We start from the raw sequence: 57,195 nt of genomic DNA, 5'->3' as shown, positions 1-57,195 counted from the left end.
CTCAGTCGCCCTAACCGAGCGGCGTGGCCTTTCGGATCGTTTTTGCGCTTCGTTGGAACAACCGTTTGAGTGCGTGCCGCCGGGCAACCAACAGAATGCTGCCCAAAACGACGTAGATACCACTGAACACAAGCAACAGCTCGTAGCTCGACAGCGGCAGCCAAACCAGTTCTTGAATCATGAGAAATTCGAGCACGACCTGCGAGACGAACAGCACTAACAGCGTGATCGCTTCCCGAGCCGAAATCTCAAAGTTGATGAGGAGGCTCAACGCGAAGAACGACTGGGCTGCGGTCAGCCAGATCTCACCCGCCTGTTTGTGATCGAACGGGAGCTTTCCGTACTGACCGAACGCGATCGAATACACGAGGACGAGGGTCCCGATGAGGAGCGTCCACTGATTGAGCTTCGAGGAGATCAACGCCGAAAAGCCAGCCGTCGAGCGGGCTTTGTTCACCAGATACGCGACGACGATGAGTTCCGGTGATTCGGAGGCCAGCGGCGCGATCCACTGGATCATGAAAAACGAAGGGATCCCGACTGACTCCCCGATCTGTTCGAGTCCGTGGGCGAACGGCTCGACCGCGGTGAAGATGATCAGCCCGGAGTAAGCGAACAACGACAACACGATGGCGATGCGGTACCGTTTCGGGTTTTGTTGGAGTGCACCGGGAACGCCGCCGTGTTCTTCGGGAATGTCCACATCTCCCCGGAGAATGACGACGATGTACGCGATGTACAGACCGACGAGAACCGCCATATCGAGGGCGTCGATCCCACCGTTGATCGGCACGATGAGCGCCCAGAGCGTTGCGAGAAACAGAAACGTGATTTCGAGATTGATGTCCCGATCGAGCGACAGCGTATCAGTGAGGACACCGGAGCGTCGCTCGACGGCTGGATCGCCCGTTTTGTGCGCCCGGTAGATGGTGAATAGCGTGATTCCGGACCAGCCGATCCCGATGAGGATCCGGTTGGCGCCCGTCATGTTGGCGACCGCAAGGTGGGCGGATTCCGTTCCCTGTGGCGTTCCGGCGAACGCGCCCGCATTCCACGCATACAGGGCGTCCACAGCGTACTCGGGTGCGACGGCTAACACCGCAAGCACCGCGATGGCAAACGCTCGCGGAACGTCTTTCTCGGCAGTTTCAGCCCCCCACGCGAGTAAAAACGAGCCGCCAAGAACCGCCAGGCCGCTCACCGCGACGACCGCGCCCGTCGGTATACTGTGTTCCAGTCCAGCTATCCAGAGAACGAGCCACGGGATGGTCAGCCCGACAGCCCCCGCGATCGCACCGATCACCTGACGTTTCATGGTTGCCTCCAGTCACTACCGCCCGGCACCTTCGTCCACCACTGCGAACATGTCTGATCCCAATCCATGGAGTACGTGTAAAAAGTGACTGGATACGACCAAAAACCACAAGATATCGTCAGCGATCCCGAAACCACGGCCGAGACAGTCTCTACTGGTGGATCGTCACTGAAGGCGGTGAATGGATGATTCACGCACGAGAGCGGATCAGACCCCGGTATACGGGCGATTCGGACGAAGATGGACGATCAATCACACACGACCACGTCCGCGCTCGGAGCGTTGTTTTTCACACTCTCGATACCACGCTTTGCACCCTGCTTGGAGACGTATCCGCCGCCGCTATCAGCAATGATCTTGCCATTCGAAGCAATAAGTCGCCACCGCCACTCATCGATCGTGTCCTGATACAGTTCGAACGTTGGTTGTGCTGGCATGAATCGGATCTGGCCTATGAACAGGTCCACACCCTGAACCATCGTAAACGCGGGGATTTCGATGTTTCATGCGGAGGGAGGGATTCGAACCCACGAACTCCTACGAGAGCGGATCTTAAGTCCGCCGCCTTTGGCCTGACTCGGCCACCTCCGCGCATTCGGATGTCGTCGGTCACACGAAAAGTGGTTTCGGTCCGACACCGAGTGAACCACTCACCATTCGACGCTCAGCGTGCCGTCGCCGTGTGGATCGGGCGCGATCTCCGTGTTGGTCCGTCGATCGATCACGTGAATCACGCCTTTATCTTTCTTTGCCGGACACACCTCTGCGGCACGCACGTTGTGAGCGAGTTCGTCGTCTTCGAAGAAGTACGTTTGGGGCTTGGCGATGCCGCTCGATAGCTCCATCTCCCAATTGTCAGACACTTCAGCGCATTTGCCCGCGGCGATGCATTTGTTCGCTTCGAAGATGATCTTGTACGGTTTTTCCTCGACCGGTGGCGCGTCGCGTTCGCCGATCTGGCTGGGATCGACCGGTTCCTCCGTCATCACGAGTTATTCGAACGGAAACCGCTTGGGACTGTCGATCCGCGCTATCAGCTACTGAACGAGGTAGCCAACAGTGTCGTGTGTCCTACTCCTCGTCCGATTTCCCGTCACTGACGGTGACCTGGGCCTCACGGATGATTTTCCCGGCCATCTTGTAGCCGGGCCGGTGAACGTCGTCGATTGCGTCGGCCGGTTGTTCGGAGTCGACGCGCATCAACACCTCGTGGCGCTGGGGATCGACTTCCTCACCAGGTTCGGGCGTGATCTCTTCGACGTTTTCCCCTTCGAGCACGTGATCGAACTGGTTGAGTGTGGACTCGATCCCCTCCCGGATGTCGCCGTCCTGATCGAGTCCGCGTTTGAGGTTGTCACGGACATCGACGAGACGGGTAACGAGGTCCTCCGTCGCGCGTTTTCGCTCCTGTTCGCGGCGCTTTTTCATCCGCTTTTTGTAATTTTTGAAATCCGCCTGCTTGCGCTTGAGGCTCGATTCCAACTCCTCGATAGTCTGCTCGTGCTCATCGATCTGCTCGCGGAGCGATTCGATCTCTACGGCAACCTCCGCAGGATCGCTGTTTTCGACGCGCTCAATGAGTTCTTCGGAAGGGCCGTCCTCCGTTTCGCCCGCTTCGTCAGACCCCGATTCCGTCTCCGTCTCCGATTCGGTTTCGTCCGTCGATTCGTCTGTCGTAGATCGTTGGGCTGCTTCGTCTGGGTGATCGTCCATATCCGGCTTCTCGGATCCTCGTTCATCCGTGGTCGTGTCGTCTTGCACCGGATCGTTTTCACTCATCGGTGGATGAACGTCCGCCGACCGATTAAGAGAACCGGAATGACGTCACCGAACGATAACGTTGATCGCAGACGACGGGAGACAGTGTGTTAACTGTCAGGCCTGTGTATCTCGACGTGATGAACCGTCAATCACAGCCACAGGAACGTCACGTCGGCGTGGACTCGGACATCGATCCGAGTATGGCGGGTAACTACGATTATACGAGCGAGGAGATCGAGCGGCCGGAGTTGCACGACAATCTCGACGACCTCGTCGCCGGCGACGTTCGGTTTGACACGTATTCACGCCAGTTGTACGCGACCGACGCCAGTGCCTACGAGGTGGTGCCGATCGGCGTTGTTTTTCCGCGTTCGACCGACGACGTGGCCGCCGTAATGGAGTACTGTGCCGAACAGACGATTCCGGTGCTCCCGCGGGGTGGCGGAACGAGTCTGGCGGGACAAGCGGTCAACGAGGCGGTCGTCCTCGATTTCACGCGGTATATGGACGCAGTACTCACCGTTGATCCCGAATCCCAAACTGCAACCGCACAGCCCGGCGCGATCCTCGGGGCTCTCAACGAGCAACTCGAACCCCACGGGTTGAAGTTCGCTCCCGATCCGGCGTGGGGAGACAAGAGCGCCCTCGGTGGCGCGATCGGCAACAACTCGACGGGATCTCACTCGCTGGTGTACGGGAAAACAGACGCCTACATCGAGGAGTGTGAAGTCGTCCTCGCTGACGGAACCGTTACGCGACTCGGTGCCGTGTCGATCGACACGCTTCGGACGGAGGCTGACTCGGACGGTGATCTCCGCGAACGGATCTTCGGGGCTGTACTCGATGTGATCGACAATCACGCCGAGGAAATCGAGCACCGCTACCCCGATCTGAAGCGAAACGTCTCGGGATACAACCTCGATATGCTCATTGAGGAGGCACAGACTGGATCGGTTAACCTCGCCCGGTTGCTTGCCGGCAGCGAGGGGACGCTCGCCATCGTGACCGAGGCGACCGTCGCGCTCGAACCCCGACCGGAAACGAAGTCGGTCGCGCTGCTCACCTACGATTCCGTGCTTGATGCGGTCTCGGATGTCGATCGAGTGCTTGATCACGACCCCGCTGCAGTCGAGGTGATGGACGATGTGTTGTTGGATCTCGCGCGCAACACCGAAGAGTTCGGAGACGTTGTCGAGTTGCTCCCCGACTCAACGGATTCGGTGCTGTTGATCGAGTTTTACGCCGACAGCGACGCTGACGGCCGCCGGCAAGTGGCTGATCTCATCGATGACCGCGTGGCGGACGGCGCGGATCGCGCCGATCGTCTCGCACGCCACGCCTTAGAGGCACACGACGCCGACCGGCGCGCCACGTTCTGGAAGATGCGTAAATCCGGATTGCCAATCCTCCTTTCGCGCACCACCGACGAAAAACACGCCTCGTTCATTGAAGACACCGCAATCCCTGTCGAGAAGCTGCCGGCGTTCGTGTCGGATGTCCAGTCGATTCTCAACGACCACGACACGTTCGCCAGTTACTACGCCCATGCCGGGCCGGGGGTGCTTCACATTCGCCCGCTCATCAGCACCAAAACGATCGACGGCGTCGATCGAATGGTCTCCATTGCGGACGAAATTACTGATCTGGTCGTCGAATACGGCGGGAGCGTCTCCGGCGAACACGGTGATGGCCGAGCGCGCACGCAATGGAACCGGAAACTGTACGGGGAGCGCTTGTGGTCGGTGTTCCGGGCGTTGAAAACCGCCTTCGATCCCGACTGGCTGCTCAATCCCGGCAGCGTCTGCGGCGATCTCGATATGAGCGACAACCTCCGGTTCGATCCATCCTACGAGTTCAACGCTGGATTCGAGCCGTCGCTGGAGTGGCACACCGAAAACGAGTTACAGGGGATGACGGAGCTGTGTCACGGCTGTGGCGGCTGTCGGGGGCACCAATCCACGACTGGCGGCGTGATGTGCCCCACCTACCGGGCTTCCCAAGAGGAAATCCAATCGACGCGCGGGCGGGCGAACATGCTCCGAGCAGCGATGAGCGGAGATCTCGATCCTGACGAACAGTTCACCGACGAATTTCTCCACGAAGTGATGGACGTGTGTATCGGCTGCAAGGGCTGTCTCCGGGACTGTCCCAGCGAAGTGGATATGGCGAAGCTGAAGGCAGAAGTTGAACACGAACACCACGAACGCCACGGTCCCAGTCTGCGTGATCGGTTGTTTGCGAACGTCGAAACGATCGCTGCGATAGGAAGCACGGTTGCACCCCTCTCGAACTGGGCGACGCAGTTGCCAGGCGCGAATCTCCTCGCAGAGAAGACGCTTGGGATCGCCAGCGAGCGCGAACTACCGACGTTCCACCGCGAGAGCTTCACCGACTGGTTCGAGAACCGTGGTCCGCGCGTGTCAGAATCGAACGCCACCCGAAACGCCGTGTTGTTTCCGGACACGTACACGAACTACACCCACCCCGAAACGGGACGTGCAGCGGTCCGTGTGCTCGAAGCCGCCGGTGTCCGTCTCCAACTGCCTGACGTGCGGGGAACCGGTCGCCCTCCCTTCTCGAAAGGCTTCATCGACCGTGCCCGCGACATCGCTCGCCGGAACGTCGAGGCGCTCGCCCCCCACATCGATGACGGCTGGGATGTCGTCGCTGTCGAACCCTCTGACGCGGTGATGTTCCAACTCGATTATCTCGATCTGCTCACCGATTCCCAAACCCACCGAGTCGCCCAGAACAGCTACGGCGTGATGGAGTATCTCGACACCCACAATCTCGACGCGTCGCTTCCCACGGCCGATACCGACGAACAGCTTGTGTACCACGGTCACTGTCACCAAAAGGCCACGAAAAAGGACCACCACGCGGTCGGTGTGCTTCGGCGGCTGGGATACGCCGTCGAACCGCTTGATAGTGGCTGTTGTGGCATGGCCGGCAGCTTCGGCTACGAAGCCGAGCATTACTCGATGAGCAAAGCCATCGCTACTATCCTCTACGAGCAGATCGACGGCGCAGAGGGAACCGTCGTCGCCCCTGGTACCTCCTGTCGCACTCAACTGGCCGATCACACCGACGAAAAACCGCCTCACCCGATTGAAAAAACAGCGGCCGTCCTCGATCACACCAAGGAGTCGTAACCTATATCAAATCTCCCCCGGGTACTATGTACTGTGTCCGGGCTGGGGTAATGGTTATCCTTCAGGCTTGTGGAGCCTGAGACGCGGATTCGATTTCCGCGCCCGGACTGTTAGTGATTTTACACTTCTACCGTGAGAGGTATCGCGCTATGTTTCTGACATACATTTATCCCGGAACGGGTAGCCAAACGGCTCATGACAGAACATGCGTGTCCTGTTTGTGGAGACGAATTCGATAGCAGGCGCGGACTCGGCGTTCACCACAGTGCTGCCCATGATGCACTGCTACCCAACAGAACGTGTAGCAACTGCGGTCACGAGTTTCACTGCGAGCACGAAAAGAAATACTGCTCAGAAGAATGCCGGCGTGAATCCGTTTCGTTTAGAGGAGAGAATAACCCGAACTATCACGACGGGAAAGAGACAACCGAGTGTGAACTCTGTGGCGATGAGTTTGAGTACTACCCATCGGAGAAAAAAGGACTGTATTGCTCTTCGTGCGTCGAAAACGAGGAATGGCGATCGATTCCTGTCCTGAAAGGCGAGGAGCATCCGCGGTGGAACGGTGGCAAGCGCGAGCTCGCGTGTGCGGTGTGCAACGCCACTGTTGAGCGATATCCGAGCGGGATCACGGGAGACGTAACCGTCTGCAGTGAGGACTGTCGGAGCACGTGGCTTTCCGAGTCCTTTACCGGCGACGGGCATCCGAACTGGAAGGGTGGGGGCAACGAACCGTACGGAAAAGGGTGGAATAGCGTTCGCCAACAGGCGTTAGAGCGAGACGATTTCTCGTGTGTCGTTTGTTCGAAGACCGAAGAAGCGATCGGACGAAATCCGGACGTGCACCACATCATCCCGGTTCGAGCATTCATCGAATCGAAGAACCATCACAAGGAGGACGCACACCACCTTGAGAACGTTGCGTCGCTCTGCATCGATTGCCATCGGAGAGCCGATTTCGGGAAGATATCGAAATCGAGACTTCGCTTCCTGATCGGGATGGAAAGCAACTCTCCCTGTTGACCGGAAAGTGCAGTGGTTGATATCACTAATCAGAGTTTCACACGTTTATTGATGAATATTCCGCTATATCGCTCGATACTTTCAAATATTGTAATACGGTATTTTATCCGTAGAGATGGTGTACATCTGGAAATGATGTGGATCGTTCCCGTGAAACCACCGTTCATCAAGACGCTTGAATCGAAGGTCGATCTAACGGAGTGGAGCGAACGTTCGCTCGACTTTCCGCTTTTCGCTCGCGTCCTCGGTGTTCGAACCGAGACAGTCGATAGCGATCGCACCCGGAACAAACAGTACTGGAAGTCGATGGAGTCCGGCGATCCATTACTCGTGTATCGATCGGACACGGAACGGTACGTCGGATTCGGGGCGATCGGTGCGAAAGCACAGACCACGTACTTCGATAAGGCCTACTGGGACGACGCGGGAGCACTCAGCGTGTTCACGGTCACCGACTACGACGACTCACTCGATCTCGAACCCGAACAGGTCAACAGCGTGTTAGAGTACGAGGAGTCGTTTCGACCCTGCGGGCTTTCGAAAGTCAGCGACGATCGCCCGATCAACGATCTCCTGTTTTTCCTCGATGTCAACCGAAACCGTGTGACGACGTGATCGTTCAACTGGGAGCGAAACGGCTCGCTCGAAAACAACACATAACGTGTCGAAACACGAGGTTCCAACATGGACGTTGCGCTCCTCACGGTGGGCGATGAGCTTCTCTCGGGGGACACCGAGAACACGAACGCGACGTGGCTCGCCAGTGAACTGTCGGCTCGCGGTGTTGCAGTCAAGCGTATTCTCGTCGTGCCGGACGAGAGCGATGTTATCACGGCATTCGTTCGGTCGTTCAGCGACTCGTTCGACGCCGTCATCGTCACCGGTGGTCTCGGGCAGACACCCGACGATGTGACTATGGAAAGCGTCGCCCGCGCGTTCGAACAGCCACTCGAACCGAACGAACTCGCCCAGACGGATATCGAACAGACGGTGGCAGAATTCGAGCGTAGCAACCCGGATCTCGACATCGATGTGGACATCGAGGACGAAGCCGCGCTTCCGGCTGGTGCACGAGCACTCGTGAATGAACCGGGACTGTCACCGGGCTGTGTCATGGAGAACGTCTACGTGTTGCCCGGCATTCCCAAGGAGATGCAAGCGATGTTTGCGTCGATCGCGGCCGAGTTCTCGGGAACGATCCGACGACGAACCCTATACACCACGGATCCCGAATCGAGGCTCATCGAGACGCTCACCGATGCTCGTGATCAGTTCGACGTGAGTGTCGGCTGTTATCCGGACAATCAGGCGGGTCACAACCGATTACAGCTCACTGGGACGGATGCGAACGAACTCGACCGCGCGGCCGAGTGGTTTCAAGCGCACGTGACGATCGACACTGACAGGGAGTGATGCCCACAGTATATCACCGACCGCAGCCGATGAACTGGTATGAGCGAGGATTCACGACAGCCATACGTTCGCCGTGGTGCGGAGATCGAATACACCGAGGTCAGTGCTGCCGACGGCATGGCGAAGGGTGTACTGATCGGTCCCGAACAGGGCGCGCCGAACCTCGCAATCCGGCGATTCACGCTTGAACCCGGTGCAACCGTTCCGAAACACACCAACGAGATCGAGCACGAACAGTACGTGCTCGCCGGTGAGTACGTCGTCGGGCTGGCTGAGGAGGAGTTCACAGTGTCCCCAGGAGACTCCCTGTTCATTCCGGCCGGCGTTGTCCACTGGTACCGAAACGACGGAGACGAAGAAGGCGCGTTTATCTGTGCGGTCCCCGACGGCGACGACGCGATCGAACTCGTGTAAGTGAACGCTCTATTCTGTGATCCCAAGCTGTCTTACTCAGCTGAGAATCCCGTCCATTGCCTCGGGGATCGGATTCGGAGACAACAGCTTTTCAAGGACTTCCTCAGCACCGAGATCTTCGACGGCTTGGCTCTGATTCCATTGATCGTCCGTCGATCCCCGTTCGGAACGAATGAGGTGGTTTGTAGCCGTTTTTGGATCAGTAGTGTGAGCGAAGTAATGCGTGAGAAGATGGGCGAACTCCCAGGCCGGTCTCGCGTCTCGGAACACAACGACGTCGTTGTGGGTTTCGCGGTCCGGTCCATGGTACACCCGTACCGAGTACGCGTTTCCCTCTCCTGCATCGGCGGGACGAACCACTGTGCTGTACTCGTCAAACCATGCGTTGACAGGGCTTACCCCGATCTTCGTGTCCTGATCGAGTAACCCCCCCGTACAATCATCCCACTCTGGATGTGGTGACACCATCGTCCGAGAGTTTCCACGAACGATCATATAAATTGGCCTACGTTCCTCCGAGGAGAGATCGATACTGATCCGCTTACAGTTTATACGACGTGATCGAGCACGGCGTCAGCGTCGTTCGGAACTGGTTCGGGATCGTTCCCGGCAGCGACAGCAGCGTCAGGGTCTTTCAGTAGATGCCCGGTCGTGAGACAGACGACATCCTCATCGGCGTCGATCACGCCCTGATGGCGGAGTTTGCGGAGCCCGGCGACGCTGGCGGCACTGGCGGGTTCAACACCGATCCCGTTTTCCGCAAGCTCCTGCTGAGCGTCGGTGATCGCCTCGTCACTGACGGCCACGGCAGTTCCCCCGGTTTCGCGGATTCCAGGCAGGGCTTTCGGTGCATTCACAGGGTTTCCGATTCGGATGGCCGTGGCTCGCGTTTCAACGTCTGTCCAGCGCTGGACCGAATCGCGGTCGTTCTCGATCGCTTCGACCATCGGTGCAGCGCCGTCGGCTTGCACACCGGTCAACGTCGGCATCTCCGATCGATCGATCGCGCCTGCCGCCACGAGTTCACGGAACGCCTTGTACAGGGCGGCCGTGTTGCCCGCGTTGCCGACCGGGAGCACGATCCGATCGGGGAACCGACCGTTGTCTTCGTAGAACCGTTCAAGGATCTCGAACCCGATCGTCTTCTGCCCTTCGAGCCGGAACGGGTTGAGCGAATTCAACAGGTACGCCTCGCCTCGCTCGGCCAGCTCACGGACAATGTCGAGGCAGTCGTCGAAATTCCCGTCGACTTCGAGAATGCGTGCGCCGTGGAGGCTGGCCTGTGCGACTTTCCCGGCCGCGACTTTGCCCTCAGGAAGCAACACGAGCGTCTCCATGCCTGCCCGAGCGCCATACGCCGCGAGTGCCGCGCTCGTGTTGCCCGTGCTCGCACACACCAACCGCTCGACGCCCAATCGTCGGGCCGCCTGCACTCCAACGGTCATGCCTCGGTCCTTGAAACTCCCGGTCGGATTCATCCCCTCGTGCTTGATACGCAGGCTGTTAACACCGATATCGGACTCCAGCCGTGGCACGTAATGTAACGGCGTGTCACCCTCCGGCACGGAGACGCCTTCCTCGAACGGCAACGCGTCAGCGTACCGCCAGACGCCGCGCCCCGAAAACGCGTCGAATCCCGGATAGTCGGCGTACCGAACTTCGAGTAATCCGTCCACGTCGCTCGTGTACCGGATCGATTCGAACGGGGCGTACGTCTCGCCCGTCTCAATGCACTCTAACCACACCCCATCCTCCGCCGCTGCGGGGACCCGTTCTGACAGCTGTAGGTTTGCCATTGTCGACGGTTGGCCCATGAGAGATAAAAACAAGGCGGTCTGAACTGCGTGTAGCCGTCTCCATGCCTGAGACACGGAATGTGAATGGAAAATTATAACAAATATCTGTTGGAAGAACAGTACGCATGCCACTCACCCCGTTTCATTTCGGCCCGACGCTTCTGTTCGGCTATCTCCTCCGGCGGCGTATGGATCTAGGGACGTTTCTCGTTGCGAGCGTGATACTCGATGTACGCGCGGCGCTCGCGTTCTTGGGAATTATTCGAGGACCAACGCATGGACCGTTGCACGACACCTATCTCGGCGCAACCGCTGTCGCGCTCGTTTTTGCGGGTTGCGTACTTCTATTCGCCCGCCGATTTCCTGAGATCGCTCGACGCGTTAGTTCCCGACCTGTGTCAGCGAAATCGGTCACGCTTGCGAGCGTTTCCGGGACGTGGCTGCACGTTACCCTCGATGTGTTTACTCATTCTTCCGGAATGCAACCGTTCTATCCACTCCCCGGAAACCCTTTGTACGGCTTGGTTGGTCCGTTTACGATCTACGCGTCGTGTGTGCTCGCCTTCCTTCTTTGTGGGGGTATCGTCGGCGTTTCCGTTCTCCGAACAGTCCGAGAACACGGACTGGCGTATTACAAATCAGATGGACGAATATGGAAAACAAGCGTCGCAGTCGGAGTCGTGATCGGAGTGGTCGTCGGAGCAGCCGGCATTGCGGGAACGGCCGCAACGATCGATATGGTGTCGGGAATCGGCTCCCCTGATGTCACGGTTGAGCGCGTCAACGACACTCACGCAGCCGTTACGTGGACGACCGAGAAACCAACCCGTGGACACCTCACAACGTCCGTCTCCCACCAGTGCGGACCGGCGTGGGGCAATCTGACGACAGTTAATCGGATTAATGATTCATCGGTAACACGCTCACACCTCGTTATCGCACCGATTTACGATCTGCAATCACAAGCGAATCTGACGAACGTCTCTGGAGAAACATCACCCAAATGGTATCAGGTAACGGCAATCGCAGTTCGAGATTCAGAGATGGTCGGAACGTCTGTTGTGAGTCAAAATCTCAGCGAAACATGTAGATAATAATGTCATTGTATATTGATAGGTATTGAGATTCACATCTGAAGGTGGTACGTGAGTATCTCTTCCATAGTTAGTAGTCGTCCGAGAGCACGCATGCTCATAACAATCAACTATATTCCACCCTATATCAACTTCCTCCGTTCAATATAAAATATATCTATACCATACAATAATATAAATAGTTGAATAGTTGGTCTTCGTCGCTTTGTATGTGATGCAATCACCGAGTCTAAATCGGCGTCAGTTCGTAGTAGGAGCGGGAATGACCATGGCGGGAACGCGATTCGGGGGGACCGAGACGGTTGCCGCACAGGGAGATGGGCGCGGTGAGCAACGGACCGCGCCGTCGATCATCGCTCACCGGGGGTTTGCCGGGGCGTATCCGGAGAACACGGTGCTCGCGGCGCGGCTATCATCGGGGCTTTCCCCCAGTTCTGCAACGAACGACACCACACCACAAAACTACGGCAGCGAGCAACGTGGTAGGCGTCCCGGAATCGGCGCGGAGATGATCGAGATCGATGTCATGCCGACGGCGGACGGGGATGTGGTCGTTTTTCACGACGATCGGCTCGCTGGCCGCGACGGTGGCGAGCAAGGACTCACCGACGCCTCTGGTGTCGTCTGGGAGACGCCGACAGAGACAGTACTCGAAGCAGAAGTGCTCGAAAGCGGCGAGACGATACCGCTGTTGGGTGAACTGCTGGCAGCCGTTCCGTCCCGCGTCGGTGTCAACGTCGAGTTCAAAAATCCCGGCTCCTTCGATCTTCGCATGGGAGCGTCGCTGGACGAGACGGCGCTTGAACGACAAAAGGAGCTGTGGCGGCCGTTCACCGAGGACGTGCTCTCGATCCTCTCCGACCACGATCACCGGTTTCTCATCTCCTCGTTTTACGAAGCGGCACTCGCAACCGTCCGAGAGATCGAACCGTCACTTCCCATCGCGTTCTTGTTCTGGGATTCGATCCCGGATGGTTTGGACGTAACGCGTCGATACGACTGTGAGGCCATCCATCCGCCACGGAACATGATCAAAAACACTCCGTTCTTCGGAGACGACTACTACACTGGTGGACCGTTCGCGGATATCGACCTTGTTGCGGTTGCCCACGCCGAAGGCAGGTCTGTGAACGTCTACACCGTAGAAACGTGGTACCAAGCCGCCCAACTGGCTGCCGCTGGCGTCGATGGACTCATCAATGACTATCCCGGCCTGTTTTCGTTCTAATGACAAATATGACACATCAGGGTCCGGGGGACGTTAATAGAACACGAACGTAAGCACTGCACTTTCTTGTTCTATTGAATGTTCTGAGCGATACACGCGCTGTGCAGTGTGGGAGTCAACCGTTGTCACGCACGTGAGGCTCCAAACCGCGAACGTTTTTCACCGAGAGCGAGCAATGGCTGGTAGTGTCGAATCCGTCGTATCTCAAGTTCTTCCCGTACGAAACGCCGTACGACCATCAGCAGGAAGCGATGGCGACCATCAACGAGGCGCTTTCGGATGGTCAAAACGTGCTGTTTGAGGGGGCGTGCGGAACTGGAAAGACGCTCGCAGCACTCACACCGGCGTTAGAGTACGCGCGTACGGCGAACAAGACGGTCATCATCACGACGAACGTCCACCAGCAGACCCGTCAGTTCATCGAGGAAGCCAGAGCAATTATTCAACAAGAGCCGATTCGTGCGGTCGTTTCCGCGGAAAACTCGACATGTGCCATATCGATGTCGGGTACGAGGAGTGTCAGGCACTCCGAGACACCACTCGGGAGTTAGTTGAGGCCGAGACCGACCGCGACGAGTTGGCAGAAGCCGAGCGTGAACTGCGCGATACGGCCACGGATTCGGACGCCATAGCGGGACGAAACGCTGTCATGGACGAACTCGACGCTCTTGACGATACTGTTGAAGAGCTACGCGAGCAATCCACGTGTGAGTACTACTACAACAATCTGACCACAGAGACGGAGCCGTTCTATGAATGGCTGTTCGAGGACGTTCGAACACCCGACGAGATATACGAGTACGCCAACGAGGCCGGGCTGTGTGGATACGAACTCCTAAAGGAGGGCGTCGAAGGCGTTGATCTCGTGGTGTGTAATTATCACCACGTGCTGGATCCGATGATCCGTGAGCAGTTTTTCCGGTGGCTGGGCCGAGATCCGGACGACGTAGTGGTCGTCTTCGATGAGGCTCACAACATCGAGGACGCGGCCCGCGAGCACGCGACCCAGACGCTGACCGAACGAACCCTAGAGAGCGCGCTCTCGGAACTGGAGGGTGTCGACGATCCACGATCCACTCCTGTGAAAAACGTTATCGAGGCGTTCCACGACGCGCTCGTTTCCACTTATGACGACGGCTTGGCGTTCGGTGAACGCGAGACTGTCGGAGAGGACTGGTACGACCTCTCGATCACGAACGACGCCCGTCGGGACGAACTCACACTCGCATTTTTGGACGCCTACACCGGTGCGGGTATCCACGAGGACCTCGATCAGGCGCTCGAACTCGGAACTACGCTCGATCGAGCGTACGAGCAGTCCTACAAGAACGGCGAAACGAAGACGCGAAAGGAGTGTCACGTACTGCCGGCAGCGACGTTCATCGATGACTGGCTCCGGGACAGCGACGAGGAAGGGATGCATCCAGTAGTGAGCGTGCGGCGTGATCAAGCGAGCGACACGGTGTACGGCCGCGCTGAGCTGTACACCTGTCTCCCTCAGCGGATCACCCGACCGCTGTTCGAGGAACTGCACGCGAGCGTCCTGATGAGCGCGACACTGCGCCCGTTCGACGTTCTCGCTTCCGTGCTCGGACTCGATTCGGAGGAGTCCGTGCGGATGGCGTACGGTCCACAGTTTCCCGAAGAACGACGGCGGACCTACGCCGTCAACACCCCCGCACTCTTCGCTCGTCGGCGTGACGAACAGGAAATACAGACACGAGTGACCAGCGTGCTCGAAGACGCGATCAGGTTCACACCGGGGAACGTGCTGTGTTTCTTCCCGAGCTACCGCGAAGCACAGCGCTACCACGACCGTCTCGCGCCTGCGGGTGACGCCACTTTCTATCTCGATTCTGCAGGCACCAGCGTCGAACGCCGAAAGGAGGCGTTCACGGCGGACGAAAACGGCGTATTGTTCACATCGCTATGGGGAACACTCACCGAAGGGGTGAGTTTTGACGGCAACGACGCGCGGACGGTGGTTGTCGTCGGCGTTCCCTATCCCCGTCTTGACGACCGTATGAAGGCGGTCGAATCGGCGTACGCGGACGCATTCACTAACACCACAGACGATCCGGGGTGGGAGTACGCCGTCGAGGTGCCGACGGTTCGGAAAACACGACAGGCGGTCGGCCGTGTCGTCCGGTCGCCGGAGGATTTTGGCGCACGACTGCTCGTCGACGAACGGTACACCGCGCAAGCCAAACACGAGCTACAACAGTACAGCGTCGCGGAGACGTTCCCTCCCGAAGACCGCGCGGAGACCATCGACATTGCGCCGAAAAAGCTCAAGTTCGCGCTGTTGAACTTTTACACCGATATGAACGCGTGGGCTGAGCAGCCGCCCACGCCATAAGCCGCGTTCGAACACGCTACGACAACACACAACACAGAATACTTGCCGTTCGGAAAGCGTTTAATACTGCTCTACCAATAACGAGGTGTACATGCAAACCGGGACCCACGATCACTGCTCATCTGCGCTGAGCCGTGGGCTCGATCTCGTTTTCCGGCCAAGAGGCGCGGAGCGCCTCGGGCAGTCGGACTGTGTCCGACGACAGAGAGGGACTTCGTCCCTTGAGCAGTCGGGCGTAACCCGACGACGACGACCGGGCCGTTAGGCCCGACTATACTACACTTCTCCTGATCGGCGTCGAATCGCGTTTCAATCACTGTCGAGAGGATCCAGTAGACACACCAAATACCACCAATGTCAGAAAACGATACCAATACAGTTGCGCTCGCGTTCTCGGGCGGACTTGATACGACCGTTTGCGTACCGCTGCTCGAAGAGGAATACGACTACGATGAGGTGATCGGGGTAACAGTCGATGTGGGCCAACCGGATACCGAATTCGCAGAAGCACGAGAGACCGCTGACGCACTGGGACTCGAACACTTCGTCGTGGACGCCCGCGAGGAGTTCGCGGAACTCTGCTTGCAGTCGGTCCGGGCGAACGCGGACTACCAAGGCTATCCACTCGGTACGGCGTTGGCCCGTCCAGTTATCGCCTCTGCGATACTCGATGTGGCCCGTGAGGAGGGCTGTGACGCCGTAGCCCACGGCTGTACGGGGAAAGGAAACGATCAACTTCGGTTCGAAGCGGTCTGGCGTGATTCGGAATTGAACGTCATCGCGCCCGTGCGTGAACTTGGACTGACCCGCGAGTACGAGATTGAGTACGCGGCCAAGCGCGACTTGCCGGTCGAAGGCGGCAACGAGGGCGCGTGGAGCATCGATACGAACCTCTGGAGTCGGTCGATCGAGGGCGACGATCTTGAGGATCCGAGCTACGTACCGCCCGAAGAGATCTACGAGTGGACTGACCCTCCCAGTGGAACCGACAGCGAACTCGTCGAAATCGGTTTCGAAGACGGCTACGCCGTCAGCGTTGACGGCGAACAACTCGACGCCATCGAACTGATCGAACGCCTGAACGCGCTTGCAGGAAGCCACGGCATCGGTCGGACGGATATGATGGAAGATCGGATGCTCGGACTGAAAGTCCGGGAGAACTACGAGCACCCGGCCGCCACGGTGTTGTTGGCTGCACATGACGCGCTTGAAGGATTGGTGTTGACCCAAGAAGAACGCTCGACGAAGACGAGCATCGATCAGCAGTGGAGCGAGAAGGCCTACCAAGGCCTGTTGTCCGCTCCGCTGGTCGACGCGCTGTCGGGCTTCATCGACGCGACCCAACAACGCGTGACCGGCACCGTCACCGTAAAACTCGACGGCGGACACGCGCGTCCGGTTGCCCGCGAGAGCGAGTACGCAGTGTACTCTGAATCCGCAGCGTCGTTCAACACCGAAACCGTCGATGGAATCGAACAGGCCGACGCGACGGGCGTAGCGAAGTATCACGGCTATCAGGACCGGCTTGCTCGCGCTGCGACCGAAGAGACGGATGTGCCCGAAGCACTCATGGACGGTGGCACTGACGTATAATGTCTGAAACCCCATCGAACGACGCGTCTCTCGACCGAGCGGGGACGGCAGTCCGTGGTGATCGGTTCAGCGGCGGACCGGCACGGGAATTCCTCTCCTCGCTAGCGGCCGATGAACGCATCTTCGAGGCGGACATCGCTGTCGACCGCGCGCACGTCGTGATGCTCGCTGAGCAAGGGATCATCGAGCGGTCGGAAGCCAGTGAGATCCTCACCGCGCTCGAAGCGATCGCGCTCGACGGCCACAACTCACTACCTGATGGCGAGGATGTTCACGAAGCCATCGAGTCGGCCGTCATCGAACAGGTCGGTCCGGTGGGTGGCAAGATGCACACCGCCCGTAGCCGCAACGATGAGGTTGCGACGTGTCTTCGCTACCGGTTGCGCGAGGATCTGCTCGATAGCGTTTCCGCGACGCTCGCGCTCCGGTCGGCCTTAGAGAACGTGGCCCGTGAGCACGGTGACACCGTGATGCCCGGGTTCACGCATCTCCAACCCGCCCAACCGACGACGGTCGCTCACTGGGCGCTGTCGTATGAGCGCGCGATCGCCCGCGACACCGAGCGGTTACTGGCAGCCTACGACCGCACGAATCGCTCGCCGTTGGGCGGTGCTGCGTTCGCTGGCACACCGTTTCCGATCGACCGGGAGCGGACCGCCGAACTACTCGGCTTTGCGGGTATCGTTGAGAACTCGATGGACGCCGCGTCCGCACGGGATTTCCTGCTCGACAGCACGGCGGCACTCGCTGGACTTGCGACCCATCTCTCGGGACTGGCAGAAGACCTGATCGTTTTCGCTAACAAGGGGTACGTCGATCTCTCGAACGAGTACGCCTCGACTTCCTCGATCATGCCCCAGAAGAAAAATCCTGACACGCTCGAACTCGTGCGGGCAACAGCCGGTACGGCCAGCGCCGGACTCGATGGGCTACTCACGACGCTCAAAGGACTTCCGAGAGCGTACAACATTGATCTCCAGCGTGCGAGCGGTCACGCGTGGTCGACGGTCGACGCTGTCACCGAAGCGACTGACGTGGCAGCCGGCGCGGTCGCGTCCACGGCGTGGAACGACTCTCTGCTCGCTGACGCCGCCGGCGAGGGCTTCACAACAGCGACGGCCGTTGCCGACAGGCTCGCAATGTGTGGTCTCCCCTTCCGGACGGCGCACGCGATCCTCGCAGAGGCCGCCCAACACGGTGGCAGTGTCGACGCGATCGAAGCCGCCGCGGCAGACGTACTGGATGAGCCGCTCGAAACATACCTCACACGCGAAGAACTGCGTGCACTGCTCGATCCTGTCCACAGCGTCGAAAACCGTGATTCACGCGGTGGTCCTGCCCCGTCAGCGGTCGCTGCGCAACTTGATATCACCGCCGACGCACTCGACGTCGACCGTGAGACGCTCGACCATCAGTGCTCGGTGCTCGAACAGGCACACGAAACGCTTACAGAGGTGGTTCACAGCCATGTGTGACCGACGACGACCACCGATCCCGTCCCCCTCTGGGGACGAATAACAAATCCGTGATATACAATCAGGAAACGAGCGGTTGAAGTCTCACAACACGGATAGAGTGGGGTATGGGTTATTAATGATATATGGTATTTTCGATGGGTTTAAGTATATACGTCGCTGAGTGTATTCCACATGGCAGAATGCATCGAATGTGGAGCGAGCGTATCGCTCCACGATGACGTTGAGGCAGGAGAGATCATCGACTGTGGCACGTGTGGAAGCGAGCTGGAGGTCATCGAGACCGACCCCGTGACGCTCGACACCGCGCCCGAACTAGAAGAAGACTGGGGCGAATAAGGTGTTGAGAGTCGGCACACAGTCGCTGTTGCAACTAAAGCTATGAATATCGGTGTACTCTATTCCCGGATTCGCCGCGACGAAAAGCTCCTGTTGAACGAGCTTCGAGAGCGTGATCACGAAGTCACGAAACTCGACGTTCGAAAGCTCCAGTTCGGTCTTTCCGAACCGCCAGCGGCGCTATCGGCGTGCGATCTGATCGTCGATCGGTGTTTAGCCACGAGTCGCAGCGTGTACGCGTCTCGCTTTATCGATAGCTACGACGTTCCGATCGTGAACACCCCAGAGACGGCGGCAGTGTGTGCCGACAAGGCCCAAAACAGCCTCGTGCTCGAAAACGCCGGGGTTCCCACGCCACGGACGGAAGTGGCGTTCACGAAAGAGACTGCACTGGAGATCATCGAGTCGTTCGGTTACCCCTGTGTGTTGAAACCCGTTGTGGGATCATGGGGACGGTTGATGGCGAAGATCGATTCTCGCAGTGCTGCGGAGGCCATTCTGGAGCACAAAGCGACGCTCGGCCATTACGAGCACAAGGTGTTTTACATCCAAGAATTCGTCGAGAAGCCAGATCGAGACATCCGCGTGGTGGCCGTCGACGGCACGCCGGTCGCGGCGATGGTTCGGTCGTCGGACCACTGGCTGACGAACGCCGCTAAAGGCGCTGACACCACCGAGTTCGAACTGGACGAAACGGCCCGCGGTCTCGTTGCCCGTGCGAGTGACGCTGTCGGCGGGGGATTGCTGGGGATCGATCTGATGGAAACCAACTCGGGATCGTACACGGTGCATGAGGTGAACCACACCGTTGAGTTCAAAGCCCTCGATGAGGTTGTCTCGACCGACGTACCGGGGACAGTCGTCGATTGGCTCGAAGAGAAAGCTACCCAGGAGGTGGTCGCCTGATGAGCACCACGGCAACTGTCGTGGGCGCAAGCGGATTCACGGGTGGTGAACTCCTCCGGTTGCTCGCCGGTCACCCCGAGTTTGAGGTGGTGCAAGCGACGAGCCGCCAGTACGAACGCAAAACGATCGGGCACGTTCATCCGAATCTCCGCGGGGTGGATCTCCGGTTTAGCACGCCTGAGGAGCTACAGAGCGTCGATGTCCTGTTCGCAGCGACACCTCACGGTGTCTCGATGGAACACATCGACGCGTTCCGGGAGGCTGCCGGGACGGTCGTGGATCTGAGCGCGGATTTCCGATTGGATAGCGACGATCAGTATGAGGAGTACTACGACGGCCACAGCCGACCGGAACTCCTCTCGGAGTCGGTGTATGCGCTGCCCGAGCTGACTCCTCACGATCGTCTTTCGGGAGCCGACCTGATCGCTGCGGGTGGCTGTAACGCGACGGCGACGATCCTCGGGCTGTTACCATTAGTCGAGTCTGACATCCTATCCGGCACCGAGCAAACAGTTGTCGACGTGAAAGTCGGCTCGTCGGAGGGCGGGGCCGGTGGCGGCACTGCCTCATCGCACGCCGAGCGCTCTGGTGTGGTTCGACCGTACGCGCCGACCGGGCACCGCCACGAAGCCGAGATCGAGCAGTTCATCGGCTCGGTGAGCTTCACCGTGCACGCGGTGGAGATGGTGCGGGGCGCGAGCGCGACGTGTCACGTGTTCCCTGACGAGCCAGTCACGAAGGGCGATCTCTGGGGCGCGTACCGCGAGCAGTATGAGGACGAGCCGTTCGTGGAACTCGTCGCCGGTGGAGGTGGCGTGTATCGGTATCCCGAACCGAAAGCCGTTGCGGGCACGAACACCGCCGAGGTCGGTTTCGAACTCGACCCCGCCAACGGCCGCATCGTCGTCTTCTCGGCCATCGACAACATGATGAAGGGATCGGCCGGGCAAGCGGTCCACGCGGCCAACGTCGCGCTCGGCTTCGAAGAGACTGCCGGACTCGACTTCCGGGGACTGCATCCCGTGGGGGAACCATGAACGGGTCGATCCGCATTCGAGGGTGGTCGGCGTGACGGTCGTTGTCAAGATCGGCGGCGCGCGTGCCGTCGATCCCGACGGCGCGCTTTCGGATGTCGCCTCGTTGGTCGAAGGCGGAACACAGGTCGTCGTCGTGCACGGCGGTTCAACCGCCGTTGACGACACACTCGAAGCACTCGGAGAATCTCCCGAGTACGTCGAAACGCCCTCGGGTGTCGTCGGCCGGTTCACTGACGAGCGCACGATGGAGGTGTTCTCGATGGTGCTCCCCGGACAGCTCAACACGGATCTCGTCGTTGGACTCCAAAACGAAGGCGTGGACGCGGTCGGCCTGTCGGGCGTCGACGGCGGCTTGCTGACTGGTGCCAGAAAATCAGCGGTCCGGGTGCTCGAAGACGGGAAGAAGAAGATCCGTCGCGGTGACCACTCCGGACGCATCGAGAACGTGAACAGCGACCTCCTCGAAACGCTGCTTGAGACTGGACACACCCCCGTCGTGACGGTCCCGATGTTGGCTGACGACGGCGTCGCGGTGAACACCGACGCCGACCGAGCAGCTGCCGCGGTGGCTGGCGCGCTCTCCGGCGATCTCGTTGTACTCACTGACGTGCCGGGGGTGCTCGCGGATGTCGATGACGAGTCGTCGGTGATCGACCGCGTCGATTCGCCGCCCACCTACGAAACGCTCACTGCGGCCGCAGAGGGATTCATGAGCCGGAAAGTGATGGCTGCGACCGAAGCACTCGAAAACGGGGCAACGACCGCGACGATCGCCAGTGCGAACACCGAGCGTCCGATCAGCGAGGCGCTTGACGAGACCAACGGCACGCTGATCACGCCGGAGGCTCTGTAATATGACAGGAAATGGATTCGTTTTCAGCGAGAAACCGATACGCATCGACAGCGGATCGGGACCGTATCTGTACGACGCTGACGGCACCGAGTATTTAGATTTCGGCGCGAGCTACGCCGTGACGCCAACCGGTCACTGTCATCCGGCGGTTGTCGACGCGATTCAACAGCAGACTGAACAGCTGCTGTACGTGCAGGGATCATACCCACTCGACGTTCGGGATGAGCTTCACGGTGCGCTCGCAGCGAGTGCACCAGGCGATATCAGGAACGTGTGGCTCTGCAATTCGGGCACGGAAGCCAACGAGGCTGCCATCAAGTTCGCCCGGAGTGCGACCGGTCGCTCAAAGATTGTCGCTACGAAACGCGGCTTTCACGGACGGACGCTCGGTGCGCTCGCTGCAACGTGGAAACAAAAGTACAAAGAGGCGTTCGAACCGCTGGCGGGAGACTTCGAGTTCGTTCCCTACGGTGACGCAGCCGCACTTGACGCCGCTGTTGACGAGGAGACCGCGGCTGTGCTCCTCGAACCGATTCAGGGCGAGGGTGGCATCAATCCCGCCCCCGAGGGATATCTGCAAGCAGCCCGCGAGGCGACAGCAGACACCGGTGCGGCTCTGGTGCTTGATGAGATCCAAACGGGTCTCGGACGGACCGGAACCATGTGGGCGACTGAACAGGCGGGCGTCGTCCCCGACATCCTGACGACGGCCAAGGGACTCGCCAGCGGACTGCCGATCGGCGCGACGCTCTGTCGGGACTGGATCGCAGAGGACGCTGGCAACCATGGTTCGACGTTCAGCGGCGGTCCCGTCGTCTGTGCGGCCGCAACCGCGACGCTCGATGTGATCGAAGACGAACAGCTTGCCGACCACGCCGCAGATATCGGAGCGTCGATCGTTGAGGAGCTACAAACGGCTGTCGGCGCGGACGTGCGCGATATCCGTGGACAAGGACTCATGATCGGCGTCGAGGTGAAACAAGGTGCAAACCGACTGTTACCGACGCTCGCGCTCGAACACGGCATACTGGCGCTGCCGGCCGGCCGGTCGGTGCTCCGACTACTCCCGCCGTTGATCGTCGATCATGATCACGCCGACCACGTCGTGAACGCACTCACGGAGGTGCTCTGATCGAATGAGTGCCGGCACGACGGTCTCCACCGACACGACACCGCGCGAGTTGCTCGAAGAGATCGTTTCCATTCAGTCGGTCTCGGGCGAGGAAGCCGCCTGTGCAGAACGACTGGCCAGTTACTTCGAAAACCACGGTCGGGAGGTGTGGATCGACGCGGTTGGGAACGTCCGTGCACCCGGAGACGACAGCGCGCTTCTCACGTCTCACATCGACACCGTTCCCGGCGAGATCCCTGTCCGGATCGATACCGCCGAAGCGACTGACGAACTAGCGCTGTGGGGTCGCGGCAGCGTTGACGCGAAAGGACCGTTGGTTGCGATGGCTGTCGCCGCCGTTCGAACGGGACTGAGTTTCGTCGGCGTCGTTGGCGAGGAGATCGATTCGCGGGGTGCGCGTCATCTCATCACCGATCGAGACGCACCCGACGCGGTCATCAACGGCGAACCCAGCGGCTGGAACGGTATCACTCTCGGCTACCGGGGGCTGCTGGCCGGAACGTACGTCGCAACAAGCGAGTCTGGACACACCTCGCGCCCGGAGAACAACGCGATTCAGGACGCGATGGACTGGTGGCAGCGCGTCGAAGCGGCGTTCGATCCCGATGAGTGGACGCCCGTGTTCGAACGGGTCACGTGCAAACCAATCGACATCAAGGGCGGCACCAACGACGACGGGCTGTCGGTCGAAACCTCGATGGATGTTCAGTTCAGGGTGCCGCCGTCCTACACCGTCGCGGAAGTCCGAGAGATCGCGGACGCACAGCTCAACGGCGGAACGATCCGCTGGTACGATGACGTTCCCCCCGTCATGATGGAGCCTCGAACCGACGTTGCGCGGGCCTTCCGGGTCGGCATCCGCAAACAGGACGGCGAACCGAGACTCCTCCGCAAAACGGGGACCAGCGACATGAACATCTTCGCAAGCGAATGGAACTGTCCGATGATCACCTACGGCCCAGGTGACTCGGAGCTCGATCACGCACCGAACGAGCATCTTCCACTTCCTGCTTTCGATCGTTCCATCGCAGTGCTCGAAGCCGTCGGAACCACGCTCAACGGTGATTGATATGTCCACAACACATTTCCTCGATGTCGACGCCTTCACACCGACAGAGTTACTCGACGTACTCGATCGTGCTGCTGAGTTGAAGGCAACCGATCCAGACGGACAGCTCACAAACAGGACGCTCGCCATGCTGTTCGAAAAGGAGAGCACACGCACGCGCATTTCCTTCGAGACAGGCATGACACAGCTCGGTGGCCACGCCATCTTTCTCAGTCCCGACGACACACAACTCGGTCGCGGCGAGCCGCTGTCAGACACCGCCCGGACGCTTTCCAGATACGTCGACGCCATCATGGTGCGGGTGTTCGATCACGCCGACGCTGTCGAGATGGCCGAACACGCGAACGTGCCCGTGATCAACGGGTTGACTGACGACGCCCACCCGTGCCAGACGGTCGCTGACCTGCTGACGATCCGTGAAGCGTTCGAGTCGTTCGATGTGCAAGCCGCGTGGGTTGGTGATGGCAACAATGTCGCCCGGTCGTTTGTCGTCGGCTGTGCGATGGTTGGCATTGATCTCACGATCGCTACGCCCGCGGGCTACGGCGTCGGTGAGGACGTGCTTGACCGAGCGGCCGAGTTCGACGGCACGGTTGAGGTGACAACCGATCCGAGTGCGGCTGTTGACGGTGCCGACGTGGTGTATACCGATGTGTGGGTGAGCATGGGTCAAGAGGATGAACGCGAAGCGAAGTTACAGGCGTTCGACGGCTACCAACTCAACGAGTCGCTGCTGGATGGTCAGGCGGTGTTACATTGTCTGCCCGCTCACCGGGGCGAAGAGATCACCGACAGCGTGCTTGAAAGCGATCGTGCGCTCGTCTGGGATCAGGCTGAGAACCGACTCCACGCTCAGAACGCGCTGTTGACCACGCTTATCGAGTGAGTTCTTTCACGTACAGACGCCCCCGTGCTTTAATCCGGTCGTCGTAGTAGTCGTCCTGATGGGTGTAGCCCGCGTGTTCGTAAAATCTGATCGCGCGTTCGTTTTCCGCGAGGACACCCAATCGGATCCGTTCGCCGCCCGCTCGTTCGATCGCTTGCTGTACGGTGGTGTGTAGCTGCTGTCCGATCCCTTCGCCCCAGCGGTCGGGGTGAACGTACAACCAACTCAACCCGAACAGCAGTGGTGATTGGTTTAAGGGGACCGCTGCCACGAATCCGACGACGCCGTCGTCATCTACGGCGACCTCGAACTGGCCGGCGTCGTTCGTGATTTTCGCGCGAATCCGTGCTTTGTCGTACTCCTGTTCGAAAAACGAGAGAGACGCCTCTGTCCCGACGAGAGGGGCGTGAGACGCCTGCCACGACGAACGGGCTACCCGCTGGATCGCGTCAATGTCTCGCTTCGTCGCTGATCGAACGGTGACCGTCATATAGGTGATTCTACGTGTTGAGGAAAAACATCGGTGGATGGGATGGCAGTGCTGGCTCTTCATACAAAACGCTGAAATTAAGGAGGAAAGATGGATTCTAGGTTTTCTTTGAACCACCAAAGGGAATAAAATAGTGGAAGATATCCATCAGTGCGTAGATCGGGGCGGTCGTGTCGACCTCCGTGAATGTTGGATCATGTCCGGGACGATATCCTAAATTGTTCTATCATACATCTAAATTGTTGAAGTGAATCTCCTCAAAATATTATCCACTGTATCTTATTAGCGTGACCTGATTCGGATTGAATATTGGCTGTAAGGAGAGTCCCAACGATCTTGGAGTGACCCACTCCAAAATTGTCGCACTCAACAACCAAGTTCATCCACTTCTTGTATTATCTCTTCGTCAACAGCAACGGTCGGGTTTCTCTTCGTATGTACAAGACTACTAAGAACGGCGTACACTAAGCATGCCGAAATTCTGAGTAACCAAAGGAGATTTTAGGACTGTATGGACTGTTATGTAATATTATCATATGGGGGTAGTAAAGTATGGATATATCCGACTCTAATCGATAAACTGCTGTGAGTGATAAGATGGATTTCCCAAACCATTATATACTGGGCCGTAAACTACTAAAATACGACACCATACGCTTCGTCATGTATTGTGAATAATGTATTGTAGTTATGTATATGGAAAGCATAAAAGTATGTTCATAATCACTATATAATAAACCATAGGTTTAGTTATGACAGATAATAAAGAGAAAGCAATTAAGTTGGGAAAAGCAGTACTTATTGGTATTGTGGCAATGACGTTATTTGAAGGGGCAATAAGACCGGCTTTAATAGATCTCTCTCCGATATTCGCTGAACGATACGAACTTGGCCGATTCTCAACGCCAGCTGGTATGGCATATTTTATAACATATATATTATGCTATATTGTATATGTGATAATCGGGGAATTGGTAAGGTCCTATCGATCCGATCGGGACGAACAGAAGTTTTGATTAGAATTCTCTCTTCAATACAACTAGCAAGGAATTCGTCAGTTGTGTCCTCCTGATTGGTTTTGATAGGGAAGATACCCACAGGGCAGTACGATTTCACCCCGTTTCTGTTCCATATTACACCATCCGTACGTATCCTTGACTATACTAGCACCCGCTGAACCATAATCTCGAAGGAATCTTCCTTCTCCCATACGTCGTTTGACTTTCTCGGGTGATCCTAAGAAGAGGCTCCTAATCCGACCGGAGGAGTGTCCTTTCTTGCTGAGATAATGCACCAGTTTGAGACTGTACCCGTTCTCGACGTAGTGGCTAACGTGCCCGGATGGAACGTCTTGCTCGCGGAGTTTGCGGAGCTGGTTGGTGGTAACGGCTTCTTTGGCTGGATTTTGGGCCTTATATGCGTGTGATCCCCTCACCTTCTTTGCAAAGGGTAGTTGAGGACTGAAGAGATAACTGCTCTGGGCGTTTCTGGAGATGGCTACGATGTCCTCTCCTTTGTAGCCGATGTTTTTGAGTTCCTCAGCCCGTTCGAGTGTGAGTTTCGGGTTGGTTTCGCCTCCGTATTTGGCGATATAGACGAGTCCGTCACCGGAGAAGCCCCGGTTACTAAGCCGTCTAGCGACTTCGAGATTTGCATCTGTTTTGCTAAGTGCCTTGATATTTGTATTAGAGACACCGTTCTTACTGAGTCCCTCAACCATCCTGAGATCGGCGTTCCTGTCTGCGAGACGCTTGATATCAGTATTGGTGAATCCCTCACTGTTGCGCAGTCGGTCCATTCGACTGGTGGTGTAGCCAACGAGATCGTCCCGCTTCGCAAGATCGTCTATAGCGGGCGGAAGTGCTTTCGTATGCTTTGTGAAGATGTCCTCAATCGGTCGTTGGGCGCTCGGGGACAGATGTTTCAAGACCATATCTGAGAGTGGTTGTAGCTTTCTGCTTGCTTTCTGTGGGAAATTCGTCACCCACGTTTCAGTGATCTTTTTGAGGTCTGTGAGGTCTTCGACCACGCCCCCGCCTGGCAGGAGTCCCACCGCCTCGATAGCGGCGTAGAGGGCCTGCTTTTTGACAAGGTGGGCGGCCAAATCCCGAATGCCAGCGACACTATCCGTTATAGGGTTAAAGACCGCCAGCATTGAGCCACCAAGATAGAAGACTGAATTTGACTCTTGAGCCTCGAAGCTCCCCCCAGGCATCCCGATCTCCCCAAGGAAAAATCCCATCAGCGTGTTCCACGCCGTTTCGCCCAGCGATTTCAGCGCATCAATCGGTTGGTTTGTGACGTACGACAACTTTTCGAGGAGTTGTTGACGGCCCCAGCTGGCCACGCCGTTGAAGAAGTCACCGGTCATTTTGAGGAGATCGTCACCGGCTTCGGCGTAGTCATCAGGATCGAGTGGGTTGAATCCGCCCTCCTCGTTTGCCTCAGGCGTCTGTGTTGGCGTCGGTTGTGGTTGCTCGGTCTGATCATCATTATTTCTCGATTCATTCGGCTCTGCTCCACCGGAGCCTCCACCATCCTGACCGGGCCCCCCTTGACCGTTCACATCGGTACTCGCGTTGAACGTCACTGATTCCAGCAGGTTCTGATTCACATCGGCGTTACGCGTATCGATCTCGACGCCTACCGGCTTAGTGTCACCTGTCCCGAGAGCGATCGCGTTTCTCTGTCCTTCGATCGACTGGCCGTCGACTGTGAACGTTACGGCATCACTTCCGTCCATCAGCCACAGTCCTATGGGCTGGGTGCCCTGATTGGTGATCGTGAACACGTTCTCGACGGTCGTCACCGCCCCCGGATTGAGTCCCTCACCCGAGGCGTTCTCCGTGGAAACTGCTTCGCTCAGCGTGAGCCGCAACTGTCCGCCGTCACCGTAGCGGGCGTACGCCCCGTTCTGACCAGAGGCGGGTTTCAACCCTAGATACCCCGATCCGTCGCCGGTCACCGACACACTCGCGTCCCGAGAGACCAGTAGCCCCGAAAACGCACCCGTCGCGTAGATCGCGCTCGTCACGATTCCGATCGCCATCAACACGATCGCAACTCGGCGCATACGCATCATCGAGTACCTCCCCATTTGCTAGTAGAGACCCGCAAACACCAGATAGACTGTACAACCGCTTCCCAACTCGACACGGTACAACAGATACTCATCGACATGCAGCGAGGACACATCATCGAAGTGTATACACACTACAACATACATTTCTCTATTAATATTTTCGATCGAAATCTGCTGCGACCGACGTTATAAATGATGGCTGATTGAAAAAATAAGGCAGAGCGGAGCGGGTAATCGTCAGGCGAACGGTTCCACAATCACAGCCGATTTCGGCAGTCCATCGTTCATCAGTTGTATATACAAATTGATCTATGAGGGGTCATCACAGTCTTATGACAATCGATGCTGTGACGTTCAGGAGATTCCCGCATCGCTGTCGTGCCGTAACGAACCTCGTTGTTCACGGACAGCGCATAATGACCACGTACTCGGAGGCCATCATCTCGCCAGTTCGTCCAGCGACGTTCTCGGGGGCGTTCTCCCATGGAAGCGTTTTCGTCGGAATCTCACGAGGGATGACGTGCTCTCGTTCGAAGCCGAACTGTTCACACAGCTCCGTGGCGATGAGATGCGTCGGGATCGGTACCCGACTCATGGTCCGGTTGGCCAGCACCCACACCACGGGCTGTCCGGATTTGAGAACCCGCCGCACCTGTTCGATCACGGCGTACAAATCACTGAAGAACGATAGCGCGTCGGTCGCTCGTCCGTCTCGTTTCCGGAGCGCGTTGAGCGTACTCTCCAGTGAGGGAGAATAGCGTTCGAGTGCAGCAACCGGTTCCAGACCGTGCGCGCCACCGAGTCCGGTTTTGTCGACGGCTCGCATCTCTTCATAGCCCCGCTGATCCGCGATGATAGCGGGATCTTGTGAGAACTGACCGTACGCCACGGTTGTCGGATGATCACCGTACGGCGGCGAAGTGATGACGATGTCCGCACTGTTGTCCTCGATCGCCCGCGCAAGACGCGCGTCCGCATAGTGAACGGTCGTTGTCGTGGTACGATCGACGCGTCGACTGTACGATCGCATCCGCTCGGCATTCTCCCGGAGCAGTTCCACGAAGAGTGTATACACGTTTGGGTCGTGATCAGCACGGTCTTCTGGTGGCATCCGATACCGTTTGTACTCGCCGTTGCGCTGGTAGCTCACCCGCCTGACCGTCACTGACAGCGCGACCCGCAGGAATCGTGTTGTGTTTTCAGCAACCGCCGATGACATCGTTTCGGCCAATTCATCACGAAGCTCGTCGATCCGGTTGCGTATGGCGACCAACTCGTACAGTTGCGGCTCGGGAAACCACCCCTCTCGCACCGCCGATGAATCTAGGTCACAGTCGCCAGTCTCCCACGCCGATCGCACCTCCCGTAATTCATCTTTCAGTCCGTCAGTCAGCTCCGAACATGCAGTTTCTAGCGGCTCCGGATCGATCGGTCGGGACTTAGCCAGCGTCAACAGACACGCCAACGGATTGATGTCGTTCGCTTCGGCGTGCAAACCGGCCAGTCGGCCCTCCACCGCCGTTGTTCCCGATCCTGAGAACGGATCATACACTGTATCGCCCTCTCGAATCACACCCTTGCGCTTGAAATGAGCGAGCACCGTCGCCGGGATCTGTGGGATCATCCGAGCCGGATACGAATGCATTCCGTGGGTCAATCGCCGCGTATCAGCTCCTGAAAACGTCCAATCGATCTCTGTTATGCTGCTCTCGCCAAGCGATGAGCCATCTGCGTCCCGGGGTTGATCTGTCATTCCATACCAGTTGATTCTGTGTCACACTCAACCACAGTAGTGTTTGTGTTTGCTGTCTGGTGCGCTGTGCCAAACGGAAAGCTACTTGGCACAAGAGAGTTACTCGCTAACTGAGTAACTCATGAGCATCATCGTTACGGGCGGTGACGGATACATCGGGTGGCCAACGGGGCTTCGGATTGCGCGTCGAACGGACGAGCGGGTCGTCCTCGTGGATAACTTTGGCCGCCGCGAGTGGGTACAGTCGGTCGGATCGAAGAGCGCTGCTCCCATCAGCGACATGGATGACCGTCTTGCGGAGGCGCGAAACACCCACGATGTTCGCAACCTCTCATTTGTCGAGGGAGATCTTACCGACCGGGCGTTCGTCGATCGGTTGCTTACGACCCACGAACCGAGTGTCGTCGTCCACACGGCAGCCCAACCCTCTGCACCGTACTCACAGATCAACGGTGAGCGGGCGAACTACACCCAGCACAACAACTTGCAAGCCACGCGGAACCTGGTGTGGGGACTTCACGAGCAGGAGATGACTGACACCCATTTCATCGAAACCACCACGACCGGTGTCTACGGCGCGCCCGACTTCCCCATCCCCGAAGGAGGGGCGGTGATGGAACACGAGGGACGGCGTGATTCGGTGCCGTTCCCGGCGATGGCGGGGAGCTGGTATCATCTGACGAAATGTCACGACGCGGCCAACCTGCGGCTCGCGCACAAACAGTTCGGGCTGCCGATTAGCGACGTTCGAACAGCGATCACCTACGGCACCGAAACTGAGGAGACGCAGGCCGACGACCGACTGAACACACGGTTCGACTTCGACTACTACTTCGGTGTCGTCGCCCACCGGTTCTGTGCGCAAGCAGTCGCTGGCTATCCACTCACGGTGTATGGGAAGGGCGAGCAGCGCAAGCCGTTCGTCAGCCTCGAAGACGCAGTTGAGGGGTTGGCTCAGCTCGCGCTCACCGATCACACCGAACGGCCCGGCGAACACGTCGTGTACAATCAGACGACGCGCCCGATCAGCATCGTCGAGATCGCCAACACGATCGCCGACGTAGCAGACGAGTTCGACATCGATGTCGACGTGACGCACGTCGAAAATCCCCGGGAAGAGGACGAAGAACACGCCATGGAGATCGACAACGACCGGTATATGGAACTCATCGGTGACCAGCGCCAGAGCTTCGAGAGCGGCGTGCGCGACATTCTCCGAACGCTTACCGACCACCGGGAGACGATCGTCTCCCATGAGGATCGCTTCCTTCCCGACGTACTCGAAGAATGAACGTCCTCGTCACGGGTGGCTGTGGATATATCGGTAGCGCGCTGGTCGGGTTACTGGACCGAAACGACCGGACCGACCGCGTCGTCGTGTTAGACGATCTATCGACAGGCTCGCCGCGAACGCTGCTGTCGTCACTCACCGGATCGGTCGACTTCGTTCGTGGTGATGTCCGCGACGCCGAAACCGTCGAGCACGCGATGGATGGCTGTGATGTCGTGATCCATCTCGCGGCGATCACCGGCGCGGAGAGTACACACGACCGGCGCGAGGAGACGCTATCGATCAACCGCGACGGAACCGAGACTGTCCTTGAGACTGCGGGGAAACTCGGCGTCGACAACGTTGTGCTCGCTTCCTCGTGTAACGTCTACGGTCGAGCGACTGGCATGGAACTGGATGAAACGACCGATCCCGAGCCGATCAATCCCTACGCGGAGTCAAAGCTCGCTGCCGAACAGTTGCTTTCGACTCTCGGAAACCGGTTCGGATTCGATCGAACGGCGCTTCGAATGGCGACGAACTACGGTGCTGCGCCGGGAGTTCGGTTCAATCTCGTCGTCAACCGGTTCGTCTTTCAGGCGCTAACGGATCGAGCACTGACAGTTTACGGCGACGGCTCGAACTGGCGGCCGTTCATCCATGTTTGTGACGCCGCTCGTGCGTACGCCCATGCGGCGATCCATCCTGATGAGTGGACTCACACCGTCTACAACGTCGGAAATGACACCGAAAACTACCGCATCCGGGACGTGGCAGCGCTCATTGACGAGGAAGCCGGGGCTGTAGACGTGGCCTATCGTGCGGACGAACACCCCGGTCCTTCTTATCACGTCAGTTTCGACCGGTTAGCCGAAACGGACTTTACCACTGATTGGACGCTTCGGGAAGGCATTCAGGATCTTATTCGGAAATTCACAGACATCCAAGCGCAACCATTGTTACAGTAACATGAAAACAACAACCCCGCACGTCGCTATCACAGGCGCGGCAGGCTACACCGGCAGTTGTGTCGTCAGACGACTACAGGAAGTACACCCCGACTGGCAGATCACCGCTCTCGATAACTTTCACAGCGGAACAATCCGACAGATTGGAGATGTCGACGTTCAGCACGTCGATATTCGTCATCGGTCGGAGCTTGCAGACGCGTTGGACGGTGCCGACGTGGTACTCCATCTCGCAGCCCTCAGCGGCGTCGAGGACTGTGATGCGTCCCCCGATGTCGCTTACGAGGTGAACGTTCAGGGGACGAACAACGTTGCTTGGTGGTGTCACACAACGGGAGCGGCACTCGCGTTCCCCTTCAGCATGGCCGTGATTGGCGATCCAACGACGTTTCCGATCACCACCGACGCGCCCCGGACCCCCCTGAACTGGTATGGCCGCTCGAAGATCCTCGGTGAACGAGCCATCGAGACGTTCGCTGATGGGTCGTTCCCGGCACACCTGTTGATGATCTCGAACGTGTATGGCGCACACGAGATCGACGGCACCACCGTTTCGAAACCGGTCGTGCTCAATTTCTTCGTCAATCGTGCTCTGGCGGGCGAACCGCTCACGGTGTACGAACCCGGGACACAGGTCCGAAATTACGTTCACGTTCTCGATATCGCGCAGTTGTACGTCCTGTGTGCTGAACAGCTCTTCACCCGACTGAACGACGGCGAAACGGGTGTCAAACGGTACGCGATCGGCAGCGAGGAAACACCGAGCGTGAGGGAGATCGCTGAGTCGGTCCAACAGATCGCTCGCGAGGAACGCGGTCTCGATCCTGACATCGAACTGATTGAAAATCCCCGAAGCGGGGAGACACTCACCGAGACGTTTACTGTTGACACCACGGACGTGCGTGAACAGTTGGGATGGCAGGCTGAACGAACTGTTGAGGACGCCATCCGCACCGCATTCCGAACGTAACGCCGTTGAACACCAGCAGTGGATTACTGTTTGAATGTTATTCTGCCCGTTTTGTAATATATGGGATGAACTCGCAACGTATATTACCACATCTCCTCATGTGATAAGCATCGTAGCGCACTGTCAAGCGAGTCGGGCACAGTACTGTTATTGACATATAGCTAAATTATGAGATCAGACACGACACGGCGGGCACTCCTTCGAAACACCACGATCACACTCATGGGTGTGACGGCCGGTTGTCTTGGCCAGTCCGATGAGAATGGAGATCCACCACAATCAACAGAGACAGGGAGTCCGCCTACGAGAAACGATCCAGACCATCCACCGCTAATCAACGCCACGCCACGGCGATCGACACCGGAGCCGCCGACGGCGGTGGTGGAAACGACTTCGTCCACTCCGACCCCACGGAAGACGACTCGACCGACAACCACACCGAGTCCCGCTTCGACGGAGACCAAATCACTCACGCCAACAACTCCACCCTCCAAGCGAACGACAACTCGACCCACGACCACACCCTCTCAGCGAACGACGACTCAACCCACGACCACACCCTCTCAGCGAACGACGACTCAACCCACGACTACATCGACGCCGTCCCATCGAGAGCATCCGTATCTCTCGGTGGGATCAGGCACAGCGAAATTCGGGGTAGATCGGAGTCGCTATCCGGTGATGGGAACTGATCACGCACCGGTTGAGATCCTCTACTGGAGTGATTATCTCTGTGAGTTCTGTAGTCAGTTTGCAACATCGATTCATCCCAAGCTCATTCGCACGGAGGTACAGCGCGGCCGCACACGGTTTGTGTTTCTCGAACTACCGAATATCGGACAGAATTCGTGGCCAGCAGCGATGCTCTCGAAAGCGGTATGGAAGACGGTTGCGGACACCGATCCCGCCCAGTTCTGGCAGTGGCATCAAACCGTGTTCGAACGCCAACGAAAAGCTGGGAGCGGGTGGGCCAACACCAAGAATCTGCTCGAAATAGCCACGGAGGTCGGTATCGACGCTAACGCAGTCGAGACCGTTCACGATACCCACAGCGACGCGTTCGCTTCGGATATCGACGCGGCGGTCGACGCGGCCGATCAGGCGTCGATTACCGGCACGCCCGCGTTTTACGTTTACAATCCAGCATCCGACCAGTCGAAAACCATCATCGGGACACAGCCCCTTTCCGTGTATCGCTCTGCGATCCGGGCAGTGAAGTGACAGCCTACAGGAGCCGACGGACGTATATCGATTGCGGCGTCAGAGACCGTATGCGGCAGTTCATCATCATCGGTCACGAGGTGCCGACGACACCCGATTTCTCGCTCGATGACACGGCGGGTGGCGCGGGGCGATTGGACGTACTTTGTCGGTGTGTCACGGGGGCGTTTCTCCTCTCTCATTCGATTCGTTCGGACGTTCGGTGTCGAGTGGTGCTCTCCGATTCGTACACGATCCGGTTTGAGGGAAGCGAACTCCGCGGACTTCATCCCGACGAACGGAGCACTGCCGCACGCATCAAGTCCACACTCGAACACCGCGACCGTGCGATCGGCCACATGGAAGCGAACCCCTCTCCCGGCGTGTATCTCTCTCGGGTCGGCGTCGAGACCACACTCACGAACGCCGCTGAGGAGGGAACCGTGATCGAACTCCACGAGGACGGACAGCCGATCGGGGCGTCCGATCTCCCAACTGATCCGGTGTTCGTTCTCTCAGACCACCGTGATTTCACTGAAACTGAGGCGACACTCCTCTCGGAGACGGCAACCCAGCGCGTGCGCCTCGGCCCTCGTCGATTACATGCCGACCAAGCGATCACCGTCGCTCACCACTGTCTCGACACGAACGGCTACACGGAGTTTTGACTGCTGTCGATCGAACCCGGAAGCGTTAACAGTACAGTACTCCCAGTATGGAATGCGGGCCGGTGGGGTAGCTTGGTATCCTTCGGCCTTCGGGTGGCCGTAACCGCAGTTCGAATCTGCGCCGGCCCATTTCTGCCCGCACCGCCACGTTCTCAGATCTCTCTGAGCGCGTCGCTCTCTATTTCATTCGATACAGATAGACAAGCCTGTCGAGACAGAAACAATACGGAACGAACGCCACTTTACGCCGGCTGATATTTGATCGTATCGGTCCACTCGCCGTACAGATCGTCGGTCTGTTTGTCGATATCGAGCAACAGGATGCGGATTTTGAGCGTCCCAGGTGCGAACTGTTGGAGCGCGCCCTGATCGACCGGCACTTTGAACGAACCTTGCTTTCTGAACGGCACGAGGTCGGTCCGGGCGACGAGCGTCCCGTTGATTTCGACGGCAAAATACGGGTCGCCGTCCACTTCCGGCTCGGGATCCACGTCCTTCATCCACGTGTTGGCACCGACCTGCAGGTCGAAATTGCTGTATCCTCCGCCGGACGCCTTTTTGTTGATGATGTCGACATCGTTGATACGACCGTCGCGTTTGTCCTCCGTTGGCTTGTGGGGCGTCTCTGGAGGCGTCCACGATCCCCCTGGTGTCCGTTCGGCAGCGTCTCCGCTTGAAGTCGATTCCGAGGTGTCTGCCGACTGCGATGCGACTGTCGCTTCCGTCGTTGTCGGTTCCGATACGGCGGGCGGCTCCGGTGTGGCCTGTGGTCCTATGTCCGCCGAGGGATTCGAGTTCGATTCCGATTCTGGTGCCGTGGCGTTCATATTTTCCAGAATACTGCCACAGCCGGAAATCCCTCCGAAAAGAGCGACGGAGGTTGTACCGAGGAGCTTCCGTCGCGTTAGGATTTTGTCTGTCATGTGTTGTAGTTCGGGATGTTTTCTCCACCGACGATCTCGATGGATAGCATATCCATCGTGAACGTTCTACACGCCCGGACAGTAGAGGTAGTATCTTAACACTGTTGTTTCATTAATTATGATATGGAATATATCTATTGTAATACAATACAAATTATGTTTGAGTAGTGAAATAAATTGCGAGTGCTGTTAGCTGCACTTCATTATGGAAGTCAGTTATCAGAAGTGTCCGCGTATCGTTCCCTCGTGCAACGGATTAGACACGGTCGGTCTCGTGGGTGAGAACGCGAATGTTCGTCTTGTGACCGTCCAGTATCCGGTTGCTGGCGAGACCCCCACGAGAAGCCACACCGTCAATCACGGACTAGCTCCGGTACCCTTCTCGTGCTTGCGTGCACATTGACAGCGCAACCGGCTTGTACGTGCACGGGAAGTGATGGGCATGGGCGATCGGAGTGCGGCCGTCACTCGGGAAACAGCGGAAACCGCGATCGAACTCACACTTGCTATCGACGGCGATGGCGAGGCAACCATTGACACCGGCATCGGGTTTTTCGATCACATGCTCGAATCGTTTGCCAAACACGGACTGTTCGATCTCACGGTCCGCTGTGATGGCGACCTTGCGATCGACGACCATCATACGATAGAGGATGTCGCTATCACGCTCGGAGACGCGTTCGAAGAGGCGCTCGGTGACAAACGCGGGATCGTCCGCTTCGCAGATCGGCGCGTCCCATTGGACGAAGCCGTCGGGAGCATCGTGCTTGACGTGAGCGGTCGCCCGTGGTTTCAGTTCGAGGGAACGTTTTCCCAGCAGCAGGTGGGGGAGATGACGAGCCAGATGGCAGCTCATTTCGCCCGCTCGCTCGCAATGAACGGCGGGTTGACACTGCACACGAGTGTCGAAGGTGAGAACGCCCATCACGAGATCGAGGCGTTGTTCAAATGCCTTGGCCGGGCGCTCGATGACGCTACCCGGATTGACGAGCGCCGATCGGACACGCCGAGCACGAAAGGGGAACTGTAATATGTTCGATGAGATCATGCAGAAGTTCGAGAACAGTCCGAGTCAGCAGGCGGTCGTTCGGCTGCTGCTCGAACGAGGATTTTCGGTGAACGACGATGGCCGTGTTGTCTCAGGCGGGATCGAGATTCCGAACACGGGGATCGCCCGAGAGATCGACGTGGATCGTCGCGTCGTCGACGCCACGACCGATGAACTCCTCGAAGACGAGGAGCTGCGACGGATCTTTCAGAACATCTCCGCCGTCGCGTCGCTGAAGGATCTGGCCCCAGTGCTTGATCTGACCGTTTTGACTGTGTACGTTGACGACGCCAGCGAATCGGGAATCATCATCGACGTAACCGACCAGATTGCCGCGCGGGATATCACGATTCGACAGCTTTTCACCACCGATCCGGAGTTCGCGGACACACCATCACTCACGATCATCACCGACGTGGAACTGCCCGGCGATCTCATCAACGATGTCCGGGCGCTCCCGTTCGTTCGCCGTATCGAGATCGAATGACGGACTCCGACGGGCGATCACGCTCCCGTTCGGATTAAGTCGATCGCACCGCTGGGTGTTTTCATGGAAACGGTTTCACTCGGCCAGACAGGAACGACGGTGAGCGCGCTTTCGTTTGGGACGTGGCGGTTCGGACGCGAAACTGACGCCGGCACGGTTGAAGTCGACCGCGAGCGTGCCCACGAGTTGCTCGATCTGTACGCGGAGCACGGTGGGAACTTCATTGACACCGCCGACATGTACGGCGATGGAAAAAGCGAGCAGTGGATCGGTGACTGGCTCGAAGCGCGCGATCGAGAGCAGTTCGTCATCGCCTCGAAGGTGTACTGGCCGACCCGTGAGAACGATCCCAATGGGCAAGGTCTCAGCCGAAAACACCTCCGTCGGCAGATCGATCGGATTCTCGACCGACTCGGCACCGACTACCTCGATGTTCTGTACACCCACCGATTCGATGAGCAGACACCGCCTGAGGAGTTCATGCGCACGCTGAACGGGTTCGTCCGGGACGGAAAAGTGAATTATCTCGGTACGTCCACGTTCGAACCGCAGGCGTGGCGGGTGGTCGAAGCCAACGAGATCGCGGACAAACGTGGTTACGAGCCATTCACGATCGCCCAGCCTCGTTATAATCTCATCAACCGTGAGGTCGAACCGTCGTATCTCGACATGTGTGAGCGCTACGGGATCGAATGCTGTCCGTGGAGTCCGCTGGCCGGTGGCTTTCTCACCGGCAAATACCGGCGTGGTGACCGCGTCCCCGAACAGACACGCGGCGCACAGTCCGACCAGTTCGCTGATCGGTATCTCACTGACGAGAACTTCGAGGCGCTTGATGTCGTCACCGAGGTAGCCGACGAACTCAACGCCACGCCAGCACAGGTCTCGCTCGCGTGGCTGTGTGATCACCCGCAGGTCTGTGCCCCCATTGTTGGCGCGCGAACGACCGATCAGCTCACCGAAAATCTCAGTGCTGCTGAGCTGTCGCTGTCACAAGATCAGTTCGATCGACTGGCGAAGGCGAAAGCAACGCCGTCACTGGTGTGAGTGGCGACGACACCGGAATCTGATCGATCCTACGGGGAACACATTACACAGTCCAAGACGAGTGGTGGTTCGATATCGCTGACAATCTTGGACGCAACGTCGAAAGAACAGCACAGGATCTCAACGCGATCGCCCGCACGTCGGCGTTTCAGGCGTCCGTCGAACAAATCGGGTGACTTCCGAATGTGGAGGGTTCCCGATTCGAGTTCGTGCCGCTCGTCGTTAACCGCCACTACTCCGAAACCGACGGCTTCTCATAGCGATCACTCGATATCCATCCCTTCGACGATTTCGAACGACTCCGTGCCCTCGAACCGTGTCGGATCGAACGCGTCGATCCCGTCGCCACCCACCAATTGCGCAGCGATACGCTCCCCGATCGCGGGCGAGCGCATGAACCCGTGGCCCTGCCAGCCAGCAGCGACGAACAGCCCCGGTCGTCGCTCGCCCAACAGCGGATCGCCGTCGGGCGTGGCGGTGCACAGCCCGGCCCACGCGTTGCTTGTATCGAGTGTCCGTCCGATCGCGGTTTCCGTGTACGAATCGACCGCCTCGATGAACCACCCATCAGCCGAGCGACTCCAGTCGTCAGGATCGCGCTCAATCGGTTCGGTGCCATCTCCGACGAGCAAACCTCCCTCGTGTGGCCGGAGGTAGTACCCGCCTGTAGCGTCGAACAGCATCGGCACGTCAATCGCAGTCGATGCGGTGGTGAGCGCCTGGACACGGTAGGGTTTGAGCGGGATTTGAACGTCTGCGTCGGCAAGTACGCGCTTCGTGTGCGCTCCAGCGGCGACGAGCACCGCGTCGAACGACTCACGGCCGGTCGACGTTTCGATCACCGTTTCCGATCGGAGTGTGGCTGGCGTTTCGGTGTAGATCGTTGCACCCGCTTGATCCGCTGCGGCAGCGATTGATCGAGTGTACGCCGCTGGATCCGTGTAGCCAGCGTTTTCAGCGATCGCCGCGACAGCGATGTCATCGACTCTGAGCGCGGGATAGCGATCCGCAAGCTCATCGACCGAGACGACCGAGACGTTCCGGCCGTGTTCTTGCATTCGGGGCACCTGCTCGCGGATAGCAGCAGCTCGCTGTGCATCGCCCGCACGGGCGAGCCAGACGTACGGACGCGACGTGAATTCGATCCGACCCGCTCGGGACCACTCCCGAAATCGGGTGAGCGCCTGCTTACCGACTGTGGCGTCGATCGGCCCTGCGTACGCGTCATAACAGACCCCAGCCGCGCGGCCGCTGCTCGCGCTTCCATCACCGATCGATCCGCGTTCGTAGACGGTCACGTCGACGTTTTGCTTCGTGAGTTCGAACGCGACAGTGACGCCGACAGCGCCGCCCCCGATCACCGCGATGTTCATCGTTGTCTCACTGACTGAGTTCGATCAGTTCGGATCACATCTTGTGAGCACCACAGACAGCTGATAGCTCCACTGGAAGCGTTCCTCTCGACCATACACCTTGTTCATCGCGTCGATACTTAGATACGACGACAGATCAGCTATGGTCGCTTTCTCGTACACTCGCTGCCACAGATCGGGCAGCGCTCGGGATCGTCGTCGTACACCCGGCCACAGCCGACACATTGGAACTGCCAGTCGCGTTCCTCAGTGATACCTTCCTGATCGATCGAATCAATCCCGACAGAGAGCTTCTCAGCGACGTTTTGCATCGCGTAATCGTCGGTAACGAGCGTTCCATCGAGTTCGAGCGTCGCGGCGAGCAGCCGAACGTCCGTTTCTGAAAGCTCGTCGAGATCGCCGGTGTCGCGCGCCGTGCGTTCGACGTGCTCGATCGCCGTCGTATCAGGAACGTGAACGTGCATACCGCTCCCTTCGAGCGCGTCGAACCGATAGCCGCTCTCCGCGGTGAGTTCCTCGCGGACGCGGGGCACCGTGGCTGTTCGTCCAGTAGCGTTGTACTCCTTGATGAATGCCGAAGCGTCAAGAACTCGCATTTATTTTAGCGGCGAACGATAACGTGGTCTTTGACGGCCGTCACCCGGTCCACGGGGATGAGATAGTGCCCGTAGTCGTCGGTTGCGAAGTTCTCATTGCCGTCCGCCCTGGGATCGACAATGAGATTTTCGAGCTGTCCGTTTTCGACGTCCATCGTGATGTTATGTAGTATCCCGATGTGTGTGCCGTCCGAACCGGTAATCGCCTTCTCCGAAAGGTTCTCGGCGAGGATCGTGGGCATATATTCGTCATACCGGAGGATAACATATAAAGACGAGGGAACCGTTCGGCCGGGTGGCAGTCGAAGTTTTCATACGGCAGATGCTTCTTAAGACTTAACCCCGCAGGCGGATAGACACTCACAAGGAGTTCTCTCCGGGTGAGTTCCATGTCTGATACGGATACCAATACCGATACAAGCTCTGGTTCTGGTGGATTGCGGACGCCTATCGTCGCCGTTCTTGGTCACGTCGATCACGGCAAAACGAGTCTCCTCGACACGATACGGGGATCGGCAGTCACGCAGGGTGAGTCTGGCGCGATCACTCAGCACATCGGCGCGACTGCCGTGCCGCTCGATGTGATTTCTGATATCGCTGGTGGATTGGTCGATCCCGACGACTTCGATCTTCCAGGGTTGTTGTTCATCGACACGCCCGGCCACCACTCGTTTTCGACGCTTCGCTCGCGGGGTGGCGCGCTGGCCGACATCGCCATCCTCGTTATCGACGTGAAGGACGGGTTTCAACCCCAAACTATTGAGGCGCTCGACATCCTCAAACGCACCCAAACCCCGTTCGTCGTCGCTGCTAACAAGATCGACACGATTCCCGGTTGGAACACGCAGGAGGACGGCCCAATTCAGGCCAGCCTTGACGCTCAGTCCGATCGCACGCGTGAGCGACTCGATGAACGGCTCTACTCGCTCATCGGTGAACTGAGTGACAACGACATTTCTTCTGATATGTACTGGCAGGTCCGTGATTTCCAGCACAACGCCGGACTCGTGCCGCTCAGTGCCCTGACCGGCGAGGGAATTCCCGACCTGCTCACCGTTCTCATGGGTCTCTCACAGCGCTATATGAAAGAGGAGATGGAGATCGACACCACGGGACCGGGATCCGGAACGGTGCTCGAAGTAACCGAGGAACGAGGGTTCGGGACGACGCTGGACGTAGTTCTGTACGACGGGACGATCCGAACAGACGACACCATCGTGGTCGGCGCGACGAACCGGACGATCGAGACCGACGTACGCGCGCTGCTTCAGCCTCGTGTTCTGTCGGAGATCAGGACCGAAAAGCAGTTTGAGCGGACCGATGAGCTGAGCGCAGCAGCCGGTGTGAAGATCGCAGCGCCGGATCTGGACGACGCCATCGCCGGTGCCCCTGTTCGTGTCGTCCGCGATCAGACGCTTGATTCCGTTACGGATGAAGTCGAAGCCGAGCTAGCTGAGATCGCGGTCGAAACCGACGAGAACGGCATCGTGGTCAAAGCCGACACGCTTGGAAGCCTCGAAGCGATCGCTAACACGCTTCAGGAGACAGACATCCCGATCGTTCGCGCCGAAGTCGGTGATGTGGCTGCCCGAGACATAGCCGTTGCCTCCACCGCAGATGAGCGACAAAACCGAGCCATTCTCGGGTTCAACGTCGATGTCCTCTCTGACGCCGCCGACCGCGCTGACCACGAAGATATCCGTGTGTTCCAAGACGATGTGATATACCAGCTGGTCGAAGAGTACGAGGAGTACGTCGCGGAGATTGAGCGTGCTCAGCAGGACACCGTCCTTGAGAACATCATGCGCCCGTGTACGTTCCGTATCCTCAAAGACCACGTGTTTCGACAGTCGAATCCGGCCGTGGTCGGCGTAGAAGTGCTCTCGGGCACGCTTCATCGGAATTCGCCCGTCGTCGTGTTCAACGGAAACGATCCCGAACGCGTCGGCATTCTCAAGGGCATCCAATCGCAGGGTGAAGATCTCGATACGGCACGAGCGGGAGAAAGCGTTAGCGTCTCCATTGATGGGCCGACCGTCGGACGACAGATAAAGGAAGGTGATGAACTGTGGACGGAACTCCCCGAAAAACACGCCAAGATCCTCGAACAGGAACTCCGAGAGGATATCCCGGCCGACGAACGAGAAGCGTTGACGAGATACCTCAACAAACGCCGTAACGTCGATCCCTTCTGGGGGAAGTAACGCTCGATCTCCACTATCGGTAATAACTATTAATTAGATCGGGTTCGATGCATTGAGATGTCATGATCGATGCGTCGCTGCACACGTATGACGCAGTGCTTGCAGTGATGATGCTTCCGATGGTCGTGGGGGCGGTCGTGAGCGTCGTGTCGTCGATTTCTGCGACGTTTGGGCTAGTCGCCGGTGGAATCCCATCGCTTGGGGTGCTCGGCTACGCGCTGTTTATCGATCCCCCGGAAACGGTTGGATGATCGATGGTCGCCCGATTATCCGGCAGTCGGATCGACATCGGAGATGGCGCGTTTGACTTGAAGAGCTGCTCCAGCGGCGAGTTCATGGGCAAGATCACTGTGTGTTTCATCCGAGGCGTCCGTGGGGACGCCGGTCGAGATGACTCGGCCCACGGGCGGCTGCACACTCACAGTTCCGTGCGTGCCGTCGGTTCGGCTTGTGAGTTCTGAGCCAACGACGAATTCGTCAGGGAGTAGCGCGCGAGTCTGTTCGGTCACGCTCGCTACGTCGCTTTGGAGCGCTCGGAGCTGTTCGCTAGAGAGATCAGCGTCTTCAGAGGGACCCGTGTATGGTGTGTTGCCGTGCATTCGACCGTTCCAGGAGCAGAGAGAACATAAATGATGCTGATTAGCGAAACCCCGCTAGCAACGGACTGTTTTCGGTACAGATAGCAAACGTAACTGATGGTTTTGGAGGACTGAAGGCTAACGCCCCGGTCTTCTGAGCGGGGCAGATGTCAAGTCGGCGTGTCCTCTTCATCGAGGAGAGTCCGTACCGGTATCGTTGTCGTCGTTCGGTTTTCGTCGATCGCAAACGAGTGTATCCACGGCTCCTCCCCCGATTCGATCCGTAGTTCGGGGACGCTTTCGAACACGTCTTTGAACGCCTTCCGAACGGGGGATACAGCGGGTACACGCAGGACGACGTTGTCGAGGCGTGCCACGGCCGACTCGTCGAGTTCTGCCACTACATCGCCCGCCGTCGGGTGAATTTCGACTCGAAATCCCCACGGCGTCATAACGAACGTGCGCCGATCGTTCGAACGCACCGACCAGCCACGAGATTCCGCGTTGGCACAGACCTCATCGATATCTGCCACTTGCAGGCCAAAGTGATCGAAACGGGGCTGCTGCCCCGGGGCAAGCGTGATGTTCACGGCTCCGTACTGATGGGTCTGTAGTTTCAATCGAAAATCGTCGGGCGTTCTGTCGTCGGGACCCAATGCAATGCTGTCCCCACGAACGCTTCCGAATCGTCGCTGCAACTGAAGCCCCGCGTCAGCGAGGCGCTCGGCAGCCACGGTAACGTCAGGCGTGTTGAAGTGGAGGTGAAAAAGCGTCGGATCGCTCATGAATGACGAACGTCTCGCCCATCGATAAGCGTGTGGGTCACACTAATGGCGTGCTCTCGCCATACACCGCCAGCACGATCGCTGTTGTGTATTCCCCGTCTCCAGTGTCGCTCGGGGCTGTCACGATCTTCTGACCCCTGTCAGTGAACTGCCCGTCACGAAGTGCCTGTCCGGCATCGAGTCCTTGATTGAGGTCAGACCGAACGTCATCGGAATCGGTGCCGCTGGTTTCATAGAAGATTCCGCGACCCGACGGTTCGGTCGTCCATCCAAGTCCTGCGACGGCCCGGCCGTCCACGACGGTTTGTCGTGCTTCCACCACAGTCAGTTGCTCACCCACCGGTCCGAGATCCGGCGCGACTCCCACCGCTTCGATGGCTGCGTCGTCCGGTATGACCGAAGACACCTGAACCAGGTTGTAGTTGTGAACGTTTGCGTCCGCGAGTGCCCCATCGTACGACGCCATCGCTGTCGGTGCGGACGCGCTCCCCCACACGACACGGATGAGTCCCATTGCGTACAAAAAGCCGGTCGGCGCGTTAAGAGATTTGGATCTAGTGTGGTGGCACAGATTTACGGCTCGTCCATCTCCTAAGCAAAGGAATTCAATATTTTAACAAACACTGTTTTAATAACTGGGGTTGTAGTGAGAGTCGATGCAGAAAGATCAGAAAATAGGAGTGGTGTTGAGTATAACTGCTCGCATGTTTAGAAACGTGACACAGCAACCGCAGCCAGACGTACCAACAAACGGATGAGTGATTTGATCGATACGGTGTGCGTCCGGTATACGGTGGGTGATGGACCTCTTCAGCCGAGTCGCGTCTGCGATCGCCCGTCTCGGGTCGCCGTTAAACGGAGGGGTGTGGACGAATGAGTCTGGTGTCGATGACCAAATGGCGGACGCTGGTGCTTGCGACCGTCGCGTTCAATCTCGCGTTTCTGGTGTGGTTTTCGTTTTCTCCGTTCACGGGTCCGATCGCCGCGTCGTTCGGACTGTCGTTAGGTGAGATCGGACTGCTTGCGAGTGCTGCAGTGTGGCTTGCCCCGCCGGGTCGTATCGTTACGGGGTGGCTCACCGATCGCTTCGGGGCGTCGACGGTGTTCACCACTGTCCTCGCTTACGTCGGTCTGGCTTCGGTGGTGAGTGCGTTCGCTCAGACGTACACGGTGTTTTTCCTCACTCGCCTCGTCGTCGGCTCAGCAGGGATCGCGTTCGTTATTGGGATTCAGCACGTGGCGCAGTGGTTTCCCGAAAACCAACTCGGCACCGCTGAGGGCATCTACGCCGGGGTTGGCAACGCTGGCGCTGGCGCTGGTGCTCTCGTTTTGCCACGGATCTTCAACGACTGGTCTGGACCGTTGTTTGCGACCGATTGGCGTGCGGCCTTCTTTTATACCGGCTGTCTCGCCGTCTTGATGTCGATCGCGTACGCCCTGTTTGGTGAAGACGCCGCCACGAACAAACGCGCGGCTCAAACACGCGAGAGTGCGACCGTCAGATCATGGGCTCACACTGCCACCCGGTACGGCATCATCGCGCTCGCACTCGCCTACTTAGCAAGCTTCGGTATCGTCCTCTCGCTTAACGGCTGGTTGCCGACGTACTTCCGAGAGGGGTTTGGATCGGATCTCGTCCTTGCGAGTACGTTCGCGGCAATGTTCTCGCTGAGTGCTGGCACGCTGCGACCGTTGGGTGGGTGGATTAGTGACGTACTCGTTCGCCGTGAACGAAACATTCTGCCCGTCTTCCGAGGTCGGTACCGCGAACAGTGGACAGTCGTCTGTTTAATGTCTGTCGTCGTGATGATAAGCGTATTTGCCGTCGCTGGACGAACTGGGCTACTCCGGTTCACTATCGCGGTCGCAGTCTGTCTGGGAATGTGTTGTGGGATCACTGGCGGTGCGATCTTCGCACAGGTGCCCGCCATGTTCCCGCACCGATCAGGCACAGCGGCGGGCATCGTCGGCGGTATCGGTACGCTTGGCGGCATCAGCTTCCCGCTGATCTACTCGACTGCTGCCACGGCTGGGTACATTCATACCGGCTACCTGATCATCGCGGTCTGTCTGCTCCCGATCATTCTCGTGAACGCGTGGGTAGCGCAACCAGCCCGTGCTGCCCGAGCACACATCGACGGCGTGATCGAGATCACGTCGTCGAATGCGCCTGATCACCACGTCGAAGACGAGACACCTCACAGCACCGACTGAGTTCGGTTGCGCCTACTATTTTTTCGTTGTCGGTTGACGGGCTGATTGTGCTTCCAATGACGTGTCGCGGAGACGGAGCCACTACTCCGGCCGTAGAGTCGATGATCAATCGTTCCCGCGGGTCGGCTCCGCCTCTTCGATTTCGACCGGGTCGTTCTCACGGACAGTGTTGGTGACAATGTTCGTTCGTCCAGCGCGGATGTCTGGACTGCTCAGAATCGTTCGTATTCGTTCGTTCATCGTTGCTGTGTCGGGGAACGTTCCGATCGCAAGCACGTCGAATTCGCCGGTGATTTCATAGAGGCTGACGACGTGCGGATCGTTTCTTAGATCGTGCATGAATCCATCAACCGGGCCGTTCACGTCGATTTTGAAGATCACGGTCAGCTCATAGCCAAGCTGACCGTAATCGATTCGGGACTCATACCCCGTGATGATGTCGGTTTCTGTGAGGTGTTTCAGCCGTTTCTGAACGGTCGTCGCTGGGAGATTTGTTCGCTCTGCAACGTCCAACACGTCTGCGCGGCCATCGCGTTGGAGCGCGTTGATGATGCGTCTGTCCCGACTATCGATGTCGTTCGTCATAACGGTGGAATCGTATCGCTTCAGTTTCCACGGCTTAGACTGCGTCCTGTCCGCTGTTTCCGGTCCGTATCTGGATGGCCGACTCGATAGGAACGACGAACACCTTTCCATCGCCAGGGTTCCCCGTTCTCGCAGCTTCACAGATCGCGTCAGCGACATCGTCAGCTGGGATATCAGCGACGACGCACTCGATTTTCACCTTCTGGTGGAGATCGACGGTGTACTCTTCGCCGCGCCACTGCCCCTTTTTGGCGGGCTGTGAACCACGACCAGAGACGTTCGTCACCGTGAGTGACGGCGCACCGACATCTGCGAGCGCCCGTTTGATCGCGGCGAGCTTATCTGGACGGACGTACGCCATGACCAATTTGATTTCATCTCCGTCGGGTTGTCCGCCGTCCGTTCGCAGCGAACTCCCTCCTGAGGCGACGCCGCTTCCGTCGGTTGCTGGCGTTTCTTCCGGTCCGAACTCCGGATACGTTTCTACGCCATGTTCACTGATGTCGAGACCGTCGTATTCGTGTGCCTGAGAGACCCGGATCTGTCCAACAGCTTTGAGTGCACCGAAGATCAGCGACGTGGTGAGCACGGTCCAGCCGGTGATGAGGGCCACCCCGATCAACTGATTCGTGAGGCTCACGCCTGCGTCGGGAACAGTTAGTATCGGAACGCCGACTAGCAGCGCACCGATGACGCCCGCGCTGCCGTGAACCGAAAAGACTGCGCACACGTCGTCGATGTTCAGCCGTTTTTCGATCGCTTCGAACACGATCGGCAGCTGTGCCCCCGCGATACCACCGATGAACAACGCTCCGTACCACGTAATCAGGTTCGTGTTGCTCGTGATGCCGACTAATCCGGCCAGCATGCCGTTTGCGACGTACAGCGTATCGACCTTCTTCGTCTTTATGAGCGAGACTCCGCCTGCACCGATGGCACCTGCAGCCATCCCAAGCGTCGTTGTGAGTGCCACACGACCCACGTATTCGAAGTCAGCAAGGCTGGCGGCCCCTGCAGACAGTGGCGCCGCCGCCGTTCCGACGTTGAATCCGTACCAGCCGAAACAGAGAATCAACGTCCCTAACACCGCAAACGTGATCGAGTGGCCAGGAATAACGGTCGCAGTGCCATCTTCGTTGAACCGATCGATCCGAGGACCGACGATCCACGCGGCGGTAAGCCCCGCGATGCCACCCATCCCGTGAACGATCATTCCGCCTGCGAAGTCGGCAAAGCCGATGGTGTCTAGCCAGCCGCCAGCCCACGTGAGTCCTGTCACAACCGGGTAGATCACTGCTGCTAACAGCACTGTGTACGTGATGTACGCCCGTAGCTTCATGCGACCCGCGACCGCGCCGCTGACGATCGTTGCGGCGGTCATTGCAAACACTGCACCGAACAGCCAATCGATCCACCCCAGCGTGCTTTCGGGCGAGAAGATGGCAAAGAAGCTACCGGGTGTCCCTCCTCCCGTCAGTGCTGCGGTGAACGCTTCGACCCCTGCTCCGACAAGAAAGAACACGATGACGCCGACGCTCCACGTGAGCATGTTCTTCGTCAACTGGTTGGCAACGTTTTTCGAACGCACCTGACCGGCCTCTAACATCGCAAAACCAGCGTGCATGAAGAAAATGAGAAATGTCACTGTCAGGACCCACGTGTAATTAACTGCCTCGGTCACCGCTGTCGGATCGATCTGCAGTAGCAACTCGTTCATTTGCGTACCTCCGTGTGATTTCGCGTACTTTGTTGATATTCGTCTACCTTTACTCTGATTCTCTCTACACTCGTATCGTGTTTCACGTTAAAACAGCATGGAACGACAGTACATAAGCTTTGAGTTGATAATATTTGTTTTTAGATTCTGTAATAGCACGAACGTCTCATTTACTGCAGAATACGGGGGTGTATAAGGTTGTATTTTGACCAAAAACCAGACGTTCGGTCGGGTAGTATTGGGCGTTTGTCGAGGGTCATCTTCAGCGATTCTCCGTCTATAGCCCGCACGCGCCGGCACAAAATCGGTGCTCAGCGGAGACATGAAAATCGCGGCAAACCCGAGTTGATCCGCGTAATGATGGTTTCATAACCATTCTCTAGTTGACGATCTTTCACATGTGACGTGATTATTATCAATGGCCACGAAGCTTATGCCGACGGTTCTGAAATTTCTGATCGTCGTATATGACATCGGATCCTATCGATGCTATCGAGAGACGTACCACACGCCGGAGTATTCTCAAAACCAGTCTTGTTGCTTCCACATTAGGAATTGGAGGAACAGCAACAGGATTAGCTCAGACTGATGGCGCAACCAACAACGAGACAGAGACCCATACTCTTACCGTCGGACTGATCGCCTCCAATAGTGCGGACATCGTTAGCGGTGACGTTACAGTCGACGGCCGGACCAAGACGACGGCCCCTGTGGATGGGGACCCCGCCAAGATTCTGACGACGTTCGAACTGGAAAACGGTACGTACACTGTATCGGGAGAGAGTGACTTTCAAGGCGAGACGTGGCGCGCCAAGGACCAGGCGGTCACGATCGATGGAGCGGATGAGTCCGTCTCACTGCTTCTGTCCCCCCCTGACTCAGACGAACTTGACGACGCTCCTGCTACAGAATCTCACAGTCTCTCCGTCTATCTCGTCGAATCAAGCGACGCGGACATCGTTAGCGGTGATGTAACCGTGAATGGAACGACGAAAACAACCGAGCCTGTTGATGGTGCTCCGACGTACGTTCAAGCGTCGTTTGAACTAGAAGACGGTGCGTACACTGTTTCGGCGGCCAGCGAGTACCGAGATGAGATCTGGCGATCGAACAACAAGGAGATCACGATTGACGGAGCCGATAGGACCCTCGAACTGTACGTGTATCCGCCGGACTCAGACGAACTTGAAGACAATCCCAACGACGAAGAAGACACTGGCAGTGACGACGGTAGTGGTGGCGGTGACACTGGCAGTGATGGCGACTCGGCTAAAACCGACGGAGAGAACGCTGACGAAACGGACGGAACTTCCCAAGACGGTGCCGACAGTAACGCTGACGACGCTGACGAAACGGAGCGTGCCAACGATCAACAGCAATCCGCAACCGCTGATGCCCCCGATACTGGCTGTCCGAACGAGCAAGACAAGTAGTATAATTTTATTACATAGGAAATTATAAAAATGAACTGTACTCGACGACGATTTCTCTATAGTACCGCTCTTATCGCTGGCAGTGCTGGCTGTCAACAGTCAGGAACGGACTTTGCTTCGACGCCATCGACCGACACAGTTGCCCCAACGGACGGATCGACACCGAATAGCACCGATAGATTTGGAACCTCAACACAGACGGGATCCGTGGTAAAGACAGCCGATTCCGGCACTAAAACCGCAGCCAACGCAGTGTCCTCCTACACGGGTGAGACGATTCCGCACCTGCCTCACGCTTCAGTGACGGCCGCGCCGCCGACAGGCCAACGTGTTCAACCGTCGGCGGCCCAGCCAGTGCTGTCGGGGAGCGACGTAACGGATTACGGCGACGTGGAGTACGTGGCGGATCCGTTTTTGTTCGTTGAGTCGGGTGAGTGGCACATGTTTTTCGAGATTTTGAACAGCGACCGAGAACCGGACGCGCCGATCGGGCACGCCACCAGTCCGGACGGGCTGACGTGGACGTACGATCAGGTGGTGCTGGAAAAGCAGTATCACACGTCGTTTCCGCTGGTGTGGAAATACAAGGGGAGCTACTACATGTGTCCGCCGACGGGCCAGAAGGTGGAACTGTACAAGGCCGATCGGTTTCCGACTGACTGGACCCACATCGGCAACGCGATCGATGTCGATTACTATCCCCACGATCCGACGTTCATTCGGTACGACGGCCGGTGGTGGCTGTTCACCGACCGGGGCAATGAACAGGTGATGATCTATCACTCCACAGATCTCGAACGCGAGGGGTGGACACCCCATGAACGAAACCCCGTGGTCACTGATCGCCGGGATGCCGCCCGTCAGGGCGGCCGGCCGATCGTCCACGACGGACGACTGTTTCTGTACTTCCAAGATCTGGTGGAGAACTACGGCGACGCCGTCCGGTGTTGTGAGGTGACTGAATTGTCCCCGTCTACGTACACCGATCGGGAAGTGGCCGGCTCTCCCGTCCTTGAAGAGTTCGGCACCGGGTGGGCGAACAATGGGATGCACACGTTCGATCCGTGGTGGCGCGGCCCGGAGAAGGGCTGGCGCTGTGCCGTCGACGGCGTCCGCGCTCAAGAATCACTTGACGACCAGTGGACCATCGGTATCATCGATCTCCCGCCGGTCTGACGTTCCCCATTCACTCATAGTGACCATCTGAACCGCAAGGATGCAAATTGTTACTGTAGCACACGCTATACAATTAATTATATAGATTACAATATTTTGTACCAACATAGAATATATTTATTGCTCTATTACGTTGGTTTTAACGTGGTTATGAAATCACTTTACACAAAAGTAAGTAAACGAAATTTTTTGGGACTCCTCGCGACAATCGCAGCGGCTGGTGGGTATTATCAGCTAACTAGTGATGATTCCGCCCCTCCATCCGATACTGGACTCACGATGAGTTACGACGCGTCTGCGATTTACGACTCGATCATTCGCAAACGGACGAAAGCAGAGCTTCCCACACCACCCAAGGAGACGCCGGCGTTTGCGATCACTGACGGTGGAGTCTACGAGTGGCCCGCGGAGGGCACGGAGTGGTACAAGGTGCCACTCGGTACGAAAGCTGAGCCACTCGCACCGATCCGCACGGTCCACGAGCGCATCAAAGAGCGTTCAGTGTTCGGTCACGCGCTCAGTGATTTTGCTGCGGGACGTGTTTCCGACGCTCGGTGGGCGAGTTGGCCCATGCAGATGCCGAAGCATCTCGCGTCGTATCCAGTACACAAATCGACACCGGTTTTGATGTTTCACTCCGAAGGGAGCTATCCAGCGGAGTACACTGAAACATTTCCTCGGATGAAAAAGCGAGGGATTCCGTGGATGATGGCGGCCACACCGGATCGGATTGGAACTGGATTGGAACGGTCCCAACTGATCGAGATGATGATGCACGGCTGTGAAGTTGGTCTCTACACAGCTGATGGCGGTCACTTGGACGAGCATGTCGATGATTTAGGTGATTTGGAACGGATTCTGCTCGATCAAAAGCGTGCATTAGAGGAGATGGGATTTCCGGTCCAGCACATGATGCCCCGCAAGGGATCAGGAATCAACACCAGCCAGATCGACAACGCGAAATCGTATATGACTCGGACGGCGTTCGCGGCGAGCGGTCACGGGTACGCCGCTCCAGCCTCGGATGGGCCGCGCGCGGTTGGCAACGTCGCTCATCACGGCGCGGCGTCGATCAAGATCGAAGACGACGACATGACAGCGGCAGAAGCGAAGCAGATCATCGATAGGCTCACGAAAACGACCGATCGACTCCGGTTTTTCTTTCACACACATAATATCAAGGACTGGAACCGAATGGAAGCGATCCTTGATTACGCCGCTCAAAGGCGAGCGGCCGGCGCACTCGACTTAGCGACATCGACGGGCGGCTTGTTGATTCCGTGGGATCTCCCGGCTGGCAACATCGTCAACGACTCCGACGCTTCCTTTGCTTCCACGTGGGAGGACGGTGTCTGGGGTTCGTACGGCGCGTCCCCGACCGTCCGCACCGACGGCGGGAAAACGGGTAGCAACTACTGGGCGATGGGATCGAACATCAGTGGAAAACGGACGAACGGTCTTTCCGAGCGGCGGATTACACTCGCTCCGATATTCCCGGCTGGAATGCTTGATTTCCACGCCAAAGCTCCAACCGGACAAACGGCAACTGTCCGAACGCGAGTGGATTCGTTCACGACCGACGATTTTTCTGATAAAAAATTTGATACGTCGTGGACCGTTGATGACACGTGGACACGGATCTACGCCCCCTTCGGTTGTCCGCGTGCTGATATCGGCACCGATCACAGTGGTGGCTGGCGATTGGCGATCTGGACGACCGAAAAGGAGGTTCACGTCGACGATATCAAAATCTATCCCTGTTAATCAGTCCGACTGCAACGTACCATCTGCTCGTCAACTATTCATTCCATAAAACTCCGCTCGCTCATGGACTCGCTGGGATTTGAACTGGGCGAGACGATCACCCTCCCACCGGTCGGGTGCTGCGACTCGCTGGCTCAAATCCATCTCACCATTCACTCGCTCCATAAAACTCCACTCGTTCATGGACTCGCTGGGATTTGAACTGGGCGAGACGATCACCCTCCCACCGGTCGGGTGCTGCGACTCGCTGGCTCAAATCCATCTCACCATTCACTCGCTCCATAAAACTCCACTCGTTCATGGACTCGCTGGGATTTGAACCCAGGGCCTCTTCCTTGCGAAGGAAGCGATCTGCCACTGATCTACGAGCCCACAGTACGACCAAGCCACCGCCTACCTTTAACCGTTTCCGTTCACGCGCGAAAGCCGAGCGCGTGAGATGCCGATGTGGACCCGTTTGGGGTCTTCAGTCTTCGAGGACGATCTCGATACTGACGTCGTTCGGAACCTGAATCCGCATCAGCTGTCGGAGCGCGCGTTCGTCGGCGTCGATGTCGATAAGCCGTTTGTGAACACGCATCTCCCAGTGCTCCCACGTCGCCGTGCCCTCACCGTCGGGTGATTTTCGGCATGGGACACCGAGCGTTTTCGTCGGAAGTGGCACCGGACCCGAGAGACTGACGCCGGTCTTCTCGGCGATCTCTCGGACATCGTCACAGATGGTGTCGAGGTCGTTTGGGCTGGTCCCCGCCAGCCGAACGCGTGCTTGCTGCATCTATATTAGCGCTCCTCGACGCTCAGGACCTTGCCAGCGGCGATGGTCTGACCCATGTCGCGGATGGCGAAGCTCCCGAGTTCGGGGATCTCCGACGACGGTTCGAGCGACAGCGGCTTCTGGGGACGGACCGTGACGACGGCCGCGTCTCCGCTTTTGATGAAGTCGGGATTCTCTTCCTCGACTTCACCGCTCGCCGGATCGAGTTTCGTGTCGAGCGATTCGATGGTACACGCGACCTGTGCCGTGTGGGCGTGGAACACCGGCGTGTAACCGGCGGTGATCACGCTGGGGTGTTGCATGACGACGACCTGTGCCTGGAAGGTGTCAGCGACGGATGGGGGATCGGCGGCTGGGCCACAGACATCACCGCGGCGGATGTCGTCTTTGCCGATACCCCGGACGTTGAACCCGACGTTGTCGCCAGGCTCTGCTTTGGGCACCTCTTCGTGGTGCATCTCGACGGTTTTCACCTCACCGCCCGCGTCGCTGGGCTGGAACGTGACGTTCTCGCCGGGCTCGATGATACCGGTTTCGACGCGGCCGACCGGCACCGTCCCGATCCCGTCGATCGTGTATACGTCCTGGATCGGAAGCCGAAGCGGGGCGTCCGTCGGTGGCTCGACCTCCGGCAGGTCGTTGAGCGCATCGAGGATCGTCTGCCCGTCGTACCACGGCGTGTTGTCCGACAGCTCCGCCACGTTGTCGCCCTCGAACGCCGAGGTCGGGATGAACGTGGTGTTGTCGGCGTTGAACTGGACCTGTTTGAGGAGTTGCTTGACTTCCTCTTGGACCTGTTCGTAATCCTCTTCGCTGTAGTCGACGAGGTCCATTTTGTTGACGGCAATGACGAGTTCGCCGATGCCAAGGGTGCGCGAGAGGAAAACGTGCTCCTGTGTCTGCGGCTGAACGCCGTCGTCAGCAGCGACGACGAGCACGGCGTTGTCAGCCTGACTCGCGCCCGTGATCATGTTCTTCACGAAGTCACGGTGGCCCGGCGTGTCCACGATCGTGAAGTAGTAATCGTCGGTGTCGAACTCCTGATGGGCGATGTCGATGGTGACGCCTCGCTCACGCTCTTCAGCGAGGTTGTCCATCACGTACGCGAACTCGAAGCCGCCTTTGCCTTTCTCCTCTGCCTCTTCTCGGTACTGCTCGATTACGTGCTCGGGAACGCTCCCTGTCTCGAACAGCAGTCGACCGACGAGCGTGCTTTTGCCGTGGTCGACGTGACCGATGATCGCTAAATTCTGGTGCGGTTTGTCTGCCATTGATATCTCACGCGCAAAGCGCTGTAGGGGTTACTACCGGGTGAACCTCATAAAACGATTTCGAAAGCATAGCCCACTCGTTCCCTTCGCGTACAGCGGTTTGACAGATCATACCACGATTGATCAGTAGTGTCGCCCCGTTCGGATTTTGTGGTGGAGCTACCCTAGCTCAGCCGGTTGATATCTCCGAGTACGGCGGTGGCAGTTTCGTGTCCACCCGCGCCGCGGCCACTGATGTTCAGCCGACCCGCGTGTTCGGTGTGGAGTTGAACGATGTTTTGGGTGCCAGAGACGGCGAGCGTCCCGGTTTCTGGCACCAGTCGCGGCTCGACACAGATTTCGTCGTCGATGACTTCCCCGATAAGCCGGATCGTTCTGCCGTCCTCTGCGGCCAGTTGGAGGGCGGTACCCGGAATCTCTCGAATGCCCGTGACGGACGCGTCGGACAGGGCGTATCCGCCGTCGAAGAGGACGTTTGCAAGAATGACACATTTTAGCGCCGCGTCGGTCCCATCCACATCGAACGTCGGATCAGCCTCCGCCACACCGAGATCCTGCGCTTCCGCGAGTACGTGCTCGTAATCGAGGGATTCGGCGGCCATCCGTGAAAGGATGAAGTTGGCCGTGCCGTTAAGAACGCCCCGGACGGCGGTAACGTTCGATCGACCGAGATCTCCGATCGTCGTGAGAACAGGGATCGCACCCCCAACGGTAGCGTCGAAGAGCACGCGTCCGTCGCTGTCTCGTTCGCTCGTACGGATTTCGTCGTAGCGCTCAGCGATCGGTCCTTTGTTCGCCAACACGACGTGGCGGTCTCGTTCCAGTGCCTCGACGGTGTGGTTGTATCCCGGGTTGGCGTCACCGAGGGTCGTCGGCGTTGCCTCGACGAGCACATCGTACGTTCCCGCAAGCACGGCGTCAGGATCGTCGTCTCCGACGGCTCCCGACGTTCGTTTGCTCGTGAGGACGGCGTCGGTGTCGAGTCCGGTCGGGTCGATCGCTGCGCTATTCGAATCAGCGATCGCCGTTACCTCGTGGCCGTATGTGCTTGCAAGCTCCGCGACCGACGCCCCAACGGCACCCGCACCCATGATCGCCAGTTTCATCCAGAATCACCCCTCGTGAGCGGAGAGATCACTGTGAGATCCTTCTCCGCAGCTACCTCATGGATCGCTGCCAGCGCGCGGTCGGTCTCTCCGGCGTGCGCTGCGAGCCGGATACGAGCGCTCGAAACTTCATCAGTTTCGTCCGCTACCGTAAGCGACACATCAGCCACCGACGCGCTCGAACAGTGTTCGAACTGCGTGAGCGTGTCCGAGAGGTCCGTCTCAATCAGACGCCCGACCAAGAGCACGGTAAGCTCCTCGCTGTATCGTTCCGCACCGGCCTGAACAACGTTCACTCCTGTTTCGCGCAGCGTGCTGACGATCCGATCGAAGCGTTCCGGCGTCGCTTCAACGTCGACTTCGACAGGAATCTGTCCCCGTGGCGTTCGGTTCCCCCGCTCGTGGAAGATCGACAGAAGATTACCACCGTGTTCAGCGATCGGGTCGAGCGCGTTCAACAGCTTGCCCGGTTCGTCGTCGAGTTCCAGACGAACGGTGTGTGCTCTCGGAACCATTCGTTCACTCATCGATCCACCTCCGTCACGGCTAGGGCGGTTCGCATTGTGGTGTGAAACCACGAGAACGTCTTAACCGACTCGCTCTGCACGGAGGTTTGCCGGTGATTGGTGGCTTGGCAACACGAGACGAGGGATAACGACTACGTCATTACGTAGTAATAATTGTCGTAATAATGACCTTGTCTGTGCGCTCACTCGTCAATATCCGCATACAGCCGAGTGAGTGAACACTCAGGGCAGACGTACGGAATGACGTCGTATTTTTTGTTCGGGCCGAGCCGACCGAGTAGGTAGTCCTGTGGCTCGTCAGTGACGAGTGCTATCTTGGCGTTGTGCCCGAGCGCTCCGT

Annotated in this window: 55 protein-coding genes, 4 tRNA genes and 1 pseudogene; 34 read left to right on the top strand and 26 right to left on the bottom strand. The window is 58.0% G+C overall.

The window, feature by feature from the left end:
- Positions 1–10 precede the first annotated feature (10 nt).
- The 5 genes from EIK79_RS05120 to EIK79_RS05100 form a co-directional block, all read right to left on the bottom strand.
- Positions 11–1,315 carry a sodium:calcium antiporter gene (locus EIK79_RS05120; RefSeq protein ID WP_124954052.1) on the bottom strand — a complete coding sequence of 435 codons (1,305 nt, stop codon included), beginning with the start codon at positions 1,313–1,315 and terminating at the stop codon, positions 11–13.
- Between the two features lie 248 nt (positions 1,316–1,563).
- Positions 1,564–1,752 carry an HVO_2922 family protein gene (locus tag EIK79_RS05115; protein WP_124954051.1) on the bottom strand — a complete coding sequence of 63 codons (189 nt, stop codon included), beginning with the start codon at positions 1,750–1,752 and terminating at the stop codon, positions 1,564–1,566.
- Positions 1,753–1,821: 69 nt separating this feature from the next.
- Positions 1,822–1,906, bottom strand: a tRNA-Leu gene (locus EIK79_RS05110).
- Positions 1,907–1,965: 59 nt separating this feature from the next.
- Entirely contained in the window at positions 1,966–2,301 is a 336-nt protein-coding gene (locus tag EIK79_RS05105) for a ferredoxin (protein WP_124954050.1), read from the bottom strand.
- A gap of 85 nt (positions 2,302–2,386) precedes the next feature.
- Positions 2,387–3,094, bottom strand: coding sequence for a nucleotide exchange factor GrpE (locus EIK79_RS05100; protein ID WP_233737944.1), 708 nt, complete (start codon positions 3,092–3,094; stop codon positions 2,387–2,389).
- A gap of 119 nt (positions 3,095–3,213) precedes the next feature.
- On the opposite strand from EIK79_RS05100, the gene EIK79_RS05095 reads away from it, so the two are divergent.
- The 6 genes from EIK79_RS05095 to EIK79_RS05070 all read left to right on the top strand — a co-directional run bounded on the left by EIK79_RS05095 (position 3,214) and on the right by EIK79_RS05070 (position 9,078).
- A complete protein-coding gene (locus tag EIK79_RS05095; protein WP_124954049.1) occupies positions 3,214–6,228 on the top strand; it encodes an FAD-binding and (Fe-S)-binding domain-containing protein in 3,015 nt (1,004 codons plus the stop codon).
- Positions 6,229–6,264: 36 nt separating this feature from the next.
- A tRNA-His gene (locus tag EIK79_RS05090) sits at positions 6,265–6,336 on the top strand.
- An 87-nt stretch (positions 6,337–6,423) separates the two neighbouring features.
- Entirely contained in the window at positions 6,424–7,251 is an 828-nt protein-coding gene (locus EIK79_RS05085; RefSeq protein ID WP_124954048.1) for an HNH endonuclease, read from the top strand.
- A 132-nt stretch (positions 7,252–7,383) separates the two neighbouring features.
- A complete protein-coding gene (locus EIK79_RS05080) occupies positions 7,384–7,866 on the top strand; it encodes a hypothetical protein (protein WP_124954047.1) in 483 nt (160 codons plus the stop codon).
- A gap of 69 nt (positions 7,867–7,935) precedes the next feature.
- Entirely contained in the window at positions 7,936–8,664 is a 729-nt protein-coding gene (locus tag EIK79_RS05075; protein WP_124954046.1) for a competence/damage-inducible protein A, read from the top strand.
- Between the two features lie 39 nt (positions 8,665–8,703).
- Positions 8,704–9,078: a cupin domain-containing protein gene (locus EIK79_RS05070; RefSeq protein WP_124954045.1), complete on the top strand. Its 375-nt coding sequence runs from the start codon at positions 8,704–8,706 to the stop codon at positions 9,076–9,078.
- A gap of 36 nt (positions 9,079–9,114) precedes the next feature.
- Here the strand turns inward: EIK79_RS05070 and EIK79_RS05065 are convergent, their stop codons facing one another.
- Positions 9,115–9,546 (bottom strand): hypothetical protein, encoded by a 432-nt coding sequence (locus EIK79_RS05065; RefSeq protein WP_124954044.1) that lies wholly within the window; start codon positions 9,544–9,546, stop codon positions 9,115–9,117.
- An 80-nt stretch (positions 9,547–9,626) separates the two neighbouring features.
- Entirely contained in the window at positions 9,627–10,874 is a 1,248-nt protein-coding gene (gene thrC, locus EIK79_RS05060; RefSeq protein WP_124954043.1) for a threonine synthase, read from the bottom strand.
- Between the two features lie 125 nt (positions 10,875–10,999).
- On the opposite strand from thrC, the gene EIK79_RS17985 reads away from it, so the two are divergent.
- The 12 genes and pseudogenes from EIK79_RS17985 (at position 11,000) to argF (ending at position 24,845) form a co-directional block, all read left to right on the top strand.
- Entirely contained in the window at positions 11,000–11,968 is a 969-nt protein-coding gene (locus EIK79_RS17985; RefSeq protein ID WP_185715515.1) for a hypothetical protein, read from the top strand.
- Positions 11,969–12,236: 268 nt separating this feature from the next.
- Positions 12,237–13,196, top strand: coding sequence for a glycerophosphodiester phosphodiesterase (locus tag EIK79_RS05050; protein ID WP_233737942.1), 960 nt, complete (start codon positions 12,237–12,239; stop codon positions 13,194–13,196).
- Between the two features lie 179 nt (positions 13,197–13,375).
- Positions 13,376–15,555 (top strand): annotated as a pseudogene (locus EIK79_RS05045) (ATP-dependent DNA helicase).
- A 354-nt stretch (positions 15,556–15,909) separates the two neighbouring features.
- Positions 15,910–17,148 (top strand): argininosuccinate synthase, encoded by a 1,239-nt coding sequence (locus tag EIK79_RS05040; protein WP_124954041.1) that lies wholly within the window; start codon positions 15,910–15,912, stop codon positions 17,146–17,148.
- Positions 17,148–18,623, top strand: a complete 1,476-nt coding sequence (gene argH, locus EIK79_RS05035) for an argininosuccinate lyase (protein WP_124954040.1) — start codon at positions 17,148–17,150, stop codon at positions 18,621–18,623. Before EIK79_RS05040 ends, argH begins: the two co-directional genes overlap by 1 nt.
- A gap of 174 nt (positions 18,624–18,797) precedes the next feature.
- On the top strand, positions 18,798–18,962 hold the full coding sequence (gene lysW, locus EIK79_RS05030; RefSeq protein ID WP_124954039.1) for a lysine biosynthesis protein LysW: 165 nt from the start codon (positions 18,798–18,800) through the stop codon (positions 18,960–18,962).
- A gap of 42 nt (positions 18,963–19,004) precedes the next feature.
- Complete coding sequence (gene lysX / locus EIK79_RS05025) at positions 19,005–19,868, top strand: lysine biosynthesis protein LysX (protein ID WP_124954038.1); 864 nt, start codon at positions 19,005–19,007, stop codon at positions 19,866–19,868.
- On the top strand, positions 19,868–20,905 hold the full coding sequence (argC, locus tag EIK79_RS05020; protein WP_124954037.1) for an N-acetyl-gamma-glutamyl-phosphate reductase: 1,038 nt from the start codon (positions 19,868–19,870) through the stop codon (positions 20,903–20,905). The genes lysX and argC overlap by 1 nt, the downstream gene beginning before the upstream one ends.
- A 31-nt stretch (positions 20,906–20,936) precedes the next feature.
- The gene (locus EIK79_RS05015) at positions 20,937–21,758 is read left to right on the top strand and encodes an acetylglutamate/acetylaminoadipate kinase (protein WP_124954036.1); all 822 of its coding nucleotides are present in this window, start codon (positions 20,937–20,939) and stop codon (positions 21,756–21,758) included.
- Between the two features lies 1 nt (position 21,759).
- The gene (locus EIK79_RS05010) at positions 21,760–22,890 is read left to right on the top strand and encodes an aspartate aminotransferase family protein (protein WP_124954035.1); all 1,131 of its coding nucleotides are present in this window, start codon (positions 21,760–21,762) and stop codon (positions 22,888–22,890) included.
- Positions 22,891–22,894: 4 nt separating this feature from the next.
- Positions 22,895–23,959, top strand: coding sequence for a [LysW]-lysine hydrolase (locus EIK79_RS05005; protein ID WP_124954034.1), 1,065 nt, complete (start codon positions 22,895–22,897; stop codon positions 23,957–23,959).
- A 1-nt stretch (position 23,960) separates the two neighbouring features.
- Positions 23,961–24,845, top strand: a complete 885-nt coding sequence (gene argF / locus EIK79_RS05000) for an ornithine carbamoyltransferase (protein WP_185715514.1) — start codon at positions 23,961–23,963, stop codon at positions 24,843–24,845.
- Here argF and EIK79_RS04995 read toward each other — a convergent pair.
- Positions 24,835–25,335, bottom strand: a complete 501-nt coding sequence (locus EIK79_RS04995) for a GNAT family N-acetyltransferase (RefSeq protein ID WP_185715513.1) — start codon at positions 25,333–25,335, stop codon at positions 24,835–24,837. The genes argF and EIK79_RS04995 overlap by 11 nt on opposite strands.
- 752 nt (positions 25,336–26,087) lie before the next feature.
- Here EIK79_RS04995 and EIK79_RS17980 point away from each other — a divergent pair.
- Complete coding sequence (locus EIK79_RS17980; protein WP_124954032.1) at positions 26,088–26,351, top strand: hypothetical protein; 264 nt, start codon at positions 26,088–26,090, stop codon at positions 26,349–26,351.
- Between the two features lie 38 nt (positions 26,352–26,389).
- Here the strand turns inward: EIK79_RS17980 and EIK79_RS04985 are convergent, their stop codons facing one another.
- A complete protein-coding gene (locus tag EIK79_RS04985; RefSeq protein WP_148094128.1) occupies positions 26,390–28,408 on the bottom strand; it encodes a hypothetical protein in 2,019 nt (672 codons plus the stop codon).
- A gap of 409 nt (positions 28,409–28,817) precedes the next feature.
- Positions 28,818–30,170 carry a class I SAM-dependent methyltransferase gene (locus EIK79_RS04980; protein ID WP_124954030.1) on the bottom strand — a complete coding sequence of 451 codons (1,353 nt, stop codon included), beginning with the start codon at positions 30,168–30,170 and terminating at the stop codon, positions 28,818–28,820.
- Positions 30,171–30,291: 121 nt separating this feature from the next.
- On the opposite strand from EIK79_RS04980, the gene EIK79_RS04975 reads away from it, so the two are divergent.
- The 6 genes from EIK79_RS04975 (at position 30,292) to EIK79_RS04950 (ending at position 35,375) form a co-directional block, all read left to right on the top strand.
- The gene (locus EIK79_RS04975; RefSeq protein ID WP_124954029.1) at positions 30,292–31,461 is read left to right on the top strand and encodes an NAD-dependent epimerase/dehydratase family protein; all 1,170 of its coding nucleotides are present in this window, start codon (positions 30,292–30,294) and stop codon (positions 31,459–31,461) included.
- Positions 31,458–32,408, top strand: a complete 951-nt coding sequence (locus tag EIK79_RS04970) for an NAD-dependent epimerase/dehydratase family protein (protein ID WP_124954028.1) — start codon at positions 31,458–31,460, stop codon at positions 32,406–32,408. Before EIK79_RS04975 ends, EIK79_RS04970 begins: the two co-directional genes overlap by 4 nt.
- Position 32,409: 1 nt before the next feature.
- Positions 32,410–33,378, top strand: coding sequence for an NAD-dependent epimerase/dehydratase family protein (locus EIK79_RS04965; protein ID WP_124954027.1), 969 nt, complete (start codon positions 32,410–32,412; stop codon positions 33,376–33,378).
- A gap of 168 nt (positions 33,379–33,546) precedes the next feature.
- Complete coding sequence (locus EIK79_RS04960) at positions 33,547–34,599, top strand: DsbA family protein (protein ID WP_124954026.1); 1,053 nt, start codon at positions 33,547–33,549, stop codon at positions 34,597–34,599.
- Positions 34,600–34,649: 50 nt separating this feature from the next.
- A complete protein-coding gene (gene trmY / locus EIK79_RS04955; protein WP_124954025.1) occupies positions 34,650–35,246 on the top strand; it encodes a tRNA (pseudouridine(54)-N(1))-methyltransferase TrmY in 597 nt (198 codons plus the stop codon).
- 56 nt (positions 35,247–35,302) lie between these two features.
- Positions 35,303–35,375, top strand: a tRNA-Pro gene (locus EIK79_RS04950).
- 113 nt (positions 35,376–35,488) lie between these two features.
- Here EIK79_RS04950 and EIK79_RS04945 read toward each other — a convergent pair.
- Positions 35,489–36,073, bottom strand: a complete 585-nt coding sequence (locus tag EIK79_RS04945) for a hypothetical protein (RefSeq protein WP_124954024.1) — start codon at positions 36,071–36,073, stop codon at positions 35,489–35,491.
- Positions 36,074–36,611: 538 nt separating this feature from the next.
- On the opposite strand from EIK79_RS04945, the gene hisB reads away from it, so the two are divergent.
- From hisB to EIK79_RS04930, 3 genes are all read left to right on the top strand, one after another.
- A complete protein-coding gene (hisB, locus tag EIK79_RS04940) occupies positions 36,612–37,199 on the top strand; it encodes an imidazoleglycerol-phosphate dehydratase HisB (RefSeq protein WP_221621686.1) in 588 nt (195 codons plus the stop codon).
- Position 37,200: 1 nt separating this feature from the next.
- Positions 37,201–37,704 (top strand): amino acid-binding protein, encoded by a 504-nt coding sequence (locus EIK79_RS04935; RefSeq protein WP_124954022.1) that lies wholly within the window; start codon positions 37,201–37,203, stop codon positions 37,702–37,704.
- A 63-nt stretch (positions 37,705–37,767) separates the two neighbouring features.
- On the top strand, positions 37,768–38,751 hold the full coding sequence (locus EIK79_RS04930; protein ID WP_124954021.1) for an aldo/keto reductase: 984 nt from the start codon (positions 37,768–37,770) through the stop codon (positions 38,749–38,751).
- Positions 38,752–39,014: 263 nt separating this feature from the next.
- Here the strand turns inward: EIK79_RS04930 and EIK79_RS04925 are convergent, their stop codons facing one another.
- From EIK79_RS04925 to EIK79_RS04915, 3 genes are all read right to left on the bottom strand, one after another.
- Positions 39,015–40,124: an NAD(P)/FAD-dependent oxidoreductase gene (locus EIK79_RS04925; protein WP_124954020.1), complete on the bottom strand. Its 1,110-nt coding sequence runs from the start codon at positions 40,122–40,124 to the stop codon at positions 39,015–39,017.
- A gap of 140 nt (positions 40,125–40,264) precedes the next feature.
- Positions 40,265–40,720, bottom strand: a complete 456-nt coding sequence (locus EIK79_RS04920; protein WP_124954019.1) for an NOB1 family endonuclease — start codon at positions 40,718–40,720, stop codon at positions 40,265–40,267.
- Between the two features lie 5 nt (positions 40,721–40,725).
- Positions 40,726–40,962, bottom strand: coding sequence for a PRC-barrel domain-containing protein (locus tag EIK79_RS04915; protein ID WP_124954018.1), 237 nt, complete (start codon positions 40,960–40,962; stop codon positions 40,726–40,728).
- A gap of 147 nt (positions 40,963–41,109) precedes the next feature.
- Between EIK79_RS04915 and infB the strand changes: the two genes are divergently transcribed.
- Entirely contained in the window at positions 41,110–42,924 is a 1,815-nt protein-coding gene (infB, locus tag EIK79_RS04910; protein ID WP_124954017.1) for a translation initiation factor IF-2, read from the top strand.
- Positions 42,925–42,986: 62 nt separating this feature from the next.
- Positions 42,987–43,175 carry a hypothetical protein gene (locus EIK79_RS04905; protein ID WP_124954016.1) on the top strand — a complete coding sequence of 63 codons (189 nt, stop codon included), beginning with the start codon at positions 42,987–42,989 and terminating at the stop codon, positions 43,173–43,175.
- 15 nt (positions 43,176–43,190) lie between these two features.
- Here the strand turns inward: EIK79_RS04905 and EIK79_RS04900 are convergent, their stop codons facing one another.
- The 3 genes from EIK79_RS04900 to EIK79_RS04890 all read right to left on the bottom strand — a co-directional run bounded on the left by EIK79_RS04900 (position 43,191) and on the right by EIK79_RS04890 (position 44,801).
- The gene (locus EIK79_RS04900; protein ID WP_124954015.1) at positions 43,191–43,523 is read right to left on the bottom strand and encodes a DUF5811 family protein; all 333 of its coding nucleotides are present in this window, start codon (positions 43,521–43,523) and stop codon (positions 43,191–43,193) included.
- 149 nt (positions 43,524–43,672) lie between these two features.
- Positions 43,673–44,287: a VOC family protein gene (locus EIK79_RS04895; RefSeq protein WP_124954014.1), complete on the bottom strand. Its 615-nt coding sequence runs from the start codon at positions 44,285–44,287 to the stop codon at positions 43,673–43,675.
- Between the two features lie 37 nt (positions 44,288–44,324).
- On the bottom strand, positions 44,325–44,801 hold the full coding sequence (locus EIK79_RS04890; protein ID WP_124954013.1) for a pyruvoyl-dependent arginine decarboxylase: 477 nt from the start codon (positions 44,799–44,801) through the stop codon (positions 44,325–44,327).
- 359 nt (positions 44,802–45,160) lie between these two features.
- Here EIK79_RS04890 and EIK79_RS04885 point away from each other — a divergent pair, with 359 nt between their 5' ends.
- On the top strand, positions 45,161–46,501 hold the full coding sequence (locus EIK79_RS04885; RefSeq protein WP_124954012.1) for a nitrate/nitrite transporter: 1,341 nt from the start codon (positions 45,161–45,163) through the stop codon (positions 46,499–46,501).
- Positions 46,502–46,606: 105 nt separating this feature from the next.
- Here the strand turns inward: EIK79_RS04885 and EIK79_RS04880 are convergent, their stop codons facing one another.
- Together EIK79_RS04880 and EIK79_RS04875 are read right to left on the bottom strand one after the other, a co-directional pair.
- Positions 46,607–47,086: an Lrp/AsnC family transcriptional regulator gene (locus tag EIK79_RS04880; protein ID WP_185715510.1), complete on the bottom strand. Its 480-nt coding sequence runs from the start codon at positions 47,084–47,086 to the stop codon at positions 46,607–46,609.
- Between the two features lie 34 nt (positions 47,087–47,120).
- Complete coding sequence (locus EIK79_RS04875) at positions 47,121–48,803, bottom strand: ammonium transporter (RefSeq protein WP_124954010.1); 1,683 nt, start codon at positions 48,801–48,803, stop codon at positions 47,121–47,123.
- Positions 48,804–49,270: 467 nt separating this feature from the next.
- On the opposite strand from EIK79_RS04875, the gene EIK79_RS04870 reads away from it, so the two are divergent.
- From EIK79_RS04870 to EIK79_RS04860, 3 genes are all read left to right on the top strand, one after another.
- Positions 49,271–50,236: a hypothetical protein gene (locus EIK79_RS04870; protein ID WP_124954009.1), complete on the top strand. Its 966-nt coding sequence runs from the start codon at positions 49,271–49,273 to the stop codon at positions 50,234–50,236.
- Positions 50,237–50,266: 30 nt separating this feature from the next.
- Positions 50,267–51,412 carry a glucosamine inositolphosphorylceramide transferase family protein gene (locus tag EIK79_RS04865; protein ID WP_124954008.1) on the top strand — a complete coding sequence of 382 codons (1,146 nt, stop codon included), beginning with the start codon at positions 50,267–50,269 and terminating at the stop codon, positions 51,410–51,412.
- A gap of 279 nt (positions 51,413–51,691) precedes the next feature.
- Positions 51,692–53,176 (top strand): polysaccharide deacetylase family protein, encoded by a 1,485-nt coding sequence (locus tag EIK79_RS04860; protein ID WP_185715509.1) that lies wholly within the window; start codon positions 51,692–51,694, stop codon positions 53,174–53,176.
- Between the two features lie 30 nt (positions 53,177–53,206).
- On the opposite strand, the gene EIK79_RS18960 is transcribed toward EIK79_RS04860, so the two are convergent.
- The 7 genes from EIK79_RS18960 to EIK79_RS04835 form a co-directional block, all read right to left on the bottom strand.
- Positions 53,207–53,341 carry a hypothetical protein gene (locus EIK79_RS18960; RefSeq protein WP_267900525.1) on the bottom strand — a complete coding sequence of 45 codons (135 nt, stop codon included), beginning with the start codon at positions 53,339–53,341 and terminating at the stop codon, positions 53,207–53,209.
- Entirely contained in the window at positions 53,322–53,459 is a 138-nt protein-coding gene (locus tag EIK79_RS17975; protein WP_185715508.1) for a hypothetical protein, read from the bottom strand. The genes EIK79_RS18960 and EIK79_RS17975 overlap by 20 nt, the downstream gene beginning before the upstream one ends.
- 17 nt (positions 53,460–53,476) lie before the next feature.
- Positions 53,477–53,548, bottom strand: a tRNA-Ala gene (locus EIK79_RS04855).
- A 94-nt stretch (positions 53,549–53,642) separates the two neighbouring features.
- A complete protein-coding gene (gene rpsJ / locus EIK79_RS04850; RefSeq protein ID WP_124954006.1) occupies positions 53,643–53,951 on the bottom strand; it encodes a 30S ribosomal protein S10 in 309 nt (102 codons plus the stop codon).
- Positions 53,952–53,956: 5 nt separating this feature from the next.
- Positions 53,957–55,222: a translation elongation factor EF-1 subunit alpha gene (gene tuf, locus EIK79_RS04845; RefSeq protein ID WP_124954005.1), complete on the bottom strand. Its 1,266-nt coding sequence runs from the start codon at positions 55,220–55,222 to the stop codon at positions 53,957–53,959.
- Positions 55,223–55,386: 164 nt separating this feature from the next.
- Positions 55,387–56,328: a homoserine dehydrogenase gene (locus tag EIK79_RS04840; RefSeq protein WP_124954004.1), complete on the bottom strand. Its 942-nt coding sequence runs from the start codon at positions 56,326–56,328 to the stop codon at positions 55,387–55,389.
- Positions 56,325–56,906, bottom strand: coding sequence for an amino acid-binding protein (locus tag EIK79_RS04835; RefSeq protein ID WP_124954003.1), 582 nt, complete (start codon positions 56,904–56,906; stop codon positions 56,325–56,327). Before EIK79_RS04835 ends, EIK79_RS04840 begins: the two co-directional genes overlap by 4 nt.
- Positions 56,907–57,195 lie beyond the last annotated feature (289 nt).

Source organism: Halocatena pleomorpha (assembly GCF_003862495.1).
In the GTDB taxonomy this organism is placed as follows: Archaea; Halobacteriota; Halobacteria; order Halobacteriales; family Haloarculaceae; genus Halocatena; species Halocatena pleomorpha.
The sequence above is the reverse complement of the archived record's forward strand: the minus strand, read 5'-3'. Positions and strand labels throughout refer to the sequence as shown.

Bases quoted from the DNA above. Each gene is read 5' to 3' on its own strand.
- EIK79_RS05120 (WP_124954052.1), bottom strand. From the start codon at position 1,315: ATGAAACGTCAGGTGATCGGTGCGATCGCGGGGGCTGTCGGGCTGACC.
- EIK79_RS05115 (WP_124954051.1), bottom strand. From the start codon at position 1,752: ATGCCAGCACAACCAACGTTCGAACTGTATCAGGACACGATCGATGAG.
- EIK79_RS05105 (WP_124954050.1), bottom strand. From the start codon at position 2,301: ATGACGGAGGAACCGGTCGATCCCAGCCAGATCGGCGAACGCGACGCG.
- EIK79_RS05100 (WP_233737944.1), bottom strand. From the start codon at position 3,094: ATGAGTGAAAACGATCCGGTGCAAGACGACACGACCACGGATGAACGA.
- EIK79_RS05095 (WP_124954049.1), top strand. From the start codon at position 3,214: ATGAACCGTCAATCACAGCCACAGGAACGTCACGTCGGCGTGGACTCG.
- EIK79_RS05085 (WP_124954048.1), top strand. From the start codon at position 6,424: ATGACAGAACATGCGTGTCCTGTTTGTGGAGACGAATTCGATAGCAGG.
- EIK79_RS05080 (WP_124954047.1), top strand. From the start codon at position 7,384: ATGATGTGGATCGTTCCCGTGAAACCACCGTTCATCAAGACGCTTGAA.
- EIK79_RS05075 (WP_124954046.1), top strand. From the start codon at position 7,936: ATGGACGTTGCGCTCCTCACGGTGGGCGATGAGCTTCTCTCGGGGGAC.
- EIK79_RS05070 (WP_124954045.1), top strand. From the start codon at position 8,704: ATGAGCGAGGATTCACGACAGCCATACGTTCGCCGTGGTGCGGAGATC.
- EIK79_RS05065 (WP_124954044.1), bottom strand. From the start codon at position 9,546: ATGGTGTCACCACATCCAGAGTGGGATGATTGTACGGGGGGGTTACTC.
- thrC (WP_124954043.1), bottom strand. From the start codon at position 10,874: ATGGCAAACCTACAGCTGTCAGAACGGGTCCCCGCAGCGGCGGAGGAT.
- EIK79_RS17985 (WP_185715515.1), top strand. From the start codon at position 11,000: ATGCCACTCACCCCGTTTCATTTCGGCCCGACGCTTCTGTTCGGCTAT.
- EIK79_RS05050 (WP_233737942.1), top strand. From the start codon at position 12,237: ATGGCGGGAACGCGATTCGGGGGGACCGAGACGGTTGCCGCACAGGGA.
- EIK79_RS05040 (WP_124954041.1), top strand. From the start codon at position 15,910: ATGTCAGAAAACGATACCAATACAGTTGCGCTCGCGTTCTCGGGCGGA.
- argH (WP_124954040.1), top strand. From the start codon at position 17,148: ATGTCTGAAACCCCATCGAACGACGCGTCTCTCGACCGAGCGGGGACG.
- lysW (WP_124954039.1), top strand. From the start codon at position 18,798: ATGGCAGAATGCATCGAATGTGGAGCGAGCGTATCGCTCCACGATGAC.
- lysX (WP_124954038.1), top strand. From the start codon at position 19,005: ATGAATATCGGTGTACTCTATTCCCGGATTCGCCGCGACGAAAAGCTC.
- argC (WP_124954037.1), top strand. From the start codon at position 19,868: ATGAGCACCACGGCAACTGTCGTGGGCGCAAGCGGATTCACGGGTGGT.
- EIK79_RS05010 (WP_124954035.1), top strand. From the start codon at position 21,760: ATGACAGGAAATGGATTCGTTTTCAGCGAGAAACCGATACGCATCGAC.
- EIK79_RS05005 (WP_124954034.1), top strand. From the start codon at position 22,895: ATGAGTGCCGGCACGACGGTCTCCACCGACACGACACCGCGCGAGTTG.
- argF (WP_185715514.1), top strand. From the start codon at position 23,961: ATGTCCACAACACATTTCCTCGATGTCGACGCCTTCACACCGACAGAG.
- EIK79_RS04995 (WP_185715513.1), bottom strand. From the start codon at position 25,335: ATGACGGTCACCGTTCGATCAGCGACGAAGCGAGACATTGACGCGATC.
- EIK79_RS17980 (WP_124954032.1), top strand. From the start codon at position 26,088: ATGACAGATAATAAAGAGAAAGCAATTAAGTTGGGAAAAGCAGTACTT.
- EIK79_RS04985 (WP_148094128.1), bottom strand. From the start codon at position 28,408: ATGCGCCGAGTTGCGATCGTGTTGATGGCGATCGGAATCGTGACGAGC.
- EIK79_RS04980 (WP_124954030.1), bottom strand. From the start codon at position 30,170: ATGACAGATCAACCCCGGGACGCAGATGGCTCATCGCTTGGCGAGAGC.
- EIK79_RS04975 (WP_124954029.1), top strand. From the start codon at position 30,292: ATGAGCATCATCGTTACGGGCGGTGACGGATACATCGGGTGGCCAACG.
- EIK79_RS04970 (WP_124954028.1), top strand. From the start codon at position 31,458: ATGAACGTCCTCGTCACGGGTGGCTGTGGATATATCGGTAGCGCGCTG.
- EIK79_RS04965 (WP_124954027.1), top strand. From the start codon at position 32,410: ATGAAAACAACAACCCCGCACGTCGCTATCACAGGCGCGGCAGGCTAC.
- EIK79_RS04960 (WP_124954026.1), top strand. From the start codon at position 33,547: ATGAGATCAGACACGACACGGCGGGCACTCCTTCGAAACACCACGATC.
- trmY (WP_124954025.1), top strand. From the start codon at position 34,650: ATGCGGCAGTTCATCATCATCGGTCACGAGGTGCCGACGACACCCGAT.
- EIK79_RS04945 (WP_124954024.1), bottom strand. From the start codon at position 36,073: ATGAACGCCACGGCACCAGAATCGGAATCGAACTCGAATCCCTCGGCG.
- hisB (WP_221621686.1), top strand. From the start codon at position 36,612: ATGGGCGATCGGAGTGCGGCCGTCACTCGGGAAACAGCGGAAACCGCG.
- EIK79_RS04935 (WP_124954022.1), top strand. From the start codon at position 37,201: ATGTTCGATGAGATCATGCAGAAGTTCGAGAACAGTCCGAGTCAGCAG.
- EIK79_RS04930 (WP_124954021.1), top strand. From the start codon at position 37,768: ATGGAAACGGTTTCACTCGGCCAGACAGGAACGACGGTGAGCGCGCTT.
- EIK79_RS04925 (WP_124954020.1), bottom strand. From the start codon at position 40,124: ATGAACATCGCGGTGATCGGGGGCGGCGCTGTCGGCGTCACTGTCGCG.
- EIK79_RS04920 (WP_124954019.1), bottom strand. From the start codon at position 40,720: ATGCGAGTTCTTGACGCTTCGGCATTCATCAAGGAGTACAACGCTACT.
- EIK79_RS04915 (WP_124954018.1), bottom strand. From the start codon at position 40,962: ATGCCCACGATCCTCGCCGAGAACCTTTCGGAGAAGGCGATTACCGGT.
- infB (WP_124954017.1), top strand. From the start codon at position 41,110: ATGTCTGATACGGATACCAATACCGATACAAGCTCTGGTTCTGGTGGA.
- EIK79_RS04905 (WP_124954016.1), top strand. From the start codon at position 42,987: ATGATCGATGCGTCGCTGCACACGTATGACGCAGTGCTTGCAGTGATG.
- EIK79_RS04900 (WP_124954015.1), bottom strand. From the start codon at position 43,523: ATGCACGGCAACACACCATACACGGGTCCCTCTGAAGACGCTGATCTC.
- EIK79_RS04895 (WP_124954014.1), bottom strand. From the start codon at position 44,287: ATGAGCGATCCGACGCTTTTTCACCTCCACTTCAACACGCCTGACGTT.
- EIK79_RS04890 (WP_124954013.1), bottom strand. From the start codon at position 44,801: ATGGGACTCATCCGTGTCGTGTGGGGGAGCGCGTCCGCACCGACAGCG.
- EIK79_RS04885 (WP_124954012.1), top strand. From the start codon at position 45,161: ATGAGTCTGGTGTCGATGACCAAATGGCGGACGCTGGTGCTTGCGACC.
- EIK79_RS04880 (WP_185715510.1), bottom strand. From the start codon at position 47,086: ATGACGAACGACATCGATAGTCGGGACAGACGCATCATCAACGCGCTC.
- EIK79_RS04875 (WP_124954010.1), bottom strand. From the start codon at position 48,803: ATGAACGAGTTGCTACTGCAGATCGATCCGACAGCGGTGACCGAGGCA.
- EIK79_RS04870 (WP_124954009.1), top strand. From the start codon at position 49,271: ATGACATCGGATCCTATCGATGCTATCGAGAGACGTACCACACGCCGG.
- EIK79_RS04865 (WP_124954008.1), top strand. From the start codon at position 50,267: ATGAACTGTACTCGACGACGATTTCTCTATAGTACCGCTCTTATCGCT.
- EIK79_RS04860 (WP_185715509.1), top strand. From the start codon at position 51,692: ATGAGTTACGACGCGTCTGCGATTTACGACTCGATCATTCGCAAACGG.
- EIK79_RS18960 (WP_267900525.1), bottom strand. From the start codon at position 53,341: ATGGAGCGAGTGAATGGTGAGATGGATTTGAGCCAGCGAGTCGCAGCA.
- EIK79_RS17975 (WP_185715508.1), bottom strand. From the start codon at position 53,459: ATGGAGCGAGTGAATGGTGAGATGGATTTGAGCCAGCGAGTCGCAGCA.
- rpsJ (WP_124954006.1), bottom strand. From the start codon at position 53,951: ATGCAGCAAGCACGCGTTCGGCTGGCGGGGACCAGCCCAAACGACCTC.
- tuf (WP_124954005.1), bottom strand. From the start codon at position 55,222: ATGGCAGACAAACCGCACCAGAATTTAGCGATCATCGGTCACGTCGAC.
- EIK79_RS04840 (WP_124954004.1), bottom strand. From the start codon at position 56,328: ATGAAACTGGCGATCATGGGTGCGGGTGCCGTTGGGGCGTCGGTCGCG.